The sequence below is a fragment of the Agrobacterium genomosp. 2 str. CFBP 5494 genome (assembly GCF_900013495.1).
GTDB lineage: Bacteria > Pseudomonadota > Alphaproteobacteria > Rhizobiales > Rhizobiaceae > Agrobacterium > Agrobacterium pusense.
In genome coordinates, this window is the sequence record NZ_LT009722.1 from 1 (window position 1) to 57671 (window position 57671).

Here is a 57671-nt window from a genome sequence, read left to right on the forward strand (position 1 = left end):
CGTCGATAGCGGCATGGACAATCTGAAGCTTGATGAGCGTGTTTATCTCAATGCTCTCGGCCTAACGAATTGGCAGCGATTCTATCTCTTTCGTCCGTTTTACATCGTACTGCTTATAGCCTTCGCTGGAATGATGCTGTTCTCTCTGTTCTGACTGGCATGATAATAGCCCGAGCGGAACCTGATCGACAACAAACTAAGCGGGCGCGATCACTCATTGGTCGATTGAGGATTCGTGGGCGATCCCAGTGGGGCTTCTCACGCGCACTTGATGTTGGCGGCCGCCAACTGCCGGAAGTCGTCGACCTGTGCTGGCGTCAGGACGCGCTTAGGCAGCATGTTGAACACGCGCGGCCCCTGATAGAGGAGGATCACCTTGCTGTCTTCGGTCCATTTGAGATAGTCGTTCCAAGGAACGTTCCAGTCGCCCTGCTGTGCCGTGCTCCTAAAGCCTTCCTCAGACCATGTAACCGTGATCGGGTGCTGAAGGGTTTTCTGGGCTGCGTAGGCCTTGCGGGCAAACACGGCAGCGCCGAAAAAATATTGGTAGAGCGGTATTGCGATCACAACCACCACGCAGATGTAGAAGAGCGACATGAAAGGCCCATCGGGGAATCGCAGCGCCAACGTGAAGAGCGAGGCAAGCAGCAAAGCAACGAAGATCAGTCAACAAACGAGCGGCCAGCCTGAGGTTGAATATTTCAGTATGAACAGCTTGTTGGCAGCAACATAGTCGTCGGCGGTCAAAGTGAAGGTGACGCATCGGTTCATCTTTGTCATTGCTTACCTGGTCAGAAACTATCCCTGTCGCGAGGCTCTCCAAAACCTGCGACACGTTTTGCTATCGTACTATGTTTGATTTGCACTGCCTTGATCAATCCTGTGAGCGGCGGGAACGGGATTGGAAGCCGAGATGACCGTGGACGAAATCTAAGCAGCCACGGCTGCGTCGCAGTTGCGGACCGGCGCAGATGGAAGAATCATTGTGGAGAACGGTCAGAGATCCTGACCGGAGTGCCTCCGATCGGGCCGAGCGCCGCTAGATCGCAGCGGACCTGGAGATGGTGCAGGCCGGACTTGCAGCCATCGGGGCCGAGCACGAAGCCTCCTTTGTAGGAGGCTTCCATTATGCAGCCGCCTCTCGGCAGTATGTCCGTTTCAGCCGTTCAGCGCCTCCTTGACCGCCTTGCCGGGCGTAAAGGTCAGCTTCTTCGACGCCGCGATCTTGATCGTCGCGCCGGTTGCCGGATTGCGTCCCTCGCGCTCCGGAGTGTCCTTCAGCTTGAACTTTCCAAACGAGGGGATCGACGTTTCCGCGCCAGCAAGCGCCGCGTCGGTGATCTGTTTGAAGACGCTTTCAACAATCGTCTTGGCCCGCGCCTTGGTCAGGTTCTGTTCGGCTGCGATCTTATCGGCGATTTCGTTGGTCGTGGTCATATGCGGACATCCTCTTATTGTTTTGGGCCCTCAGCTTTGACAATGAAGATGTGGCGAAGAAAGGGGTAGAATGGCAGGAATCTACGAAGAGAGCGCGAAAACCACAGGAAATCCCGACGGTGGCAAAAGAATAAGCACGCGCTTCATGGTGCATTGCAATGTACGCATGGCTGCGCTGCGATCTGAACGCTGGCGATCGAGGCAGCTTCTGCTATTTTCAGATCGTCGAAGCGATGCACCTCCTCCCGCAAAGCTTCTTATCGGGCGACCCACTCCTCCTCCCAAGGGGCGCCTGATGGAACAGCGGCACTCCTCCTCCCAGCCGTTGTTCATCATTTCGGAAAGCCTGCCGCACCTCCTCCCGCGGCAGGCTTTTTCGTTTTTCGATTGTTTCAAGCTGTGTTTTCAGGCGTCAAAGCAGACTGCCCTGTTCCACCGGCTCTCCGGATTTGGACACGATGGAGGATCCGTACGGTTCGCGGGACGAGATGATCAGCGCATTATTCGGTAACGGACGGGCCAGTCCCTTGGCCTCTTCCCATGGCGCCCGCATCCAGATGTCGGTCTCTTCCTTTGCCAGCAGGAGGACCGGCATAGCCTTCTCATGGATCGGCTTGACAAGATCGTTAGGATCCGTGGTCAGAAAACCATAGAGGTCGTCGGTGGTCAGGCCATCCTTGACCTTCCGGACGCTTTTCCATTGCGGCACGTGGATACCGGCGAAGAACATCAGCGATTCCGCCTCGTCGCGCGCGAACCAGGCATTCGGCACATTGCCACCTTCCTCTTTGCTCGCGGGATCCGGTTCGGCGAAGCTTGTGACCGGGACGAGGCATCGATGTTCGACACCGAACCATCGTGTCCAGTGTGGGAAATTGAGCTTGCGCACGTTCGTCGTGCCGCGGTCCGCCTCCGTGTGAATCAGTTCCTCGAGATTAAAGGGCTTGCCCTTGGCCGCGAGCTTTTCGGCCTTTGCTTTGGCCGCTTTTTCCAAGGCGAAGCGAGGGGAGGGCAATCCCCATCGCGCATGCACAAGCTGCTTCTTGCCTTCCGCCGTGTTGCGGACGATCGGCCCCATCTGGTCGGGGTTCATCTGATAGGCTGGCATCAGGTTGATCAGGCTTTCGGCATCCTGGGCCCATTTCGAGACCCAGTCCTTGTCTTCCATCCGATAAAGGTTGCACATGCTGGAAAGCCCTCCGCTTGAACCGGATGCAGTTTGTCCCGGTGTGTACCGCCTGCTCGCTAGTCGAGTTTGTAAACGTCGGCGTTGTCCTGCCGTTCCCGCAAGCCCTTATAAGAAGCGTGTCTTAGTTTGCCATCCGCCGTCCAGGCCCGAAACTCGATCTCGGCGATCAGCGTCGGCTCGACCCAGACAATGTTTGCTTTTCCGGAATAGGGCACCGGCGGCTGCTTCAGTTTCCAGCGAAGCTTGTCGAGCGTCCTACGCAGTCTGATCATCTCGGCTTGCCTGAAGCCTGTGCCGACATTCCCGACATGAACGAGCTCGTCACCGCGATAGGCAGCAAGCACCAGCGAACTGAAGCCTGCAGGCGACGCCGCCGACAGCTCATAACCAACAACCATGAAGGCTTCGCTCTGGACGCACTTGATCTTGACCCAGTCGCCGGTCCGACCGGAACGGTAGGGTTGATCGAGGTGCTTGCCGACAATGCCTTCGAGGCCAAGGCTGCAGACATGTTGCAGCAGAATATCGGGTTCGGCGTCGAGTGTTTCCGATAGGCGGATGGCGCCATCCTTGCCGTTGAGCGTGTCCTCGAGAAGATGCCGGCGCGATCGGTATTCGACATTGCGCAGATCGTGCCCGTCGAGGTACATGAGATCGAAGGCGTGGAGGACGGCGTCAGAGGCGCGATTGCCAGCCGTTTTGCCAGATGCACCCAACGACTTCTGCAGCAGCCCGAAATCCGGTCGCCCTTCTTCATCGAGCACCACGGCCTCGCCATCGATGATCATCGTCGCCGGCCCAAGTGCTCGGGCAGCCTCTGCGATCGCCGGAAAACGATGCGTCCAGTCATGGCCACCACGCGTGAGGATGCGGACCCCTTTCGGCTCGATGTGAACAGCCAGGCGATAGCCATCCCATTTCAGTTCCCAGCTCCATTGCTCGCCTTTTGGAGGATGCGCCTTCAGTTGGGCGAGCGCCGGTTCGACGCGATCAGGCATCGGATCGAACAGGAGCTGTGGCTGTGCGGGATTACGCTTCCGACGCGGCTTTGACCGCAGCGGGGCTTCGGTATCACCAAGGAGCGGCTTTGATCTCGGTGGCTTCGTCATGCCGACAGTCCAGCACAAAAACCTTAAGAATAGTGTGACGTCGCACATCTATCCCCGCTATTCACTATCGAGCCCGACGAGACAGAAGTTCCGCAAAAATTCTTGTTTCCTTATATCCCCTTGAATTCTCATCGAATCTTCGACTTTGCTAATACTGGGATAATATTCCTCAACCTCGTGGTGCTTGACTCTTTTGCGAGATAAGAACAAACAATGAACAAATAGCCCGTACGACATGATGTCGATCCTTTGAACACGACCTTGAAGGGAGCCGTGAAGAATGACTGCTGCCCGCCAAAGGGTGATCTGCGATTTACGCGACCGCATCGCGTCGATCGAGGGCGGATCCGCGAAGCGGGCAGGAACGCTGTCCTTTGGCGTTCCCGAAATCGATGCGGCCCTGCCTGGTGGTGGTCTCGCCTATGGAGCGCTGCATGAGTTTGCAGGCGGCGGCTCGGGCACCGTCGATGGTGCGGCTGCAGCCCTTTGTGTCGCCGGCATTGCCGCGCGCACCAAAGGCCCCGTCATCTGGTGCCTGACGCGGCCGGATCTGTTCTTTCCGGCTCTTGCCCAGGTTGGCCTCCATCCCGACCGCGTCATCTTCGTCGAATCCGATCGGGAAGAGGATGTTCTGGCAAACATGGAGGAGGGCCTGTCCTTCGGCGGTCTGGGCGCCGTTGTCGGCGAGCTTGTCCGCCTGCCGATGGTCAGTTCCCGCCGCCTGCAGCTGGCGGCCGAGCGAACCGGGACCATGGCGCTTGCGGTGAGGCGATGGCGGCGACAGACCGAGGCGAATGATTTTGGGCAACCTACAGCCTCGACCACCAGATGGCGGGTGAGCGTGATGCCCTCGGAAAAGCTGCCAGTGCCGGGGGTGGGCAGGGCTCAATGGTTGCTGGAATTGATGCGCGTGAAAGCGGGTGAGTGTGCTGAGTTTCTCGTGAGGGCGTGCGATGACAAGGGTCGTCTCGATCTATCTTCCGGATCTGCCGACGGATCGCATTCGTCGAGCCGATCCGTCTATTCCGCCTGAACAGCCAATCGCCGTGATCGCCAGAAGCGGATCAAAGCGATGGGTATCGGCTGCTGATGCATCTGCCAGAAAGGCGGGCGTGCACGTCGGCATGGCGGCCGCAAAGGCGCAGTCGCTATTCAGGGGTCTTATGCTCGTTGACGCAGATCCCGAAGCCAACCGAGCCGCACTCGAACGCATCACGCTATGGGCGCTCACAATCTATTCGCCCATCGTCGCCGTCGACGGGATCGACGGCATCGTCATGGATACAGAGGGCGCCGACCATCTCCAGGGCGGAGAGCTGCCGATGGTGACTGGCATCGCCAACCGGTTCCTGGCAAAGAGTCTGACTGCCCGTGTGGCGGTCGCCGACAGCTGGGGTGCGGCCCATGCCTGCGCTCGCGCCATCAATCGCGAGACAATCGTCGTTCCACCCGGCGAGACCGTCCGTGCCGTCGAGAAGCTGCCGATCTCGCTCCTGCGCCTGCATGCCAAGATCGTCAACGATCTTCGCATTCTCGGCTTCCAGACGATCGGTGAGCTTACCAGTACCCCGCGTGCGCCGCTGACATTGCGCTTCGGCCCGGAGGTTGGCCGCCGTCTCGACCAGATGCTCTGTCGTGTCGCCGAGCCGATCGAGCCAATCCGTACCCCTGAGCTGGTTGAAGTCTGCAAAGCCTTTGCCGAACCGATCGGTGCCGCCGAAACCATCGACAAATATGTCGGGCGTCTCGTCGTCCAGCTCGTCGATGAACTCCAGAAGCGCGGGCTTGGCGTGCGCCGTGCCGACCTGATCGTCGAGAAGCTCGATGGCACAAGACAGGCAATCCGCGCCGGAACCGCCAGGCCCGCCCGCGATGTCGCCTGGCTGACAAAACTGTTTCGGGACCGGACGGAAAAGATCGAGCCGGGCTTCGGGATTGAAAAGCTGATCCTGGTCGCCGTCATCGCCGAGCCTCTGGAGGAGGCGCAGAAAGCCTCTGCTCTGGTCGAGGATGAGGTCACGGATGTCACGCCGCTCATCGATATCTACGGAAACCGGGGGCAGAGGGTTTATCGCGTCGCACCGGTCGCTTCCGATGTGCCGGAACGCTCGGTCCAGCGGATCAGCCCCGTCGCTGAGCCAATCGCCGTTGCCTGGGTCAGCCATTGGCGCCGGCCAGTCCGGCTTTTGCCGCGTCCTGAGCTGATCGAGGCGATCGCGCTGATGCCGGACCGGCCGCCGGTCTCCATCGTCTGGCGTGGCAAACGCCGGAAGGTGAAACGTGCCGATGGCCCGGAACGCATTTTCGGGGAGTGGTGGCAGCGCGACGCCGAAATGGACGCCGTGCGCGACTACTTCGTCATCGAGGACGAGGCGGGCGAGCGCCTATGGGTGTTCCGCTCCGGCGACGGTGTTGATCCGGATACCGGGTCCCACCGCTGGTTCTGCCATGGGATCTTCGCATGAGTTACGCCGAGCTACAGGTCACGACGCACTTCTCTTTTCTGCGCGGTGCTTCGTCCGCACAGGAGTTGTTCGAGACTGCCAAAATCCTGGGGCTCGAGGCGATAGGCGTCGTCGATCGCAATTCGCTCGCAGGCATCGTCCGCGCCCTTGAAGCATCCCGCGCGACAGGTATGCGGCTTGTCGTCGGCTGTCGTATCGATCTGCAGGACGGCATGTCGGTGCTGGTCTATCCGACGAATCGCGCCGCCTATTCGCGCCTGACGCGGCTGATCACGCTCGGCAAGTCGCGCGGCGGCAAGGACAACTGCATCCTCCACTGGGACGATGTCATCGCCTATTCGGGAGGGATGATCGGCATTCTGGTGCCGGATCTGCCGGACGCCACCTGCGCCGCACAGTTTCGTAAGATGGCGCAGCTGTTTGGTGACCGCGCCTACGTGTCGCTCTGCCTGCGCCGCCGACAGAACGACCAGATGCGGCTACACGAGATTTCCAACATGGCGGCACGGTTCAGGGTCAAAACCGTCGTCACCAATGACGTGCTGTTTCATGAACCGGGCCGGCGGCAGTTGCAGGACATCGTCACCTGCATCAGGCACAACACCACGATCGATGACGTCGGCTTCGAGCGCGAGAGGCATGCCGACCGGTATCTGAAGCCGCCGGAGGAGATGCAGCGTCTGTTTCCACGTTATCCGGAGGCCGTGGCACGAAGCATGGAGATCGTCAGGCGCTGCACGTTTAGCCTCGAGGAGCTCACCTACCAATACCCGGAGGAAGCAATTGTGCCGGGTAAGGATGCCCAAGCCTCACTCGAGCATTATGTCTGGGAATGCGCTCCCGATCGCTACCCCGAAGGCCTGCCGCCGGACGTCCTCAAAACCGTACGGCACGAGCTCGATCTCATTCGCACCATGAAATACGCGCCTTACTTCCTGACGGTGTTTTCGATCGTGCGCTTTGCCCGGAGCCAGGGCATTCTCTGCCAGGGCAGGGGATCGGCGGCCAACAGCGCCGTCTGCTATATTCTCGGCATTACCTCGATCGATCCATCGACCAACGACCTCCTCTTCGAGCGTTTCGTTAGCAAGGAGCGCGACGAACCGCCAGACATCGATGTCGACTTCGAGCATGAACGGCGCGAGGAGGTCATTCAGTGGATCTACAAGACCTACACGAAAGACAAGGCAGCACTCTGCGCCACCGTCACCCGCTACCGGGCCAAGGGTGCGATCCGCGATGTCGGCAAGGCGCTCGGCCTGCCTGAAGATGTGATCAAGGCGCTGTCATCAGGCATGTGGTCATGGTCGGAGGAAGTGCCCGACCGAAACATCCGGGAACTCAATCTCAACCCCGACGACCGCCGTCTGGCGCTAACCCTGAAACTGGCGCAGCAACTGATGGGAGCGCCGCGCCATCTTGGCCAGCATCCCGGCGGCTTTGTCCTTACCCATGACCGGCTGGACGATCTCGTGCCGATCGAGCCGGCGACGATGAAAGACCGGCAGATCATCGAGTGGGACAAGGATGACGTCGAGGCGCTGAAATTCATGAAGGTGGACGTCCTTGCGCTCGGCATGCTCACCTGCATGGCAAAGGCCTTCGATCTTATTCGCGAACACAAGGGCGATGATCTCGATCTGTCGAAGATCGAGCAGGAAGATGCCGCGACCTACGCCATGATCCGCAAGGCTGACACGCTCGGCACCTTCCAGATCGAGAGCCGTGCCCAGATGGCGATGCTGCCGCGCCTGAAACCCCGCACCTTCTATGATCTCGTCGTGCAAGTGGCGATCGTCCGGCCCGGTCCTATCCAGGGTGACATGGTGCATCCCTACCTTCGCCGCCGTGAAGGCAAGGAGCCGGTTGAATATCCCACACCCGAGCTTGAGGCCGTGCTTGGCAAGACCCTGGGTGTGCCGTTGTTTCAGGAGAGCGCCATGCGTGTCGCCATGGTCTGCGCCGGTTTTACCGGTGGGGAGGCCGACCAGTTGCGCAAGTCGATGGCGACCTTCAAGTTCACCGGCGGCGTTTCTCGCTTCAAGGAGAAACTCGTATCCGGCATGGTGAAAAACGGCTACTCACCCGAGTTTGCCGAAAAGACCTTTTCCCAGCTCGAAGGTTTTGGCTCCTACGGCTTTCCGGAAAGCCATGCAGCATCTTTTGCGCTGATTGCCTATGCCTCGAACTACATCAAGTGCCACTATCCGGACGTGTTTTGCGCAGCACTGCTCAACAGTCAGCCGATGGGCTTTTATGCGCCCGCCCAGATCGTCGGTGACGCGATCAAACACGGCGTTGAGGTGCGACCTGTGTGCGTCAACCGCTCCCGATGGGACTGCACGCTGGAAAAGATCGGTCATACCGATCGACACGCTGTGCGGCTGGGGTTTCGGCAGGTGAAGGGACTGGCCGTCGCAGATGCGGCGCGGATCGTAACGGCGCGTATGAACAGCCCGTTCGTGTCGGTCGATGACATGTGGCGCCGTTCCAGCGTGCCGACGGAAGCGCTTGTCCAGTTGGCAGAGGCCGATGCCTTTCTGCCCTCCCTCAAGCTCCAACGGCGCGATGCGCTCTGGGCGATCAAGGCGTTGCGCGACGAGCCCTTACCGCTGTTTGCCGCCGCGGCCGAACGCGAGATGGTGGCAATTGCAGAGCAGCAGGAGCCGGAGGTTGCCCTGCGACAAATGACGGACGGGCATAACGTCATCGAGGACTACAGCCATACCGGATTGACGCTGAGACAGCACCCTGTCGCCTTTCTGCGCAATGACCTTTCGGCACGAAACATCATAACCTGCGCGGAGGCGATGAATGCGCGGGACGGCCGGTGGGTTTACACGGCGGGCCTGGTGCTGGTCCGGCAAAAGCCAGGATCGGCGAAGGGCGTCATGTTCATCACCATCGAGGACGAAACGGGCCCCGCCAACATCGTGGTCTGGCCAACGCTGTTTGAGAAGCGCCGGCGAGTGGTGCTGGGGTCCTCGATGATGGCAATCAATGGGCGAATCCAGCGAGAAGGGGAGGTCGTGCACCTCGTCGCACAGCAGCTGTTCGATCTGTCGGGGGACCTTGTTGGCCTGGCCCATCGGGATGTCGAGTTCAAGCTGCCAACGGGACGAGGCGATGAGTTTGCCCATGGGGGCGGTGGGCCGGATTCACGGGAACGGCCGAAGCCGGTTGTCCCGCGGGACATGTTCACGCCGGATCTTCATATCGATACGCTGAAGGTGAAAAGTCGGAATTTTCACTAGGCAGGAGTTCAACGAAGCCCAACGCCCGTCAGTCGACATTTGACGTTCAAGCGCCGTACACCAAGAGCAGTTCCTTGGCGCCGATCTGGCCGCCGGCCCGTACCAGCACCTCGGAAATCGGGCTGTCCTTTTCAGCACGCAGCGCCGTTTCCATCTTCATCGCCTCGATCGAGACGAGCACGTCGCCGGCATTCACGGCCTGGCCGGGCGAGACGAAGACGCGGCTGATGACACCCGGCATCGGCGCACCCTTGATACGGCGCGGCTGGCCGTTGAGCTCGAAGAAGGTCGTCACCATGCCCTGGCTGTCCGTCGCACTCGTCGCCTGGTTGACGATGACGAGCGTCTTGCCGCGTTCGATATCCTGATTGCCGTCTCTGCCCCCCACAGGCAAACACCACCACGCGTTATCACACGCTTGATGGGGTCGAATCTGTGGCGCGTAGTTTCGTGGGGCTTTTTCCGAATGTCTGAGAGAAGGCGCGCGAAAAATGGGACGCGCTCTCGAAGCCGACCTCGAGAGCGACCTCGAGCATGGACGCCTTTGTCTTGGTCAACAGTTGCTTGGCGCGCTCCATCCGTACTCGCCGGTAGACGAGGGCAGGGGAGCTTTTGGTTTCGCCCATGAACAGGCGCTCGAGTTGTCGCCTCGAGAGCCCGACCGATGCGGCGAGTTCCTCGATCGGCAGCCGCCCCTCGATATGCTGTTCCATCATGATCAGCACCGCCCTGACCCTTGGATCCTCGCACTCGATGGAGAGCGGCCTGCGGGTCTGGATGGCAAGGGAGGTTCGGGCCTTTTCAATGTGGAGAACCTCGAGCGCATTGCGCTCGGCTTCCTTGCTGATGTGACGCCGGACGATCAAGGCCGCCATGTCGGCTGCGCTGCTGCCGCCGGCGCAGGACCCCCTTGTCCGGTCGAGGTTGAAGATCCGATCAGACCGGACTTGATGGTCGGGGAAGCGCTCGCGAAACGCATTGTAATGCAACCAACTGACGCATGTCCGGTGTTCCTTCATCAAGCCGATTTCAGCAAGGATGAAGGAGCCGGTGCAGACACCGATCAGCTTGACGTTCCTTGTCGATGCCTTCTTCAGGAAGTCGATCGTTTCCTGATCGACGGGGGAGCCGTTGTTGAGCAGGCCGCCGACCACGACGATATACTGGAACCGGCTGGGGTCGACGAAGTCCGATGTTGGTGCGACCTTAACGCCGCAACTTGACGTTATCAGATGCCGCGTGCTGCCGAGGACCTCCCAATCGGCAAGCACACGGCCCGACCTGTCAAATTCGTCACTCGCCAGCCGCAGCGTATCGACAAAAAGGGCGAACGCGGAGAGCGTGAATGATTTTGCGAGCACAAAGCCGATCTTCAGCCGCTCGCCAGGCGCACCTGGCTCCAACGATTTCATGTCAGCTCCACCGCGTGCTGCCTTCATTTGATCTGGAAACCGTGCGCCAAAGGATCCCGATCGTCTACGAAGATCGTATTGTGACCGATGATGCGTGCCCAGCCCTCGACGCTCGGCTTGATCCCATGGAAGGGACCGACGTCAGTCTCTTCCTCGATACGTCCTTCGAAGACCGTGCCGATCAGGCTTTCCTGGCGGAAGGATTCACCGACATTCAAGCGGCCCTTGCCGTGAAGCTGGGCCATTCGCGCCGACGTGCCGGTTCCGCCTGGGGAGCGGTCGATGGCTTTGTCTCCGTAAAACACCGCCCCGCGCCCATCAGCGCCGTCGTTCGTCGGACTGTCGCACCACAGCGCGTGATGGACGCCGCTAATTCTCTCGTCTTCGGGATGGACCGGATCGCAGATCGGTGCGAGGGCGTCGCGAAGCTGGCCGCTGAGGTCGACGACGTCGCTTGCCGACATGCCATCGAGCCCTTTCCAATTCTCCTGCGGCTCGACCACTGCGTAATAGTTTCCACCATAGGAGATATCGACGACAAGCCTGCCAAGACCCGGCACATGAACCTCCAGATCCGCTTCATGGAGGTAACTCGCGACGTTGAACATACGGACCGATTCCACGAACTCGTCCTGCTTGTCGTACTGGATGTCAACTTTTCCCGCAGGCGTCTCTATCGAGAGCTGTCCGGGCACTCGTGGCGTAACAAGTCCTTCTTCGATGGCGGCCGTGACCAGCCCGATCGTGCCGGCGCCACACATCGGCAGACATCCGCTAACCTCGATGAAAATCACCGCAAAGTCGCAATCCTCGCGGTAGGCTGGGTAGATGATCGCGCCCGACATGATGTCATGGCCGCGCGGCTCGAACATGAGAGCCTGCCGGACCCAGTCATGGTCTCGGACGAACAGGTCCCGGCGCTCGGCGATCGGAAGATGCGGGAGAAGCGGTCCGCCGCCGGCGACGAGACGAACGGGATTGCCGCATGTATGGCTATCGATACAGAAGAAACTGCGCCGCATGATGGATCCTTTATAGTCCTCTCAGTTGCCAACCACAGGAAACCGACGGCCCTGCAGCGCGCCGCGTGACAACCTGTCGAGGAAGATCGCGACCGCCACGATGGCAAGTCCGGCTCGCAAGCCCAATCCCATTTCCATTCGTGTCAGTCCGCGTGTGACCTCGGCTCCTAGCCCGCCAGCACCGACAAGACCTGCGAGAACGACGATGGCGAGTGATAGGAGAATGCACTGATTGAGCCCCACGAGAAGTGTTGGCGTCGCTGCGGGGATTTCGATCTTGAACAGGACGGCGCGGGGCGAGGCGCCCATAGCCTGTCCGAGTTCCAGCAGGTCCTTCGGAACCTGGCTGAAGGCGAGCGTCGTCAATCGCAGCATCGGCGGCACGCCGTAAACGATCGTGGCGATGATGGCAGGCACCCTCCCGAGGGTGAAGATCATCACGGCGGGGATGAGATAGACCCACGGCGGGACCGTCTGCATGATGTCGAGCACGGGACGGATGGCCGCCGCGAACATGCGATAGCGGGAGGCCAGGATGCCGAGCGGAAAGGCGATCAGCACCGAGATGCAGACGGACACCGTTACCAGCGCCAGCGTCTGCATTGATGCTTCCCACAGGCCCGCAAGAAAGCAGAAGGTCAGCGCGATCGCACTGGTCACCGCGACGCGAACATTCACAACGACGGCAGCAAAGGCCACGGCAATGAGGATGACCGCGTAAAAGGGCAGGTAAAGCAGGGTCGCTTCAAGGCCGCCCAGCACGGCTTCGATCACCTTCGTCACCATATCAAAGAAGGGATGGAAATTGGCGTTCAGCCAATCGACAACCGGGGCGAGGTACGCGCCGGGGGAGAAGCGAACAAGGTCAAGGTCCATCACTTGCCTCCATTGGCGCGGCGCGCAGCACTCTGGGTCAGTCGGTCGATCACCATTGTGAGGATGACGATGGCGATGGCGGCGTTGATCGATGTGGCGATGTCGAGTGTTCTGACCGCGCTGTAGATTGTTTCGCCCAAGCCGCCGGAACCGACGATGCCGGCAATAACGACCATGCCGAACGCCATCATCAGGCTCTGGTTGATCCCCGCCATGACGCTCGGGATCGCGAAGGGCAGCCTGATCTTGGAAAACATCTGCCACGGCGTCAGGCCGCTCGCCTGACCGAGTTCGAGGAACTCGCGCGGGGTCCTGCGGATGCCGAGCGATGTCAGGCGGATCACCGGAGGCATGGCAACGATGACGGTGGCGAGGAGAGCCGTGGCCGGTCCGTATCCCATCAACGCGATCGCAGGCAGGAGGTAGATGTAGGGCGGAAGGGTCTGGATGAGATCGAGGATCGGTTCGACGAACCTGTCGAAGGATTTGACGAAGCCGGCCACGACGCCGAGCGGAATACCGATGACCAGCGCCATGAACGTGGCCGTGATCACCAGGGCCAGTGTGCTCATGGTCTCGGCCCACAGCCCCATCACCGCGCATCCGAGCAGGGCGACGCCTGCCAGAAGCCCGGCCGGCACGTTGATCAACCGCCATCCCAGTGCCGCCGCGACGAGGGCAATCACATAGAAGGGTGGAAGCTGCACGAGCCAGAGGACGCCGTCATAAGTGCCCTCCAGAACGGCCCGGATGCTGTCGAACAGCCACGAGGCATTGTCGCTGATCCAGTTCAGCGCGTCGTCAATCTTCTCGTCGAAGCTGTCAGTGATAACGGACGTGTCCATGACCATCACCGATCTATGCCGCTACGGGCACGGTGGCGGGACGGCCGGCGACGCCACAGAGCAGGCCGCGCGTCGTGACGATGCCAACCACCTTGCCACCCTCGACGACAGCGACGGCGTCGCGGCTCGATTGCATGGTCAACTCGATCAGGGCGCCGATATCAGCTTCGGGCGTGGTGCGCAGCAGCGAGCCGGTGTCGACATTCGGGTGGCTGCGCGTGTATTCGGCAACCGGCATCATGACGGAGTGCGCCTTGACGAGATGGATCCGGGAAATGCCGGCAACGAATTCGGCGACGTAGTCGTCCGCAGGCTTGGTCACGATCTCCTCGGCATTGCCGACCTGGACGATGACCCCGTCCTTCATGATGGCGATGCGGTCGCCGATGCGGATGGCTTCCTCAAGGTCGTGGGTGATGAACACCGCCGATTTTCCAAGCGACTTGGTCAGTTGGCGGAATTCGTCCTGAAGCTGGCGTCGGATCAGAGGGTCGAGCGCGCTGAACGGTTCATCCATCAGGATGATCTCGGGATCGGCGGCTAAGGCACGGGCAAGGCCGACGCGCTGCTGCATGCCGCCCGACAATTCGGATGGATAGCGCGCCGTCCAGTCGGAAAGGCCGACCTTGTCCAGTGCAGCGCGGGCGGTCTTGTATCGTTCTTCCTTGCCGACGCCGCGGACCTCAAGGCCGAAGGCGGCATTCTCCAAAACGGTACGGTGCGGAAGCAGGGCGACGCTCTGGAAGACCATGCCGATGTTGCGGGCTCGAATGTCGCGGAGTTCGGCGGCATTCAGGGCGGAGATGTCCTTGCCCTTGACGAGGATCTTCCCAAGGCTGGGTTCGATCAGCCTGTTGAGCAGCCGGATCAGCGTGGACTTGCCGCTGCCCGACAGTCCCATGATACAGAAGATCTCGCCACGGCGGACCTGAAGACTGGCATCCGAGACGCCGACGACGCAATCATAGTCCGTCAGAATCTGTTTCTTGGACAAGCCTTTTGTCTTCACCGCCTCGACGGCCGCCTTGGCCCTGGCTCCGAATATCTTCCAGACCGACTGGCAGTCGATCAGGATATCGCTGGCATTATTCATTGACGTGGTCATAGCGTTCCCCGCGAGCCGGTTTGATGCCGGCATTCTCATTCGTGGAATTGGAGCCGGGCCACCGCGAGTGCGAAAGGCCCGGCATTTGCGTTATTCGGGCTTGATGTTTTCCCAGCGCTTCAGAAGATCGGCGTGACTGTCGGTCCAGTCCCTGATCGCCTCGTCCATCGTCTTGCCGTCGTTGACCGCGCTGTTGATTGCGGTGATATCGGCAAGCGGGACGTACACGCTGGCGATGACCTCACGGGCGTGAGGATTTTCGGCCGAGAAACCCTTCTGACCGATCCAGTAGTAGCTCTGCGGCGGCGGGAAGACACCCTTCGGATCTGCCAGGAACTTGACGTCGTATTTCTGCATCATCCAGGACGGCTCCCAGATCGTCACGGCAATCCATTCCTTGCGATCTGTGGCGGACTTCAGCGCGGCGGTCATCGCGGCGGTGCTGCCTTCGACGAGCTGCAGCTTGAGATCGTATGCCTTCACGGAGCTGCTGGTGTCGCGCATCAGGCCCGATCCCGGCTCGATACCGACGATCTTGCCGCCGAACTTGTCGGCGTTGTCGTTCAGCTGGTCCATGGAATCGATGGTGACGTATTTCGGAACCGCGACGCCCTGGAACAGGCCGTGCGAGACCGGGGAAATCTTTTCGAGACGCTTCTTGTTCTTGTCCCAGTAATCCTGCGCGACATAGTCCGTCTGCGAGGCGAGGATCTGGACGTCGCCCTTGCTGAGAGCGGCGTAGGCAATGCCCCATTCGGAGAACGGCACGACCTTCACGGTGTAGCCGGAATCTTCGAGCACCTTCTTCGTAATGCCTGTGATCGGTGTGAGGTCTTCCCACGACATCGTGCCGATGGTGATGGTCTTTTCTTCGGCATGCGCCGACATCACGGTTATCCCGACCATCGCCGCTGCGCAGATTGCTTTCCATAGAGTCTTCATTTTTCGCTCCTAGTTTTCGTTCCCATTATCGTTGAAGCCCAGCACTTGGCTCAGTCTCCACATTGCGCGGCGGGGGATCATCCCTCGCGGCCTGCACGCAATTCCTGCAACCGGATCACGGAATTGATGCCGAGCCATGCGAACGGCTCCGGCGGCAGCCGCAAGGGCTGGGCATGATCCATGTATTCATCAAGCTGTCGGGAGGCCGAGCCGGTCGCGAGGTCAGCCGCCATCATGCCGGCGAGCGTACTCTTGACCGTGCCAAGGCCATTTTCGCAGCAGGCCGAATAGAGGCCCTCTTCGATCTCACCAAAAGCCGGGACGTGGTTGCGGCTGAGGCAGAGCCGGCCGGCCCAGCTGTATTCGAACGGCAAACCGGCAAGGCGTGGAAACCGGGCGTCGAAGGAGCGGCGATGCTCGCCCGCCATCTTCGTCATGCGCCGTTCACTGACATCCACCGTTGTCTCGTAGGTGTATTTTGTCCGGATCACGATTCGCGACTGTCCGCCGGTCGTGATCTTGCGCACCGTCGCGCCCATCGCGTCGGCGGGAAGAAGCGCCCACTTGTCGCGGCCTGATCTTTCCTCGCCTCGGCCAGCAGCATCAAACGGGGCCGTCATCGAAGCGTAGGCGAAGATGTGCATCAGCCTGCCGCCGAAGTGACCGAAATCCTGGATATGGCCGTTGACCGCGAGGATGACCCTGGGCGCCGTGACCGTTCCGCGCAATGAAGTGGCGGTCCAGGTTCCGCCCTCGCGCTTCAACGATGTTACGGGGCTGCGCTCGTATACATCGACGTTCTCCGACAGGCCGGCGGCGAAGCTTCGGATATAGTCGGCCGGCTGGATGAGAACCGCGCCGGGCGTGTAGAGCCCGCCCAGATAATAGTCCGACCCGGTGATGTCGCGCATCACGCGAGCGTCGAGAAACACATACTTCTCGCCCGCACCCTTCAACGACTGCCCGAATGTCATGTTCAGTTTCATGCCGCGCGCGGTCGCGGCGGCATTGATCTTGCCGGCGGGATCGAACGTCTCGCGGGACATCCCGTATTCACAGGCGGCTTGCGTCGCAAAGGCGATCGCGGAGCGGTTCTGCGCCATCTCCATCTGCGTGGCATCAGCACTGCCGCTTGAATATTCGCTGGAGGTGAGGTTGTGCGGGACATCGATCATGAAGCCCGAGTTTCGTCCCGACGTGCCTTTCCCCAGTTCACTCGCCTCCAGAATGACGACCTTGTCCTGCGGACGACGCTCTTTCAGCCGGCGGGCCGCGGACAGTCCCGCAAAGCCCGCGCCGATCACCAGCCAGTCCGCGGTCACGTTGCCTTCGAGGCTCCGGACCGGGAGCGGTCGCTTGCTGATCGCCTCCCAGCCCGACACGCCATTTTCAAAAGGCAAGCGCTTGACGGACTTCGTGATCATCGGATTGTCTCGTCCACGGAGCGCTCGGAGATATCGATCCAGATCGTCTTCAGTTCGCAGTAATTGTCGTGGGCGAAGATCGACTTGTCGCGACCGCCGAAACCCGATTCCTTGTAGCCGCCGAACGGTGTCGAAGCGTCGCCCTCGCCAAAGCAGTTGACAGTCACCAGGCCGGCCCGGATTTCCCGCGACAGCTTGATCGCCTTGCGCAGGCTGCCGGTATAGACCGAGGCGGTGAGGCCATAATTAGTGTCGTTGGCGAGCTTCACCGCTTCCGCCAGCGTTTCAAAAGTGGTCACCGACAGGATCGGTCCGAAGATTTCTTCCTGGAAAAGGCGGCTTGCCGGTGTGACGCCACCGACGACGGTGGGTTCGATGAAGACGCCACTCAGCGTCGTGCCGCCATAGGTGAGCGTCAGCTTCTCCGTCTTCACGTCGTCGAGGAAGGATTTGACCTTGTCGAAATGCGCCTTGCTGACCAGAGCGCCGATGCGGTTTTCCGGATCCAGCGGGTCGCCGGTCTTCCATTCGCGCAGATAGGCGCCGATCCGTTCGAGCAGCGCGTCCTTGATCTTGCTGTCGACGATCAGCCGCGACGTGGCCGAACAATTCTCGCCCATGTTCCAGAACGCGCCGTTGACGACCTGCTCGGCCACGAGGTCGAGGTCTTCGGCATCATCAAGGACGACGGCCGGGTTCTTGCCACCGCATTCCAGGACGACCTTTTTGAGGTTGGAATCGGCGGCATAACGCAGGAAGCGACGTCCGGTTGGTGTCGAGCCGGTGAACGCGACCATGTCGACATCCATGTGCAGCCCGATCGGCTCGCCGACATCCTTGCCGCTGCCGGTGACGACATTAAAGACGCCCGCGGGGATACCGGCCTCGAGAGCCAGTTCCGCGACGCGAAGAGTGGTGAGCGTGGTTTCCTGCGCCGGCTTGACGATGACAGAGCAACCCGAGGCGAGTGCCGGGCCGATCTTCCAGGCGAGCATCAGCAGCGGGAAGTTCCAGGGCAGCACGCAGCCGACCACGCCGATCGGCTCGCGCACCACCATGGCAAGGGCATTCGGCCCGACCGGGTTGGTGTTGTCGTAGAGCTTGTCGATAAGCTCGGCATGGAAGCGGATCGTGTGGATCGTGTCCGGCACATCGACCGTCTGGCATTCGCGCACCGGCTTGCCGCTGTCGATGCTTTCCATGACGGCCAGCTCGTGGCGGTTTTCCTCCAAGAGCTTTGCGAGTTTGAGGAGAGCGACCTTCCGGTCGCCGGGAGGCAGCAAACGCCAGCGACCGTCATCGAACGCCCTTTTCGCGTTTGCAACCGCGTCGTCGACATCACCAGCGTCGCAGGCCGCGATCTCGGTCAGCGTTTCGCCGGTTGCAGGGTTCGTCGTCGTGAACGTCTTGCCGGACTTTGCCGGACGGAATGCGCCATCGATGAAGGCGTTGGTCGGCAGGTGAAGATTGGTGGCGATCGCCTTGTATTCGGCCGCGCTCAAGGGTTCATGCATTGTTGGCTCCCGACGTGATCTGGGCAACCGTGCGCTTCAAAGTCGCGACAACGGTTTCAAGGGTTCTTTTTTCTTCGGAATTGAGCGGGCGCAGCGGCGCGCGCACCGAACCTGTCTTCAGGCCGATGATCTCGCATCCATGCTTAATCGACTGGACGAACTTGCCGCATTCGAGAAAGTCCATCAGCGGCAGCATCGCCGTCATGATGGCCCGGCCCTTGTCGAAGTTCCTTTCGAGAACACAGGCCTCATAGAGGGCGACATGTTCGCGCGGCAGGAAGTTGGAACCGGCGCAGACCCAGCTTCTGGCACCCCAGGCAAAAAATTCCAGCGCCTGGTCGTCCCACCCACAGGACAAGCCGATATGGGGGAACTTGCGCGCCAGGAGATGGACGTTGGCCATTTCGCCGGAGCTCTCCTTGATCGCCACGACGTTCTTGGACCGGCCCACGCGGGAGAAATAGTCCTCGCGCATGGTGATCCCCATGCGGGCCGGATAATTGTAGAGCATGATCGGCAGGTTGGCGGCGCGGTCGATCGTCAGCGCATGGACCGCGTTCTCCTTTTCCGTCGGCAGCGCATAGGGCGGCGACGAGACGAGGATTGCGTCAGCACCGATTTCCTTCGCAGCCTTGGCATATTCGACGGAATCTTCGGTCCGTGTCGCACCGGTGCCGATGACGAGAGCGAGACGCGTGCCGATCACATCCCTGGCGTAAGCAGCGAGTTCGAAGCGTTCCTGGGCGCTCTGAGCATAATATTCGCCGGTCGAGCCGCCGACGATGATGCCATGCACCTTGGCCTCGATCAGCGACTCCAACACAGCCGCAAACCCCTCGCGGTCAATCTGCCCGTCGGGGCTGAGCGGCGTGATCGCCGGGGTGTAGATGCCTTCGAATTTCATGATGATGACTCCATCGATTGCGTCGGCGTTTCGACCAGTGCGTCCGCCTTGAGTGCTTGGGGTGCGATGAACATTTCCATGTTCTCGCGCGACAGTTCCCAGTGTTCGAACACGAGGTCGACGACAGCGTCCTCGTCGCGGGCGGCGATCGCCGCGATGAAGCCGTCATGGTGGCCGACCGATTTTTGCAGCCGCTCCTGCATGTCCGCGTTGCGGGGGCGGAAGAATGTATGGCCGATGCGCGCATGATCGATCAGCAGCCGTCCGAGGCTAGGCTGCAGGTATTCGTTGCCCGACATCTCACCCATGATCTCGTGAAACCGGTTGTTGGCGAGCGTCATCGAAAGCGCATCATGCGAGAAGCTCGCGGCACGAAACTGTTCCTGCGTGGTCTGCAGCTCCGAGAGCTGCTTCACCTTAAAGTTCCGAACCGCCAGCCGTCCGATCGCCGCATAGACCATCGGCGCGACCAGGAAGAAGTGGCGCAGGGTCGAGTGGTTCATCGGGATGACCCGAGCACCCCTGTTGGTGCGGATATCCACGTAGCCTTCACCTTCCAGGCGACGGAAAACCTCCCGCACCGGGGTCCGTGACAGGCCGTATTTTTCGCTCAGCGATGCTTCATCCAGGTCTTCGTCGGGATCGAGTTCCATCGTCAGGATCTGACGCTTGAGATCGTCGTAGAGTTCGCTCTTGCCGCCCTTCATCCCGAATCCCCGATGTGACCTGGCCCGCGCATCGCGCTGTCGGCTTTTGAGGACAAGCTTGCATGAGTATTCTAGTGAGTCAACAAAATTGTATTATGAAAGTACACAACGAGTACACCTACGATATACAATTGGCAAACAATGAGAGGTAGGAGGGTTATCACGCTCGCCGCGATTGAATATCGCGATTGCCAACGGCTATGGTCGGCATTAAGCCAATCACGCGTGGAATACTTCGGCCTTGGGGAATGACTTGAATGAAGAGCGGCAAGAGCGAACTCTACGACGATCTCAAGCGTCAGATCCTGACGATGGAACTCGACCCCGACGAGGATGTGGATGAGGTCAGCCTCAGCGAGAAATATGGTCTCTCGCGTACGCCTGTACGGGACACCCTGCGTCGCCTGGCAGGCGAAGGTTACATTGACATGCGGGAGAACAGAAGCGCGCGCGTCATCCCGTTGAACCATTCGACGCTGCGACATTTTTTTCTTGTCGCGCCAATGATCTATGCGGCGATCGGGCGCTTGGCAGTCCAGAATTTCAAGCCTAAGCAGTTGTCGGAACTGAGCGATACGCAGGAAAGATTTCGGATCGCCAGCGAGAAGCTGGATACGCTTGAAATGGTCCTCGAGAACAACCGGTTTCACGAGATCATGGGTGAGATGTCAGGCAATGTTTATCTGCAGCCCAGCCTGGGGCGGCTCCTCATCGATCACGCCCGCATCGGCCACACGTTTTTTCATCCGCGCAACGACGACATGCGGCAGCGCCTTCAACTGGCTGTCGAGCACCATGACGGCTTCATCGACGCGATCAAGGCCCATGACGAGCCCGCCGTCGTCGACCTTGTTTTCAAGCACTGGGAACTGTCGCGCGAAAACATGGAGCTTTATGTCGTGCCGAGCGACATGAAGGCCGATCTTCCTGTCGAGCTCGGCTCCTCGCACAAGGATGCCCAACAGGTCTGACGCTCGGCCGCTTGGGCGTGGAGCCGGTTAGGACGTTTTCTGCAGGGCCCGCGTCAGCCATCCGGTAGCAAAATCGGCGATCGCGGAGCGCTGGGCATCGACCGGCACGAGAGTTAGTCACTCTGCATTTCGCTTATGACTTACGAATAAGCCGCTTTCCTTTCCAACCTCAAGAACACCGTTGCCCACCTGAAACGCTTTGGTGATCGCATCCCGGAATGCGACAAGCTGCGCGTCGTCGGCAGCATCGCCGGGAGGGTAGGACGTCAGGGCCAGGAATACGTCTTCCGGATCGGTCACGCGCAGACAGGCTGGATGCTGCTTCATGGTCACATTGCCGAACTGAGCCTGCATGATCCGTTCGGCCGCGTCATATCCGAACGCAGCGCCGGCCGGATCGACTGGCGGACTGCCGAACACCGTTGTCAGCCCATACATCTCGCGCATGTTGCCGGCGCCGTTCGTCGTCACCGCCAGACAACCGCCCGGCCTCAGAACCCGATGCATCTCCGCAACCGCCTTCGACGGGTCAGGCAGATGATAGAGCATGTGCATGGCGATGACGGTGTCAAAGGACCCGTCTTCAAAGGGCAACGCGGCCGCGTCGGCTTGCTGCCCTGTGACCGATGCAAATTGCAGGGGCCGGCAATGCTCAACGGCTTCCTGAACCATGCCCGAAGAAAGATCGGAAAGCGTAAGGTGCAGGTTTTGCGGCAGGCCGCTTGCGGCTGCCTCCCAAAACCAACCAGGACCACACCCGATATCAAGGATGCTGTCGCCGGGCTTGAGAGGAAGCTGCCCTGCTATCCAAGGAAACCAGCCGGTTTCGGCGATCGTGTACTCGCTGTTCAACCGGGCGCGAGCCGCAAGCTTGCGGCTATCGCCATATTGCTCTGCATTGCCTGACGTTATCGAGGCCACGCGCTTCCTCCATCTTTCTTTCTCTCAAAATCCTGTCGCATGGGATACGCTATCGGCACCCTTCGAGCCAAACATCCGAAAAGCCCGCAGGCGTACACGCCCCGGCTGCCAGACGCTGGATTCGGCCGGCGCGTTCCTCGAGCTTGGCGTCGCTTCGAGCGAGATCATATGAAGCCGGCGCTATCAGCACGGCCGCGAGCCGGATAAACTCCGCTTCGGTCAATTCGGCTGGAGACCGCCCATAGATCGCTGAGCTTGCCGAATGGAAGCCTACTATCCAGCCATCAGGTCCCTTGCCCATTTCCAGCGTTTCCAGCCAGAGGGCAAGAATCTGCTCCTTGGAAAGACGGCGCTCCATCCCAAGTGCGTAGCCCGTCTGCCTTATCTTGCCGGGGCCAGGATGAAACTGCTCAAAGGCGAGCCGCTTGGCTGCCGATTGAGTGATTGTTGTCAAACCAGCGCCTGGAGTAGAGAAATCTACCCCAGAATGGGTTGAATAATTCGGGTCTTCAACCGCGATCAAAATAGCTCGATAAGCTGCGCCTAAGGAACCGCCGCCGCGGCCCTGAGCGATCACTTCGTCAGCACGAGCCCGCAACGTCGTGGCATCCGATAGTGCATCAAAGTATCCCTTCGCTCCATAGCCGACTAGACCAATAAGCAAGAGGGCAAAGACAAGACTGCCGTATTTAAGTATCCGCATCATCCGCCGCCAGATAACATAATGGGTGGCCCTCGCGCTAAAACTCGTGTTGTCGCATAAGTTGTTTTCAAGAATAATTTGTCCGTAATTATGTTCGTACCGGGTTTTGCACAACAGTAGCTTTTCACTGTGATTACAATAGCTTAGTTCCATAATACTTGTTATGCGCTATGGTATAACATTACAACACGTGTAATGGGATTCTGATTTGAGAGCATTTGGCAATACCCCAAGATGAGGGTGCTGATCTGAGGGAATACGGGCCTATCGAACAGTTGTGCATCCTACGGAAAACAACCGTTGGAGATGCAGTTGTACATTCTTGTCCAGGCAAATCAGTATCGAAAATACGAAGACCTTCTCGATCAATCGTTCCGCCTCAGAAAGCGGGTTTTCGCCGACCAGCTGGGATGGGAGGTAGCCACTTGTGGCCCCTATGAGAGGGATATCTACGACGACTTGAAACCTGCGTATCTTATTTGGTGCGATACGCACCAAACGCAGCTCTACGGTTCGGTTCGCTTGATGCCAACCACCGGGCCGACACTGCTATACGACGTGTTCAGGGACACCTTTCCTGGCTCTTGCGATCTGGTTGCACCGTCAATCTGGGAAGGAACACGCATGTGCATCGATGTGGAAGCGATCGCTCGCGATATGGCGGGGTTGAGTCCCGATCGGGCGTTTTGCCTCCTGCTGCTGGCGCTGTGCGAGATAGCGTTGGACAACGGCATCGAAACGCTGATCTCAAACTATGAGCCCCACATGAGCCGGATCTATGAGCGTGCCGGGGCGGAGCTCGATGAGCTTGGCCGGGCCGTCGGCTATGGGCGCTTCCCGGTTTGCTGTGGCGCTTTCGAAGTCTCACAGCGCGTTTTGACAAATATGCGAAACAAACTGAATGTCGTCGACGAGCTCTATAAACGGCCGTCCTACTCGCGATCGAATGAAAGAGCCCCGGCAACCCCCTCGGTCAGAGTGTAACCAGGCAGAGATGCGAGCCTGCGAGCGTGCGATGTGATTGCGGCTCCAGATCGAAACCAATCCCGCTCTCTCTTGATGGCGTCCTGGCCCAACTCCGGATCTTCCACGATCAACCCGTGAAGGGTCCGCTAGCGAGCTGCGGCCGCTGGGCTGCGCCTGCGCGGTGATCGCGCCCGGTATTAGGCCTTTCTGGAGCCATCGAGCGGGAATTGGCCCGCTCCCGGATGGAGCCCTAACATGTCGCACGATCTCACTCTCGCACAGTCCCATGCCTTCCAGCTCTCCCGTGACCTGATGGTCCCGGTCACCGTCTTCGAAGTCGACGGCGAATATGGCGTCCTGCCCTCGGACGAAATCGATGCAAGCGACGACCTCGATATCGTGCACGAATTCTTTCCCTGGCCGGCTCACTGAGCCGGCATTTTTGCGTTCCGGTTGCCGCTGGCGATCTGTCGGCGGCAAGGGAAGCTTCGCCGCGGGCGGTGCAACTTTGCACCTTGTCATCCGCGCCCTTGCCTCCTCTGCTCTTCGCGGCAGGCGGAAAGAGATCCGTTGATAATACGGGGAGCAAAACAGGGACAATCGCGAGCGATTGGAGAAAATGATGAAACGAAAAGAAATAGAGATCTTGCGAGACAAGGTTGGCTGTGCGGCGGTTCTCGCGGATGCAGGTTTTGCGGTTGACAAAAAGGAAAGCACCCGGCGTGCCGTAAAGTTTCGCAGGGGCGCCGAAATCATCATTGTGACCCACGATGGACGTGGCTGGTTTGATCCGCTAAGCGACGAGAAAGGCGACGTCTTCTCCCTTGCAGCGCTACTCGACCGGCTGACCTTCACGGAGGCGATAGCCCGTGTGGCAACCCTCGTCGGTTTCGATCCCTGCCCCATAATCTGGAGCAAGCCGAGGACCCAGGCGCCCCCACTTAACATCGCCGAAAGGTGGCGTGCTCGACGCGCGCCGGGTCCGGGAACGGGTGCCTGGCGATATCTTTGCTGGGCCCGCGCCATCCCTGTCCCGATCGTCCGCTACGCCATTCATGAGAGTGCGATCCGCGAGGGGCCGTTTGGCAGCATGTGGGCACGGCATAGTTCGGCGGAGGGTGTCGTCACCGGATGGGAAGAGCGCGGCCCCGAGTGGCGCGGCTTTGCGACTGGTGGAAACAAGGTCCTTTTCCGCCTCGGTCGACCGAACGCAACAAGGTTTTGCGTGACTGAAGCGGCGATCGACGCGATGAGCCTTGCTGCGATTGAGGGCCTGCGCGAGGACACTCTCTATCTCAGCACCGGCGGTGGCTGGTCTCCATCGACCGAAGCAGGCTTGCGATCGCTGCTGGCAAACCCCGATGCCCAGTTGGTAGGTGCGACCGACGCGAACACGCAAGGGGACACCTTCGCAGATCGGTTGCAAAACCTCGCCAAAGAGGAAGGGCGCTCTTGGTTGCGGCTGCGGCCGCCAGCGGAAGATTGGAACGAAGTACTGCAGGAAAAGAAGAGGGAAAACGCGAAGAGGGAGAACGGAAAGCGGCGTGCCGCATCTCGCACGACCGCATCAAGGGAGGCTTCGCCCGGCTGAGGCCGGCCCTTGACCCGGTCGAGCGCAATGCCGGCGGCCCGGAAGGTGTCTTGAGGGATCGAAGAAAACGAGCAGGATCACGGTGATCTGACGCTTCGGTCCCCGCACTTACAGGAGCCGCAGATGGAATCCCCGTCCACTATCCGAAAGGTTTTCGAAGGCGTCGCGACCCGCCACCAGATGTTCCGGCTGTTTGATCGGCACAAACAACGTCCGGACCTTGGGCGGGCGGATGCTGCCCCGCTTTATAGCGGCGAATGGTTCGAAATAGACGAAGGTCTTTACACCTACATGCTCGACATCCTCCCGCCCCTGTGGATACGCGGGCCGATTTTTTCGATGCGCGAGTTCATGATCGGATCCGTAACGTCGATCTTTTTTGAACTGCGGATCGATGGCGCCGTGAGGTATTTCCATTCTTATTGCGATTTGTCGGTCACAGCCTCGGTCGAAGAGATGCGGGCCGCAATTGTCAAGCGCGAAAGCCAGCCTGTCCGCGCCATGACGCGTCAGGAGCGTCTGGAGCATATCTGGAGTTTGACCGCAGACGCGTATCGCGGCTATGCCGGTGATCGTTTTCCGCCGGCGTTCCAAGGTCAGCGGACGATCATGCTTTGGAGCGGCAGCAACGGCACCCTCCTGAAATTGCTCGACGATCTGACGGACGAGGAAATCGCCGCCAAGTTACCTGTTCATATGCGCCACCTTCCATCCTTGGTGGCCTGACAGCCGTCAACCCATTTCCACCATCAAAGCGCATCGACCCGCCGAGTCCGCCCGCGGCCGATGACGCATGCCCGAAAAAGGAGCATTTCCATGAATGACAATCCTTTCACCTTCGACATGTTTGGTTCCGCCGCGCTCTCGACGGGCATCGGCATTGGCGACACTGCCTTTGGCGACTTTTCACCGGTTGCCGCCAATGATGACGATCCTGATCCAAACCCGTCGTCGCCGGCCCCCGCGTTGCCGGCTGCAACCCCGTCATCGCCGCGTCGCTCAGCACGGCCTGCGAACTTCTATCTTGATGGCGATCGCGGCCTGGCCTCATCCTGGAAGGATCGCGCGCGTGCCAATGTCGCGGCCATCTTGGTCGCGAACAGCATCGTAAAACAGGGTCGGCCTGCGACGCCTGAAGAGCAGGCCCAACTGATCCGTTTCACCGGCTTCGGCGCTGGCGAACTGGCCAACGGCGTGTTCCGCCTCCCGGGCGAAGGGGACTTTCGGCAGGAATGGAACGATATCGGTTCTTCGGTCGAAACTGCAGTGTCAGAGGCAGAATATGTGTCGCTCGCACGCTGCACACAGTACGCCCATTTCACGCCAGAATTTATCATCCGGGCGATCTGGGCCGGTATCATCAAGCTTGGCTGGCGCGGCGGCCGGGTACTTGAGCCGGGGATCGGGACAGGCCTGTTCCCTGCCCTTATGCCGCAAACCTATCGGGCCACCGCGTTTGTCACTGGCGTTGAACTCGATCCGATCACGGCAAAGATCGCGGGTCTGTTGCAGCCGAGAGCCAGAATTATCAACGATGACTTCGCGCGCACCGATCTGGCTCCGATCTTCGACCTTGCAATCGGAAATCCACCCTTTTCGGATCGTACCGTCCGCTCAGATCGACGTTACCGCTCGCTCGGCCTTCGCTTGCACGATTACTTCATCGCGCGTTCCATCGACCACTTGAAACCGGGCGCGCTGGCAGCTTTCGTCACCTCGCACGGAACGCTGGACAAGGCCGATGCGACCGCTCGCGAGCATATTGCCAAGTCAGCCGATCTGATCACGGCGATCCGCCTGCCCGAGGGAAGCTTCCGCCGTGACGCTGGTACTGACGTCGTCGTCGACATTCTTTTCTTCCGAAAACGCAAGGTCGGCGAGCCCGAGGGTGATCAGGGTTGGCTCAACGTCGATGAGATCCGGCCAGCGGAGAATGACGGGAGTGCTATCCGGATCAACCGCTGGTTCGCCAGCCATCCCGCCTTCGTGCTCGGTACCCATGCCCTGACATCGGGACGCTTTGGTGAGACCTATACGTGCCGGCCCCGCGAGGGCGAGGATCTCGAAGCCGCGCTTTCGGCGGCCATCGATCTCCTGCCCAGCGATGTCTACGACGGCGAGCCGACGCCGATCGATACCGATCTCGGAGACGAGTTCGCCGACGTCGTTGAACCAAGGGCAAAGGACAGCCCCGTCCGCGAGGGCAGCTTCTTCATCGACAAGGCCCATGGCTTGATGCAGATGCTCGACGGGTCGCCCGTGCCGGTGACATTGCGCAAAGGCCGGTCCGGGGACGGCTTCTCCGAGAAGCACGTCCGGATCATCAGGAAACTCATCCCGATCCGCGATACCGTCCGGGAAGTACTGAAAGCACAGGAAAACGATCGGCCGTGCCGCGACCTACAAGTCCGGCTGCGCGTCGCGTGGTCGAGTTTCGTCCGCGACTTCGGACCGATCAACCAAACCACCGTCTCCATACAGGAGGATCCCGAGACCGGGGATGTCAAAGAAACCCATCGTCAGCCGAACCTGTCGCCGTTCCGCGATGATCCCGATTGCTGGCTGGTTGCCTCGATCGAGGACTACGATTTGGAGACCGACACCGCGAAGCCGGGGCCAATCTTTTCCGAAAGGGTGATCTCTCCCCCATCAGCGCCGGTTGTGACATCGGCGGCGGACGCGCTGGCGGTCGTTCTCAACGAGCGTGGCCATGTGGACATAGATCATATTGCGGAGCTGACGCATGGTGACCCAACCAGTGTGACAGGACAGCTTGGAGACGCCATCTTCCGCGACCCTGCTGATGGTTCCTGGCAGACCGCAGACGCCTATCTGTCAGGTGCCGTCCGCACCAAGCTGGCTGTCGCGCGGGCGGCCGCCGCACTCGACCCGGCCTATGAGCGGAACGTCCACGCACTGCAGGAAGTTCTGCCCGCTGACCTGCGTCCGTCAGACATTACCGCTCGCCTTGGCGCACCATGGATTCCAGCCGCCGATGTTGTTGCCTTCGTCAAAGAGCGGATGGAAACCGATATCCGTATCCATCATATGCCTCAACTCGGCTCCTGGACCGTCGAGGCAAGGCAGCTCGGCTATAGTGCAGCTGGTACATCCGAGTGGGGTACCAGCCGCCGCCATGCTGGCGAGCTTCTGGCGGACGCCTTGAATAGTCGCGTACCGCAGATCTTCGATGTGTTCAGGGACGCCGATGGTGAGCGCCGCGTCCTGAATGTCGTCGATACTGAAGCCGCCCGCGACAAACTGCAAAAAATCAAGCAAGCATTTGGTGACTGGGTGTGGACCGATGCCGATCGCGCCGACCGACTGGTGCGTGACTACAACGATCGCTTCAACAATATTGCACCTCGGAAATTCGATGGGTCCCACCTGAAACTGCCTGGCGCCTCTGGCGCCTTTGTTCTTTATGGGCACCAGAAACGTGGCATCTGGCGGATCATTGCCGATGGCTCCGCCTATCTTGCCCACGCCGTGGGCGCCGGCAAGACAATGACAATGGCAGCAGCCATCATGGAGCAACGCCGGCTCGGGCTGATCGCCAAGGCGATGCTGGTCGTGCCGGGCCATTGCCTGGCGCAGGCAGCGCGCGAGTTTCTTGCCCTTTATCCCAATGCCCGCATCCTCGTCGCGGATGAGACGAACTTCACCAAGGACAAGCGCGCCCGCTTTCTGTCGCGCGCGGCAACCGCGACCTGGGATGCGATCATCATCACGCATTCGGCGTTTCGATTCATCGCAGTTCCCTCGGCATTCGAGAGCCAAATGATTCAGGATGAGCTGCAGCTCTATGAGGATTTGTTGATCAAGGTTGACAGCGAGGATCGCGTCTCGCGCAAGCGCCTCGAGCGGCTGAAGGAAGGGTTGCAAGAACGCCTTGAAGGCCTCGCAACCCGCAAGGACGACCTTCTTACCATCTCCGAAATCGGCATCGACCAGATTGTCGTAGACGAGGCGCAGGAGTTTAGGAAGCTCTCCTTCGCGACCAATATGTCGACGCTGAAAGGGATCGATCCGAATGGCTCACAGCGTGCCTGGGATCTCTATGTGAAGTCTCGCTTCATCGAGACAAAGAACCCCGGTCGCGCGCTGGTGCTCGCTTCCGGCACGCCGATCACCAATACGCTTGGCGAGATGTTCTCGATCCAGCGGCTGCTCGGCCACGCGGCCCTCGCCGAGCGCGGGCTGCACGAATTCGATGCCTGGGCGTCCTGCTTCGGCGACACGACCACCGAACTCGAAATCCAGCCATCCGGCAAATACAAGCCGGTCAGCCGCTTCGCTAGCTTCGTCAACGTTCCCGAACTGATCGCCATGTTCCGGACCTTCGCCGATGTGGTGATGCCGGAAGACCTGCGCCGATACGTGAAAGTGCCGGGTATCTCGACGGGCCGTCGACAGATTCTAACGGCTAAGCCGACGGCGGCCTTTAAGGCCTATCAACAGGTACTCGACACTCGCATCAAAGCGATCGAGCAGCGCGAGGGACCGGCCAAGCCCGGCGACGACATTCTGCTGTCGGTCATCACAGACGGGCGCCATGCGGCGATCGACCTTCGCTTCGTCATGCCGGCGGTCCACAATGAACCAGATAACAAGCTCAATCTCCTGATCCGCAATGCCTTCCGCATTTGGCGAGAGACCGGCCAGGCGGTCTACCGTCGTCCCGACGGCAAGAATTTCGACCTGCCCGGCGCGGCTCAAATGATCTTCTCCGATCTCGGCACGATCCATGTCGAGAAAACACGCGGCTTTTCTGCCTATCGCTTCATTCGTGACGAACTGATCCGGCTCGGCGTGCCGGCCTCGGAGATCGCTTTCATGCAGGATTACAAGAAGACGCAGGCAAAGCAGCGACTGTTCGGTGACGTTCGCGCCGGCAAGGTCCGTTTCCTGATCGGGTCTTCGGAAACAATGGGCACCGGCGTCAATGCCCAGCTTCGTCTCAAGGCACTCCACCATCTCGACGTGCCGTGGCTCCCATCGCAGATCGAGCAGCGCGAGGGTCGCATCGTGCGGCAGGGCAACCAGCATGATGAGGTCGATATCTATGCTTATGCCACTGAGGGATCGCTCGACGCATCCATGTGGCAAAACAACGAGCGCAAGGCCCGCTTCATCGCCGCTGCCCTTTCTGGCGATACGTCGATCCGTCGCCTGGAGGATGTCGGCGAAGGGGCCGCGAACCAGTTCGCCATGGCCAAGGCCATCGCCTCAGGTGACGAAAGGCTCATGCAGAAGGCCGGGTTCGAGGCCGATATCGCCCGGCTTGAACGGCTGCGCGCCGCTCATGAGGATGATCAGTATGCCGTTCGACGGCAAATGCGTGATGCCGAGCGCGACATCGAGGTCTCGACGCGGCGGATCTCGGAGATTGGGGCCGACATTGAACGGTTGGAGCCGACCAGCGGTGGCACTTTCACGATGAGTGTGGGCGGTAAGGCGCAAACTGAACGCAAGGAGGCCGGTCGCGCGCTGATGAAGGAGATCCTTACCTTGATCCAGAACCAGCAAGAGGGCCAAGTTCAACTTGCTACCATCGGCGGGTTCCATCTCGTTTACGAAGGCGAGAGGTTCGCAAAAGGCGACGGCTACCGGTACGAAACGCTGCTGCAGCGCACCGGGGCCGATTACGAGATCGACCTCTCGATCACGGTCACGCCGCTTGGTGCCATTTCACGTTTGGAGCATGCACTTGATGGTTTCGAGCAGGAGCGGCGGCAATATCAGAGCCGCGTCGAGGAAGCACGCCGGCGGCTCGAGTCATTTAGATCACGAGAAGGAGGTGCGTTTGCTTTCGCCGATGAACTGCTGAGCAAGAAGCAGGCCTTGCGAGAGATCGAGGCTCAGCTCGCGGCAGATGTCGATGCCGAGCCCAGTGCACAGGTTGCATAGCGGCATTGCACAAAAATTAGGTGCGGTGCGGTGAAAATAAGTGCATAACGCCTGCAGCTGATGCATATGGCGGTCACCTCCCAGTTCCGCCGCATCAGCTGTTCCCCTCTGGAGGTTAGTTTGACCTTCACACTTCATGGGCCGCGATATTCGCAGGCCCATTTTTTTTGCTCAGGTCTTTCAGCGGTTACACGGTAACGACAGCCGCAGTCATGTTAGCAATCGCTGTCTGCACCTCCGCGTAGAGTTCGGCTTCAACTGTCCCGGCATCGATTTCAACCACCAGAGCAAATCTGGCAGAGAGGTTCTCCGGATCAGGAACGCTCTTGGCCTTCCACCACCCTGTGACGGGGTGGACCGCGATGAGATTTCTCCGTGCGAGGTCAGATGCTGCGCAAGTCAGTTGATCGATCTGCAGGGAGCCGACATCTCTTCGATTGGGCCCAAAAGCCCAACCGTCAGCTTCCTCGATCACGCCTTCGTCCGTTTGCTCGGCAATCTTGCTGATCCGACGAATGAAGGCCCCTGCCCTCTCATTGGGCCGGTTCAATTTGAAGCGGAGGTTATGCGAGGCGTAGCGATACTTGGATCCGCGCGCGGGCTCCGACGGGTTTGGAGACATGAAAGTGCTGAGACTCAAGCGGAGCTTGACCTGAGCTGCTCCGAGGCGGCGCAGTTCCTTTACGGGCCATGGAAGCTCGAAGAGCTTCAGTTCGTTATGGATGTGCTCGGCGTTCTTCGTCGCGCTCTTTTTATAGGGCTTGATCGTATCCTGAACGATAAGGGTCAGCGCATTCGACGCGCTTCGGCGGGCCCGTTCCATGTCGGGCACCCCATAGCCGTAGCGTCTGAAGAGGATCCCCAGATCGGCTTTCGACGGTTGTGCCGGCACATGGCTAAGCATCTGGTTGGTCCAGCGCGCCGAAGACACGAAAATCGCCCTGATCGTCTCGGGCCAGAGATCGGGGTAGTCCGACCACAAACTGGTGATGTCGCGCGAGGCGAGAGCGGTCGCCGCGCTCGTTTCCCCGCAGGCTGTGAACGCCCGCAGGGGAAACTGATGGTCCGTGGTGAGCGGCATCAATGCCGGGTGTTTCATCGGTGGCGGGGCGCCATGCAAGAACCAGTTGCCACCCTCGTAAACAACCTCGGGCTTGATCGGCCAGTATGAATGCCAGCTGGCGGTCCGCGACGAGGGTGCGAGATCCCCTAGCGGCGCAACACAGACCCCCTGCTCTCCGGCCGGCAGCGTGATCTTCTGTGTGTACGCTCCGACACTGACCGCATTCCAGGCTTGCGCCGGCGATTCCAGCTCGTTGTCCGCGTTATCCGAAACGGTAAGATAGTCGCCGCCGGTGAAGGTGTTCTGGTCGCTGTTTCCAGCCGAGACCAGAATGAGCCTCTGTCGTCTCTGCAGACCCGAAGCGCCTGAAGCGAGCTGATCGATCTCGCTTGACCATGATGTCGGCGCCCCGTCATGAGGCGTGTCGTCTTCCGTCGTGGTGGCGAGACAGAATGTGCGCCTCCGCCCCGCCGTCGCTTCCGCGGCGTCGATCCCTTTGCGTGTTACCGTTCCAAGCAAATGATGCGGATTATGACCCGCATCGGGTATGACCTTCGAAGATTCGAGCCTGTGAGTGATGGCAATCGGCAGGGTCGTCTGCAGCGCGGTGCTCAGGTCGCCGTAGAGAGCGAGGCCAGCAAGCTGCGTGCCGTGGCCGACAAAATCGTTGACGTCCCAGGCGGCTTCAGCCGCGTGTCTGTCTGCGGCCGCAAGTGCTGGCTGGATCAGAGGATGGGCACGGCTTACCCCGCGGTCCAGCAACGTGATGTAGTTCGGATCGGCGTGAGGGACAAAGGTGGTTCTGCCGACGAGATCGGCGACCCAGTCGTTCTGCTCCTCGACTGGCATCGCGTCAAAATCGTCTGCCGTACGGGTCGGCGTGGCAAGAGCCCGGACCCCGCCGAGATTTCGCACGGCTGCCGCCAGCTCTAACTGGGTTGCGACCACGATCACCACCAAATCTTCAGGAAATTCCAACCTGTCGGTTCCAACTGCGACGCCGTATTCCAGCGCGCCATCGAAGAAGTTGGGCGCAGCGGCTTTGTCCAGCCAGACCTCCCAGGGCTTCTTGCCGGCTTCGACGGGAAAACGATCGCGGGGGCTTCGCCACAGAGCCCGCAGACCGGCCTCGGAGATCGCGCTAATGCTCTGCACCAGGTCGGCGTTCCTGGCGGGTTTGAAGCTCCCGTCCTCTTTCACTGGGAGCTCGCCACCGAAATCCTCAATCTTCTTTCGAAGTTTCTGAAGCCCCTTCTCGGTTGCAAAAACCGTCGCTTCCGCTGGGGCGCCGGCCTGTTTATCGACACGCAGAAGCGTAAGCCCACTCGCGTTCAGGCTTTTGGTGATCATCACCTCGTGCGGTCTGCCTTCGATTGCCAGATAGACGCCTGGCAGATTGGCCTGTGTCACGTCCGGCAACTGATCGAGTGCCGCCAGCAGTGCCTGGGCATGGGCCTCCCGATCGTTGACGTTACTTGGATGTCTTGACGATCCGCCGGTTTTTGCTGCGAACGGGCGCGAGGTTCCTATTCCGCTCAGCGTAAAGTGGCGCCGATCTCGAGCCATGCTTTTCCGTTCCTATGCCTTGAAGCGAACGCCGACGCTCCAGCGATGCCATGACAGCAGTCGTCTCAACAGCGCTCGTGTCGAGAATGACCGCGCGTCTTGCAGCATCTTCCGCCGCTGCGATCACGTCTGCCGTCGATAAGCCGTTCGCGCAGCCGGCGATCCGACCCCAGTCAATCGTTTCCACCTCGAAGCCCTGCAGACGGCGACGCATTGCCTTCTCGATAGCGACCCCGTCCGGCAAATCGTAAGACAGAACCAGATCGAAGCGGCGCAGAACGGCGCGATCCAGCAGTTCCGGCAGGTTGGTGGTCGCGACAATGATCGAAGGCCCGGTGTCTTCATCGAGAAACTGCAGGAATGAGTTCAGGACACGCCGAGCCTCCCCAACGTCGTTCTCGTTGCCGCGGCTCGATGCCAGCGCGTCGATTTCATCGAAGAGATAAACGCCACGTGTCGTCTTGATGGCGTCGAAAACCATACGAAGCTTCTGGGCAGTCTCGCCCATGAACTTCGTGATCAGGCCATGGAGGAGCACCGTGAAGAGTGGATAGCGCAGTTCCGCCGATAAGGCTGCGGCCGTCAAAGTCTTGCCGGTTCCGGGAGGGCCTGCGAGGAGGACGCGTCTTCGCGGCCGCAGGCCTTTCTCCTCGAGTTTCTCGGCATGATGGATTTCGACAACGAGGTGTTTGAGTTCGTCTTCGATAATAGGGGGCACGATCACGTCAGCCATGCGGGCTGTCGGATAGCTGGCCGCGAGAAACCCAGCCAACTCTCCCCGCGGCGCGGCAAGCGGCGTCAGACTGGGGCGCTTCTGCTCCGGCGCTGCTGCGCCAGCTTCGGCCCATTGCCGGAGTTGCTCCGCGAGGCGTCCATGTCCCTTCTGCGATTCAGCGGCAGCCAACTGCATCGCAAGGTCGTAGAAACGATCCTTGTCGCCTTCAGCATGGCTCTTCACGAGCCCGATGATTTGTTGTGCCGATGCCATGGTCTCACTCTACGGTAGTTGCCGGATTTAGAAAGCCCGGCGCAAATATATAACAACTTTCTGAACAGATTTACCTATCGTGCCTGGCGTAACTCGTGCCGGCCTTACGGTCAGGGCCCCGTGTGAGGCTATAACGCCTTGCTTCGACAGTTGTTCGCAACCGCATACCAGTTGAGCCGCGCCGGCGCCACCCGATTGCTGGATAAGAGGAGGTGGAAGCTGAAAGATAAATGGAGGGGTTGGGGGCAAATGGATCGCAGGTCGGTCTTGCGCTGCCGCTATCGCTCAATCGCGCCCTCCTCATCCCGGCCACTTGCCCATCGCAGGGCTCCGGCCCCGCTTGTGCATCGCGGCAGGGCTGCTCGGCCGCAATTGCACCGCGTCGTCCGACCCGCGGTCCGGGAGATGTCTTCGAGAAAGAGGAAGACAGGAAGGAGCGGCAAAGGGTCGCTCCACCCGGAAAAGGAATGCTTCAATGGAAATCATCAAAATCGATCCGCGTGGGCTGAATGGGAATACCGACGACGCTCGACAGACCAAGTCCTCCCCTCAGGCCGACGCTCTGCTGCTGGCCACGGTGAAAGCCGTCGGCATCATCCAGCCACCGGTGGTCTCGCCGCAGGTGGATGGCGGCAATGGCTATATCATCCAGGCGGGGCACCGCCGCGTGCAAGCCGCGATTGCTGCGGGTCTCGATGAAATCGAGGTTATCGTGCAGGACGCAGCCAACGACAACGGCGCCATGCGCTCGATGGTCGAGAACATTGCCCGCGAGCCGTTGAACCCGGTTGACCAATGGCGCGGCGTCGAGCGGCTGGTTGCACTCGGGTGGACCGAAGAAGCGATTGCCGTCGCCCTCGCCCTCCCTGTTCGTCAGATCCGCAAATTGCGCCTGCTCGCCAACGTCCTGCCGGCGATGCTGGACCAGATGGTTAAGGGTGACATGCCCAACGAGCCGCAATTGCGTACGATCGCGGCCGCGTCGCTCGATGAGCAAAAGGAAGTCTGGAAGGCGAACAAGCCGAAAAAGGGCGAGACGGCGTCCTGGTGGCAAATCGCTAACGGCCTGTCGAAGACCCGCATGTATGCTCGCGATGCGAGCTTCGGCGACGATCTTCGTCAAGCCTATGGCATCGAGTGGGCTGATGACCTCTTCGGACCGGCCGACCAGGACAACCGCTTCACGACGAACGTCGAGGCGTTCCTTGGCGCCCAGCAGGAATGGATGACGACCAATCTTCCGAAAAAGGGTTCTATTGTTGAGGTAAACAACTGGGGTCAGCCTGAGCTTCCGAAAAAAGCAGAACGTGTCTACGGCAAGCCGGGCAAGGGTGACCTTGCCGGCCTCTACCTCGACCGTGATGGCAAGGTGCAGACCGTCCACTATCGGATGCCCGAACCGAAGGCTCTCAAGGACGAAACGACGATCGCGGGTGACGGTCAGGGCGCAGTTGGGGCAACCGCCAAGGCGCGCCCCGATGTGACCCAAAAGGGCCAGGACATGATTGGCGATTTCCGCACTGATGCCCTTCACGACGCGCTTGCGCGTGCACCGATCGAGGATGATATGTTGATGGCCTTGCTCGTCCTTGCCTTTGCCGCCCAAAACGTCCGCATCGACTCCGGCTCAGGTGGCGCCCTCCATGGGGGTGCGCGGTTCGGCCGCCACGCCGCTCGCCTCATTACCGACGACGGGCGTTTGTTGTTCGACATGGACACGGTCCGTGTTGCAGCACGCGCTGCACTGATTGATGTATTGTCCTGCCGCCGCGGCATGTCGAACAGCGGTGTGGTTTCGCAGATAGCAGGCGATGCGGTCGGGGCGGACGCGTACCTTGCGGATATGGGCATGGAGGAATTCCTCATATGCTTGTCGCGTGAGGCACTCGAAACAGCGGCCAAGAAGGTCGGCATACAGCCCGCCGCCCGTGTGCGCGAGACGCGGGCGGCACTCGTCGACCACTTCGCAGGCGATGCGGTCTTCGTCCATCCCTCGGCCTTGTTCGTGCCGGAACCGAAGGAGGTTGCGGATCTCTTGCGCCACCGGGAACAGAGCGACCTCGCGGAGACAGACGACGGCGATCTCGTTGACGGCGAAGCCAATACCGGCGAAGAAACCGAAACGGCGCCGGGCGACCTTGATGGCGACGCCGACACTCTGGATGGTCACGAAACCGCCTATGGCGTCGCCGCCGAATAGGCGTCTTCTTTTCCGCCGCATTCGCATTCCGCCGCTGGGGACCCTGGCGGCGGAATGCGCTGTACCCCCGCGAAGACCCGGAGAAATTCGTGTTCGCGCCTTCAAATGAATCACAAGTGCCAGGAAGGCAGGCGCACTGCGGCAAACTCAAAGACAGCTTGATTTGATCGACCGGCAGATCGCTCGTCAGAAGACGGTGATTTTACCGCAATTTGCACGGCGCCAGACCGGCTGCCGCCATGGCGCCCCCAATGGCGAGCCTTGCCCAAACGGTATCGGCACAGTCTTGCCGGGCTAACTGCTGCACGCCAGCTGGAAATCGATGCCCCCACGAGAAAGGCGCGCGGCTCGATGCGGCGATAGCGGCGCTTCCGAGCAACGACCATCGCTCGGCACTCAACCGACGGTGCAGGGATTGACGTCATGCGCACGACCAGCGAACCGGAGAAGCGGCCTGGGATCCGATCGTCGCCGGTCGCTCGAACACTATTCTGGCGCCGGTTTCGTCCTCAGCGCAAGCCTGCCTTGACGCTGGCGTCGCGGAGCTCAGGCGGATGATCGCCGAGCGCGACGGCATTTGTGCAGGTGGTGACAGTCTGGCGCAAAAGATTGCCATTGACGACCGAGCAAGAGGCAGCGTTCCAAGCCTGTGCCGCTAAACACGGCCGACGCTGGAAGAGCTTCGTGAACCATGTCTCGACGGATGGTGCACCTTATGACGAAAGCGGGATCCTGCGCGGTTTCGAAACACGCATGGCCCGATCTGGCTCCATTGCTATCGAATGGGGCCGGTAGAATGCGCGGACAAGTGTGAAGGTGCTAAAGACATCACATGGTGATCGCAGCCGGATTGGCGAGAACAGGCCCGTGCTTGGCCGGCGGTCCTTTGAGCCCGTTCGGTTCTGAACCCGTGCCGGCTTGCCCTTCGTTTTTGCTGCGGTCTGAACCAGCGGCCGGCCGCTTCAAGGCCGCTGTCGCGCCGCGGAGCGGCCGGGCCCGTCATCCTTCGCAAAACAGACCCGCGGGCGGCGCGAGGGCATATGCCCTGCTGACCCGCAGATCGGTTCCGCTTGTCTTCGCCTGGCCCGGACCTGGAAGCGTCCGCCTTCCGCCGGTTCGGGTCGACCGCACCGAAGGGCAAGCCGGCACGGGGCCGGAACCACTTCGGAACCGAAAGGAAAGAATATGGCAAAACCCGCAAGCAACCCTCGCCAATCCGGCCGCGTCCTCCAGCTCCGGAAAGGCGCTACCCTCGAAATGGTCCGGCTGACATGCCCGGACAGCGCCCAGGCACTCAAGATTGCCGAGAGCTTTGGCACCGCGATGGTCGACAGCGACGGGATCCGCGATCTCCACGAGCACCTCATCTGCGAGACGGCAGAAGCTCTTAGCGAAGGCCTTGGCGAAAGAGCCATGCAGATCCACCTCCAGCGTATCGTCGGCGCCTTTGTCGGCTCGGCGCACGGAGCCGGACAATTCTACAGCAAAGCCGTCACCGACGCGCGCGACGCTACAGCCAAGGCAGCAAACGATGTCCGCGACGAGGATCTCGATGGACCCGTCGGCTATGACAGCGCCGCCCACAGAAAGCGGGAATTCGCAGCAGACATGGGTATCCAATCCCATGCTCTTCGAATGGCTGCCGAGGGTGCCGTCGCTGCCTACAAAAAGACCGTAGGCGAGACCTGGAAGCCGTTCGATCGTCCAGTCGAAAATCCCGGCCATTCGATAGACCGCAAGGCCGCCGAAGTTCAGATGTCGGCCTTCGACTGATACCGCTTGGGCGGGGTTCGCCCCGCCTGTTTCGCCATCTCGGGCTGGCCGGCCCCGTGGGCCGGCCTTTTCCGTTTGCGGACACCGCGGGCAGAAGAAGGGAATCAAGGTGTTGGTGATCGGGCCGTTGCGGCCCGTCCCCGCCGTCTCACCTGCAGGAGCCGAAAGCCACAGGCAACGGCTTTGCCGTCCTCCACGCTGTTTCGGCCGTTCCGGTGCCTTCAGCCGGCTCATGGGCTCCTGCTCCTGGCCGCCGCGGACGGCCGCGATTGGCGCGGCTCCCATGACGTGGAGAAAAGAAATGAGCAGAAAGACCGAAAGCCACCGCGCTGATATTTATGCGCGTATCACCGATCGGATCATCGAGGAGCTTGCAATTGGCGTCCGCCCCTGGATGAAGCCGTGGAATGCGGGGCATACCCATGGGCGGGTCACCCGCCCGCTGCGCCACAATGGACAGCCCTATTCCGGCATGAACGTGCTCCTTCTGTGGTCGGAACAGATGTCGCGTGGTTTCACATCACCGATGTGGATGACCTTCAAACAGGCACTCGAGCTCGGGGCAGCGGTGCGAAAGGGCGAAACCGGATCGACGGTCGTGTTCGCCAGCCGCTTCACCAAATCGGAGCCGGATGGTAAAGGTGGCGAGATTGATCGGGAAATTCCTTTTCTCAAGGCCTATTCGGTTTTCAATATCGAGCAGATCGATGGCCTTGCCGACCATTACTATCGCCCACAGGCGCCGGTTCAGCATCCGGTCGAGCGGATCGAGCAGGCGGATCGCTTCTTTCGAAATACAGGCGCAGTTATTCGCCATGGTGGCGGCCAGGCGTTTTACGCTCCCGGACTGGATATGATCCAGATGCCACCAATCGAAACGTTCAAGGACGCCGCGAGCTACTACGCGACGCTTAGCCATGAAGCGACGCATAATGCCGCGATCCGGATTATGCCGCATCTCTTTGAGAACCCGCGGCCTGCAGGGTGATCGCGTCAATGGCGTTCGGCATAATCTTCGTGGCTCCAACAACAAGGAGCACGAAAGATGCCTGCGATTCTGAACACCTGCGTCGAGCCCTACCTGGACTCGTTTATCCAGCGGCTCGTTGCCGCCGATTACAAGGCGCCGACCATCAAAGAGTACCGGTCGATCATTCGAAGGCTTGGCCAGGTGATGGATGCGGAAGGGGTAAAGCTTTCAAAACTCACGCTTGACATGGCCGATCGGCTGGGACGGACGTTGCCGCGGAGGTATTACCAGAGTGTCCGCCCTCACAAACTCGCACATCGGTTTGCCCAGCATCTGATCGACATCGGCGTGGTAGAGCCCACGGCGCCAACCCAAGCGCAGATCGCGCGCGCCGACTTGTTGGCAAGGTTCGAAACCTATCTCGTTAAACAACGAGGCCTCAGCCAGCGGACGATCTATCACTCGCTGCGCTTCGCCAACCGTTTCCTCGACTACCGCTTCGGAGAAACGACGATCGATATCGGTTGCTTGCGTCCCGCCGATGCGATCGGGTTCGTGGAGCATGTCCTGGCGAGCGCGCGCCGCGACAAAACGATTGGTACGCATGTTCGGAATTTCCTCCAATATCTGTTTGCATGTGGAGCTACGTCGACCAATCTGGCGCTGAGCGTACCGAAAACTGCAAAGTCCTGGAGTCCGCGACTGCCACGACATCTGTCGCCGGATGGCGTCGAAGCGGTCCTGGCTAATGTGCGCGACAATCCAAGGCACGGCGCACGGGACTATGCGATGCTGCTGCTCATGGCCCGGCTCGGGTTGAGAGCAGTCGAGGTCATGGCAATCCAACTCGACGACATCGATTGGCGCGCCGGCGAACTCATGGTGCGCGGCAAGGGCAAACTACACGACCGGTTACCGATCACGATGGAGGTCGGCGATGCGCTGAGCCGCTATCTTCGTGAAGAGAGAGGCCCTGCGACGTGCCGCACGATGTTTGTCACCCATCGCGCCCCGCATCGACCGTTCAAAGATAGCCAGATCGTCAATAACGTCCTCAAGGAGGCATTGAAGGCAACCGGCCAGAAGCCGGTGACACCCTATGTGGGATCGCACCTGCTCCGCCATAGTCTTGCGACCCAATTGGTGAACACGGGGGCTTCGCTGGATGAAATCGGCGACGTGTTGCGACACCGATCACGAACATCGACGATGATCTATGCACGCATCGACATTGAAGGCCTGCGATCGATCGCACAGCCTTGGCCAGTGGGGGGAGGTGTGTGATGAGCCTCACCATCCAACTCGACCGCTATCTGAGTGTCAGGCGCAGCCTGGGCTATGATCTTGGTACCGCTGCTCGCATCCTTCGTCGCTTCACCCGCTTCGCTGACCGCGAGGGCGCCACACATGTCGACACGGCGTTGTTCCTGCGTTGGCACGGCACGCTGGCTGAGGCCTGCTCCTCGACCAGAGGGGCCAGGCTGACTGTTGTGCGTCTGTTCGCACAATGGCTGAGCAGCTTCGATCCAGCTCATGAGGTGCCCCCACAAGGGCTGCTACCAAGCTCGATCCGACGGTCGCGTCCACACATTTACAGCGACGATGAAATCAGAACAATCATCGCGGCCGCGAAAGAACTGCCGTCGATCTACGGTCTGCGAGGCCTGACCTGCTCCACTCTGTTCGGGCTCATCGCGGTTACTGGTCTTCGTATCAGCGAGGCGTTGGCGCTTGACCGGGATGACATCGACACATTGAACCGCGTGCTGCGGGTACGGCAGGGCAAGCTTGGCAAAGAGCGCTTGCTACCGCTCCATCTCAGCGTCGTCACGCACCTGATCGACTATCTTGCCGAACGGGACCGGCTGATCGGCCATCCTGTCGCGGCGCTGTTCGTCACCGACAAAGCTTCACGGCTCACCGACTGCGGGGCCCGATACAACTTTGCGCGGGCATGTCAGGACGCCGGCCTCAGAACCCATCAACCACACTGCAAACATGGACGGGGACCGCGCATTCACGATCTTCGCCACAGCTTCGCTGTGAAGACGATGATCTTTTGGTACCGCACCGGCAAAGACCCGGCACGCGAGATGATCCGGCTGACTACCTATCTCGGTCACGGCAGCCCTGCCAACACGTACTGGTATCTGGAAGCAGTGCCCGAATTGCTCGGTCTGGCAATGGCGCGAGCGACATCCGACGACGAGGAGGCAGGTCGATGAGTGTTGCTACCTTGCCTTCGTTAATCCAGCGCTTCTTCACTGACCGGCTCCGCATCCAGATGGAAGCGAGCCCCCATACGATTGCCGGCTACCGGGATACGTTCCGACTTTTGTTGCGGTACGCAAGTGCACGACACAGCAAGCCGCCGGTCAAGTTGACGATCGAAGATATCGACGCCGATCTGGTTGCCGACTTCCTCGTCTATACTGAGACTGCCCGAGGCAACAGCGCACGCAGCAGAAACACCAGGCTCGCCGCGATCAGATCCTTCTTCCGCTATGTCGCGATGAGCGACCCGACTTGGCTGCTACAATGTCAGCGGATCCTCGCCATGCCCAACAAGCGCTACGTGCGGCGCGAGGTGACGTTCCTCGACACCAACGAAATCGCTGCCTTGCTGGCAGCGCCTGACCGGCAGACATGGGCGGGGCGACGCGACCATGCCCTGCTGTTACTCGCGGTACAAACCGGGCTCAGGGCCTCCGAGCTGGTCGGTCTCAAGTGTGCTGACGTGGTACTCGGATCCGGCGCTCATATCCGCTGCATGGGAAAGGGCAGGAAGGAGCGCGCCACCCCGCTTCGCCGTGAAACGGCCAAGCTCCTGGCCGTTTGGATCGGGGACGGTGACAAGGGCAGGCCGCTATTCCCATCGATCAGAGGGGAGCCGCTGAGCCACGATGCCCTTGAGCATCTCGTGCGCAAACATTGCCTGACGGCATCACGCACGTGCCCCAGCATTGGCTGCAAGCGGGTTACGCCGCATACGCTGCGCCACAGTACGGCGATGGACCTGCTCCATCACGGCGTCGATCCTGCGGTCATCGCGCTCTGGCTTGGTCACGAAAACGTCGAGACCACCCAGATCTACATCCATGCCGACATGCGAATGAAGGAAAAGGCGCTTGCCCGCGTCGCGGCCCCGGCAACGCCTTCGGGGCGGTTCCGGCCAGACGATAACCTGCTCGCCTTCCTGGAAGGGCTCTGATTATTCCGAACAGCCGCATGGCCGAAAACAGGCAACAGGCCTCCAAAAGAGGCCATGCGGCATAATCCGGATCGCGGCATTATGCGTTTTATGCCGATATCGGCATAAGATCCACTGGACCGCTCCTGCCCATCGCATCGGCCGCGATCTCTCACGCTACGCCAGGGACAAGAGCGAGCGAGCCCGGGAAGAGTTGATCGCCGAACTCGGCAGCTGCTTTTTATGTGCCGATCTGGGGATCGTACCGGAACTCGAGCCGCGGCCCGACCATGCCTCCTACCTTCAGTCATGGCTCGACGTATTGGCAAACGACACACGGGCAATCTTCCAAGCGGCGGCGCATGCGCAGCGCGCGGCAACTTTTCTCCACGGGCTGCAGCCCGTGGAGGAGGAGGCTCGGAAGGTGGCCTGAAGGTTTCCGCCTCGGATGGCGTCAAGGCCGGTCGCCTCGCTCAGCGGTGGCCGGCTCAATCATCGGGTTCGCCTCAGCCAGATAATCCTCGGCAATCCTCAAAACCAGCTTCCCCAAAAACGACGTTTGCCGGGTGTCGGGTTTCGGCCTACGGGATTGCTTGATCCCCACGATAGACGGACGGCATCCTGATGCTTTTGCTCCAGGCGGCAGGTCACAGGCACCTCTGCGACAGGACGATTGTTGCAAGCGGAGCCTGGCCGATGGTCTGCAACGAGTGTGCAAGTCTTTACGGTGGCTTTTGCAGAGGCTGCAACCCGCCGGGCCATTTGCTGGGGATTTGCATTATGGCGGTTCGCCATCGTCATATTCCTTTTCCCGTTTGGAAGGGGCTCCATAGGCGGGCTCGATGGGGCAGGTCTGACCGGAGAACGGCTTCGCCTCGCTCTTGATCCCGCAACGGCTCTGCAAAACTTTCATCCCCTGCCGGCTCACGCCGCCATTCCTCGCGAAACAAGAAAGTGTCTCCGCGCCGCCCTCCACGCTGTTCCGGCCCTTTGGGTGCGGTCCGATCGTCCCTGGCCTTTGCGACTGCCATCGAGGCCGCAATGGAGCGGCCCGAAACAGCAAAAAAGGAATATGACAATGGCTACCATCGGCACCTTCACCTCCACCGAAAACGGTTTCACCGGTTCGATCCGCACCCTCGCTCTCAACGTCAAGGCTCGCATCGCCCGCATCGAGAACCCCTCGGACAAAGGCCCGCAGTTCCGCATCTTCGCCGGCTCCGTTGAACTCGGCGCCGCCTGGCAGAAGCGCTCCAGCGAGAGCGACCGCGACTACCTCTCGGTCAAGCTCGACGATCCGAGCTTCCCCGCCCCGATCTACGCCACGCTGAGCGAGGTGGAAGGTGAGGATGGCTACCAGCTGATCTGGTCCCGCCCGAACCGCGACTGAGACCTGCAGGCCCCGCCGCCAGGGCGGGGCCAACCGGTCGCCTTGAGAAAGCCGGTAAAGGGCGTCCAGCCCGCTCCTTTCAACGCCGTTTCCGAAGGTCTGGAAACCAAAGCGGGAGTTGCCCGTGCCGTGAGGGTTTCGAGAATAACTGTAAAACCTCCAAAGTATCGAGGAGGTACTTACTGTTATCGACATCACCAGAAGACAGCGCCTTACGGAGTACGGTCGCGTCCCTGGTCGTGACGCGGGTTCTCTTCTTTCTGCCGTCCTACTTTACGGCTTCTCAGCCCGCCTAAAGGACAGCGTGGGCCCCCGATTTTGCCTCCGCTCCGGTTCCCTGCGCTCCGACAAAACCGGCACCCCACTCGCCGCCGCTGGCGGTCGCTTCGCGCTCCTTGACCCGGGCTTCGTGCGCACGTCGCCCCGTTGACGTCATCAAAAAGGAGACGATCAACATGACTACTCTCGATCAAATCAACGAACTGCGCGCCGAGCTTCGGAGCTGCTATTTCACCAAGACCGAACGCGCGATGGCGGAGGCCGAACTCGCCGCCCTGATCGCTCAGGCGCAAGCTGAGGATGAGCAGTTTGCTCGCGACATCGCACTCTATCTCGCTGACCTCGAATGAGGTCGGCTATATCATGTCTCAGGCTGGGCCGGCGGCAACATATCGATAAGAAGATGCCGAAGCGGCTGTTTTTCAGCGAACTCGGCTTGGATATGTCTTAGAACGTGACGCTGCCCTGCGAAAGGCACCAGGCTGATCGCAGTTTCAAATGGCACCCAGCAAAATTCGCTATGTTCCTCATTGAGAACAACGGGCGCTTCGCCGTTCGCGAACCCAACAAAAACAGGCAGCATACATATAGCGTCGCGATCAGCTTCATAGAATTGCTCGCAGATATCAGCCGAATAGAGGCTGTCGCAGATCAAGCCCGTCTCTTCCCTCACTTCTCTGAGGGCTGCCTCCCAGGCTTTTTCGCCGCTCTCTATGGCGCCAGCTACCTGACACCACTCTCCAATCAAAGTGTGGTTTCGACGAAGTAACAAGACCTTCGTTTCGTCGTTGACTACACGGAGAACGACAACCGAGACGGCAAAACAACGGATGGGGATATCAGTCATTCACGGTCTCCTGAAGATGCGAGCAATCCGCTAATAAAACAACACCGCGGCTTCGCCAATAATCATCTTGTTCAAATGCGTGATACTTCCAGATCGAGCGGGGAAACTGACGTAAGCGACTGCATCAACGGGCATCTGATCCCAACGAAGACGGACGGCATGCTGATGCTTTTTGCTCCAGGCGGCCGGTCACTGGCAACTTTATGACACGACGATTGTTGCAAGCAGAGCCTGGCCGATGGTCTGCAACGAGTGTGCAAAACTTCACAGTAGCTCTGGCAGATGCTGCAACCCGCCGGAGCCATTTGCTGGGGATTGCACTGTGCGGTTCGCCATCGTCATATCCCTTCTCCGTTTGGGAGGGGCTCCATAGGCGGGCTCGATGGGGCAGGTCTGACCGGAGAACGGCTTCGCCTCGCTCTTGATCCCGCAACGGCTCTGCAAAACTTTCATCCCCTGCCGGCTCACGCCGCCATTCCTCGCGAAACAAGAAAGTGTCTCCGCGCCCCCCTCCACGCTGTTCCGGCCCTTTGGGTGCGGTCCGATCGTCCCCGGCCTTTGCGACTGCCATCGAGGCCGCAATGGAGCGGCCCGAAACAGCAAAAAAGGAATATGACAATGGCTACCATCGGCACCTTCACCTCCACCGAAAACGGTTTCACCGGTTCGATCCGCACCCTCGCTCTCAACGTCAAGGCTCGCATCGCCCGCATCGAGAACCCCTCGGACAAAGGCCCGCAGTTCCGCATCTTCGCCGGCTCCGTTGAACTCGGCGCCGCCTGGCAGAAGCGCTCCAGCGAGAGCGACCGCGACTACCTCTCGGTCAAGCTCGACGATCCGAGCTTCCCCGCCCCGATCTACGCCACGCTGAGCGAGGTGGAAGGTGAGGATGGCTACCAGCTGATCTGGTCCCGCCCGAACCGCGACTGAGACCTGCAGGCCCCGCCGCCAGGGCGGGGCCAACCGGTCGCCTTGAGAAAGCCGGTAAAGGGCGTCGAGCCCGCTCCTTTCAACGTCGTTGCCGATCCTTCATGAACCGCAGCTCCATATCCGCGACCATGCCAAGGATCGTGATAACGAGCTGTCCGCCATCTCCGGCCGTTGAGACTTGCGGCTCAAGAACCCGCAGTGACGCACCCTTGCAGTCCAGTTCGTGGAGCCGATTGAGCACGTCGCGCGTTGATCGCCCGAGGATGTCGAGACGTAAAACGACAAGCTCGTCACCCGTGCGGAGAAACTGGAGAACGGTTTCCAGTTCAGTGCGCCCGTCTCGCAATGCGCCAAAGACTGTTTCGGATTGAATAATTTCGCAACCCGCTGCCTTGAGGCGCTCGAGCTGACGCGAGCATAACTTACGCGGATCATTGAGAGATCGCGTCAGGTCGGCAGGCTGTTTTGATCCTTCTCACGATCAAGCGCCACTATGGTGTCGGCTATTGCCGCCACCGCCTGATCATGGGTTATCAGCAATATCCCCCGGCTGACGGACAGCGACCTGATCAAGTTCAAAATCTCAGCCTTCGTTCTTTCGTCCAGTGCAGAGGTGGCTTCGTCAAAAATGAGTATGTCCGCGTCGCGATAAATCGCTCTTGCTATCGCCAGCCGTTGGCGTTCGCCGCCTGATAGTTTGAAACCCCGCTCCCCTATTTCGGTGTCGTAACCATCAGGGAGGCCCAAAACAAGATCGGCAATTTCGGCTGCTCTGACGGCTGCTTCCATCTTCCTCTGATCGGGGTTGGACGAAAGGCTGATATTGAAACCAAGGCTTTCGCGAAACATTACCGCATCCTGCGGGACGACGGCGATCTTTCGACGAAGTTCAAGACCGTTGAGCTCGTTGATATCCACGCCATTGGCGCGGATATTGCCTTCGCTTAGGGGCAACGACTTCAAAACGAGACGGACTAGCGTTGATTTTCCGCTGCCAGATTTCCCAAGCAAAGCAGTAATCTTGCCTTTTTCGACCCGCAAGCTGGCATTACGGAGCGCCCATCGACCATCAGGATATTTGTAGCTCACTTTGTCGATGTCAATCGCCGAGAGAGCATCAACTGGACCGAGAGAACGCTGATCCGCATCCCTATCCTCAGCAAAAACTTCCAGAAACCGTTTAACAGATTCAAAGGACTGCCTGGTGTCACGGTACGAAAAACTAAATCCTTCCATCGTTCGGAAAAGCTGCAATATGTAGGTGTTCGTCAGGACGAGAGCGCCGACGGACAACTCGCCTAATACAGCCCGCGTAGCTGACAGCCACAGGGCGGCAGCAAATCCACAAAGCAGAACGGCAGATAGGGTGATGCCAAGAAAGCCGCGACTGAAGTAGAATTTTCGGAAGCGCAGATGAACATCATGCAATCGTTCGCGATATGATCTGACGATCTCATCTTCGATGACAAGTGTCTTTATCCCTTCGGCGTTCAATATTGCATCGCCGGCCGCGCCTTGGGCCTCAATCGAGACATTCAACGCCATTTTTAGTCGTCTGCTCGCCCATTCGGCACCAATGACAAGTGTGAGAACGTAGAACACAATCGTAGCGAGGATTATTGCGGATATGTCAGCATCAACAAATGTGAAGACAGCGGCCGATGTGATGAGGATTTCAAATATTAGCGGAGAAAGCTGGGTAAACACCATTCCGCTGAGTGTTTGAATCCCGGCCAGACCTTGGCCGACAATTGAATCAAGTCGCCCCATCGAGCGGTTGACATGAAAGCTGACCGGAAGATTCAGCAAATGCTGAAGGTAGGTTTCACGGACCGAATTTAGTATTCGGTTCTCGGCGGGCTGATAGATGAGCCAGCGCTGCTCGGTAAGGAATTTGGAGATGCCGAGCGCGATTAGGGAGAGCAGGACAAAAATCAACGCTCCCGAAGTTACCGTGCTTTCCGACGAGAGCGCGTCAACGGCTTTTGAAAAAAGAACCGGCGAGATCGCCAGCAGGACGCTAGCAAGGAAAGAAAGCACAATGCTCAGAAACAGGAACACGAATATCGTTCGGCTGCTTTGAAGCGCCACAATGGAACGCAACAATGCCTTGGCCGCCGCTTTCTGATCGACTTGCCCTGGAGATTCATCGAAGCCTGATAAACTAGCCGACGGCCGCTGAGCGATATTCATTGCCAACCAATCCTTCAGCAATTTCAACGATAGGATCTCCAATGGGGGCTCGCGCTTCAAGGACCCGCGAAAGCGCCTTGCTGTGATGGATCAGGCACTGCCGCAATTCGGAGCTCGCGATCAGATCGGCGATTCCTTTTTCCAATTGCGCGACGTCTTGCGGATCATCGATCTTCAGGACGTTGACCCGATCCACGAGTTGGCTTCCAAAATACACCTTCTCATAGATTTCCCCACTGAGGATTAAGGGGGATCCGCAGGCTATTACCTCGCGCGGGACTTGTGGAGTGTGAAATGTTATTGGGAAACGATTTTCCAGAAACGCCACCGCCGAGCACGACCGGATAAATCCTGGCACCCGCCATGGAGCTACTGGCGGCAAGACAATGGAGCGGCCTCGCATGTTCTGTCTTTCGGACAGATATTTGAACGCATGGGCGAACCTCTTTGGCGTCGCGCTCCATAATGCCCGATAAGATACCTTGATCCCCTTGCTTGCGAGAGCGTCGATTGCGTCGATGAGGTTGTAAGTGCCTTTAACTTCCGCGATTTTCCCATATGAGCCGATCGCAGGGTCATCACTTTCCAGGCCTGCGCGATTCCATGCGATCAGCTTTTGATAGGTGTCGTCATCGAAGCCGTAATTCGAGAACCACTCCTCCGACCGGGCGACGAGCTCGGGCAAGTCGAAAACTTGTGAAGGATCGCAAAACGATCTGTGCAGGGCCCTACCCTTGGCCCTGAATACGGCATCGTCCCTGACGCCGGCTTGTTTCAAAATAGTCTCGGTTTGGGCGCTCTTTCCCGTTATCACGGCCGCGGCCTCCGATAGAAATGCATCATATGCGATGCCCAGGGTTGAGACATTCCGCAGTCGGCCCAGATCGCTACCTGCATGCCGCAGAACTACCGGGACATTATACATCCTTCCGAGCAATGATGCCGCGACGCCGTAAGGTTCGAAGTACCAGCCGATGATTATATCAGGGACTTTGCGCTTGATGCTTTCAAGGCCCGCACCAAGCATCTGGGTTAAAAACGGAGGCGCCCAGGGGATATATGATTGGGTTGGAATGCTCTCGACATTATGAATTGTGCCGCCTCGCTGCTGAAAGACTTCTATCTCGTCGTCAGCTTCCATTGTCATCTGGCGAAACCCATATTCCATCGCCTCCGCATTGGTGATGACGTCGATGGAGTGTCCGGCGTCCAGAAAGTCACAGGCGGCTAGCCACGTGCTGCGAGAAACTCCCCCTTGAATGGGTGGAATTTTTCCAAAAAGAAGAACATGCATTTGAAACCTCCTCAGCCGATCCACCTCGGCTATCCGCCCGAGGTGGACTTTCGGCGAATGCATCGGCGATTAATGGACGGTGCAGCTCTGGCCGGAGCAACTATTGCAACCGCTGCACCCTCTGCAGGCTACCGATTCCGGGTCGCCGTCGGGCCGCGGCCAGTAGGCGGCAGGAGCCGGCTCGTTGAACACCTCCTCGTAGTCAGTAAGAAAGGCGAGGTAGTGCTCGAAGGTTCCTTCTGACATCTGGCCTTCGACCTCCGGCACATGGTGCAGGAACCGGCCCGCCACGGCATCGCAGAAAGCGGCATATTCTCGAGTGAAGATGACGAAGGTATGCCACAGTTCGTCGACTGCGCCGGTCATTCCGTAGAATTTACCGTGCTGTGTCGCTGTCCCGCAAAGCGCGAGAAAGCGCAACATTTCGCGTCGATGATCCTTCGCGATCTCCATCGAAAGCCCTTCTTCCTTGCAATAGCGAGCAAGGATCGGCTCAAGAGCGAAGCTCTCGGCAACTTTGGTCCGCCGACGAGCGTCTTTGATAAAGTCGGGGATGGTTGAAGCATATCCGACTGTTTGCTTTGTCGCCGCATCGGCGTCAGCAGGTTGCATTCCAGCCGGGGCGCTGGCGACAGCATTGCGGTCTTCGATCGCTTCTTGAAGCATCGTTTCATCTCCTAATTTGTTCAACTCGATGGGGTCGTCAGTGTACGGTGCAGGAGCCTCCGCCACCGCAGCTACTGCAGGCGCTGCAACCCTTACAGGCGACCGACTCTGGATCGCCCTCGGGCCGCGGCCAGTAGGCGGCAGGAGCCGGCTCATTGAACACCGCCTCGTAGTCGGCGAGGAAGGCGAGGTAATGCTCGAAGGTGTTTGCGGACATCTGGCCCTCGACCTCCGGCACGTGATGCAGGAACCTCCCCGCCACGGCATCGCAGAAAGCAGCATATTCACGGGTGAAGATGACGAAGGTATGCCAAAGTTCGTCGACAGCGCCGGTCATCCCGTAGAATTTGCCGTGCTGTGTCGCTGTCCCGCAAAGCGCGAGAAAGCGCAACATTTCGCGTCGATGATCCTTCGCGATCTCCATCGAAAGCCCTTCTTCCTTGCAATAGCGGGCGAGGATCGGTTCGAGCGTGAAGCGATCTGCCATTTCGGCGCGCCGCCTTGCATCTTCGACGTAACCGGGAACAACCTGTGCATGGCCGCTGGCGATTGCTCCGGAACTGACTTTCTCCGGGGAGGTAACGGTTGATGGGGGTGGCATGGCAACAGCCTGCTCGCCCGGGATTTGCGTCTGGGTCATATCTTTCCTCCTTTTCACTGACCTTTTCAGTGGCTAGGAGATTTTGACACACGATTCTCAGAGGAAGAAGCGCCATCCCTATATTTTAATGAAATTAAACAAATATAATCATGATATAATTGTATTATATACTTGGCTCTTCCGGGTGTTTTCTACAAATAAGTGGTATCTATCTTTCAGTTTGGAAATATTGGCCCTTTGAAAATCTCTGTTTGTTCTGTATATCTTTGCGTACTCGCGATTTATAACCATCGCCTTCATGTCGCGGATATATTCCGCGATCAAAGCGATATCGTCCCTCAGTTGAAAAGTTTGGAATCGAAAGGGCCGGGTGCGCCTCAGCTCTCTAAGAAAGCAACCATAGAAGTGCTCCCTCAGCAGTCGAGACGCAAAAAGCTCCAAAGCTTCATCAACAGATCTAGCCGTAATGTTTTCGTCTTCGGCGATGCTCATGATAATTTCATCATCGGGTAGATTGTCTGCCGGCTTCGTTGCTATATTTATTCTCAAATTGAGCTGATAGATGTGGTAAATTATGTCATAACTGTCGACCAGCGTATTCAAGCTAATCAGGGAGGGCATAAAGCCTCTCGATCTGTTGTATTCCACCAGGTCTTCCGCCGAGAGACGGATTAACGCTTCTCTGACTGGAAGCGCGCTAACTTTATGGAATGTGGCTAAGCTCTGAATGTGGATGAACGAGTTTGCTGGAAGTCTGCCATCGAAGATTTGCTCTCTAATGGAGAGATACACATGATGGTCAGCGCTATTCAACCCGATCCCCTTTCCAGGTCCAAGGATTGCAAAGAGCGTTCAGCGATGGTCGAAGCTCACAATATGGGAGCTGGACACAAGATTTATATGCCGAACTACGCTGAAATTCAATTCCTTGTTTGTGTCGGGATAGCTGCCTAAACTTTAGCGTTATTTTTCAGCCGATGCGATGAGAGCACGATGCTTCTCACCATTTCGTTCCGTTGGGGTCTCGCATCAACATACAAGGAGCTACGGTTCCATCTCTTTTGTTTGATTCACGCTCTCGAAATTGCAATCTTGTTACGTTGCGGGATCGCCATTCGTTGCGGTAGCGGGATGGAATGGTAGTGTTTCGACCTCTGACACGCGGTGACCTTCTGGAGCTCCGAGGACGTTCGCCGATCGGGAGTTGCGACGCTGATTATCATTTTCCGAGGCCGACTTGGGCTGACCTACCGATTGCTGTTGTTGCAAATCTACCTATTCTGCGACTTGCAATAGCACTAAAACAAATGTCGCTCAAAACGAGGATTTTGCGGCGATTGCACACAAGACAGGTTCATGCGTCCATTCAACATTATTATCGCGGCCCTGGCCCTTTCACTTCTTCCAGTCGGGGCCAACGCTCAAACAACTCGACAGCAATTCACTGTGCCGACAGCCAGCGGCGCGGTTCTGGTCGAGAGCGTCGGAGGTTGCGCGAGCGCAATCTGCCCGGCCGTTCTGATCTTGAGCGGCAGCAGAGGGTTTGGAGCACCCGTTTATGACGAGATCGGCCAGACGTTCCGGGCGGCGGGCTTGAATCCCTACTTGGTTCATGTCCTGTCTCCGACCGACGTCGACGCCATCGCGAAAGCGGGCAGCGCGCGAGGGCGCATCGCCTATTATGCGCAGCGGTTGCCGGACTGGATTTCCGCCGTTCAAGGTGTAGCCGCCCATCTTGAGGGGCAATCGCGCCACGGCGGTAAGATCGGCGTTCTTGGAATCTCCCTTGGCGCGCAAATTGCTTCTGCGGCTTCGGCCGGGCGAAGCGACATTGACGCTCTGGTGCTGGTCGATGGCGGTTTCCCGAATGGCTATTCGCAGCCTGTCCGCTCATTGCCGCCCCTCCTTTTGATTTGGGGCAACGCCGACCAGACTTTTCCCGTGTCGATCGGCCGGGAGCTGCAAAGGTCGGCGCAGCAGCTTGGCGGGCCAGTTACGCTTGACGTTTATGAGGGCGGCGCGCACGACTTTTTCTTGAGATCGGGAACCCGGAACGCTAGCGCAGCTCACCAGCGCGCGGCCCATTTTCTGCTGTCGCATTTGTCGCGATAATCCCTAAGGTCCGCGAGGAAATCCTAGGCGTTAAATCACTAAGGAAATTTCCGTCGGAAAACTCAGACAAAAAAGTCGGAGCTTGTGACCAAGGCGTGCGGGCGCCAGCTATAGGAAGTCAGTCTTCCAGACGGTGGCGTAGTCGATAACCCCTTGCACGTTTTTGCCGGGCAAGGGCGAGGAAGAGGTCGACGGCGTCTTCTTCCCGGTCGAAATGGTGCTTCTTACTCTGCCCATTTTTTCCGATGCGCCCCCACGAGCGTACCAGGCACGCCTCTCCAAACAATGTCGTCGTAATTTCCAGCGTATAGTACCGCGCCATGTTTTTCGTGGCGTCGACGCGTTCAATATGAAGACGATAGGGCTGCGTGATCATGATCGCAGAATCCGAAATTCTTCACTTCGCGTCCAATGAGAGTTTTGAATCGAAAGAGCGCAAGTGATTCATTTCGTTGACGTGATCTGGGCGAGACGCCGCGGGCGCACGGCTCTAGCCGCATTGCGGCCCGAAGCCGCAAGCGGTCTCGCCCATTCGGGTGACGATCCTCTCGCCGAGTGCAAAGCACTTGCCAAACTAGCAGCCGACCGCCAAGCTCGGCGGGCAACAGGGGTTTTGACGGAATGACAGACGTAGACGATCTTCGCGATCTGGAAATTCGCATGCACGGCCTGGAACGGGCCGATGTCGTCTACACGCTCTATTATGATGAGACCAACAATCATCGAAAGCTGCATTTCACCGCGAACGGCTTGAATGTCAAAGATCCTGGCTGTTTCGTGCTGGCGGGTGTGGCAATCCCCGGCGGCGTTGCCGTACCGGACATTGAGGAGTTAAGGCGTGTTCTCTACCTGCAACCGACGACCGCAGAGATCAAGCTCACCCACGTGGCCAAGGGGGACTTCATTCAGGTCTTGCGCTCCCAACGTCTTGGTGACTTTCTCGACTGGATTGAGGCAAAAGGCCTCTTCATCCACTACCAATGCCTCGACCAACTCTACTGGTCGATCGTCGATATCGTCGACAGCGCGATTTCGGCAGCGGACCGGTTCGACTTGGCTCCCGTCCTCCCGCCATTGAAGGATATGTTGAACATCGCGCTCCGCCGCGACTTCAACACCACGCTGTCACTGTTTCGAGCCTTCAATTACCCGGCCATCGATCCGAAGGAAGGACCGCGATTTTACGAAGCCCTGAGAACAATCCTTCAGCGACAGGCTCGCCATCTCCATCCTGTTTATGGTCAGATGCTGGATGGTCTTTTTGAAGCAGCTGCCGAAGGCGACGAGTTTCCATTCATCGAAGGCACGCCGGAAGACGGACATGTTCTCATCGAAGGTTTTGACATCTTCTTCCGTCATCGCCTGACGATCCTGGGAAAGTCCGACCATGTCCTCGATGTAGAAGAGGTGGTGCGCGAGAAGTTTCAGTCGTTCCCTCTTCCTTCCAATATTACGTTTCGATTTTCCGATTCCAAGCTTGAGCCCATGATACAACTGTCGGATATCACCGCCGGTCTGCTGGGAAAATTCTTCAATTATCTCGTTCTCACCGACACGGCCAAGATCCGAAATGATGTGACTGCTCTCGATGAACGGCAAAAGTCGAACCTCGCAAAACTTGGCGCTCATCTCGCGCGCGCAGCAGCGGAGAACAGGGCGTTGGCACACCGCGTTATGAGTCTGACGGATATGGCGAAGTCGGACCTGCTGTTTCCCTAGCATGGATGCGCGGACTATCCGCCACCTCCATGGCATTTCTTGTATTTCTTTCCTGAACCACAGGGGCAAGGCTCGTTTCGGCCAATTCGCGTCCGTTGGCCTTGCGGGGCATTGTTGGTGATGGAGTCTCGAAAGGCCGCCATGCGCTGCTGGAGATTATCGGGAAGCTGCAGCTGGGGCGGAGGCCCGAAGCGCTTTAACTGCGCGATAATGCGCCGTTGCTCGGTGAGTTCGGCCCGTCCTTGTGGGGAGAGACCGGCTTCGTACGGCGCCAGTCTCTCCATTTCCAAGTCGGCCCGGGGAAAGTCGCCACAATAGGCGAGCACAACCGCGTAGTGCGAGCGAACCGGAATCATGTAGCTTGCGAGTTTCAGTTCCAGCAAATTGGGCAGAAGATTTGTTTCAATTATCTCACGCGCACCAATATAGTCATGTCTGTTCATAAACTCGTCGACGAGGTCCTGGCCGACCCGGATCAACGATTCGGGCGAGTTCGCCATCGCATAAAATTTTATGGCGTGCAGGCGAGCGAAGGGCGAGATCTGACCCTGCGCCGTCTTGATTTTTGCCAGAAGATCCAGGCAGTCGGCGAGGTGCTTGATGTCGTCCTCGACAGTAGGCGTCTTGGTCAGGAGGGGATATAGCTGCGGAGGGTTGAGACCGACAACCGTCTCCGGCCTGATGCCCAGCAGTTTGAAATATTCGTCCATAACCTGCAGGATCTGAGATTCTGCAACGTCGTATTCGCCCAGAAAGAACATTGAAGATGCGACGTTGTAACGAAAGATCCGGCTGTGGGCGGGTGTGTTTCGAAGGCCAGCCCGCACGCTGTTCATCAATCTTTTCGCGCCTTCCGCATCTCCCTCCTGCGCAAGAAGTGTCATTTCCTTCATTCCCACAGCCAAGCGCTCGTCACCACCAAGCTCGAACTGCTCAGTCAGGCGCTTCATCTCGTCTATGTGTTTTCGAGGGTTGCCTGTGTGTTTGCGCATTTCGTTGAAAACGATGCCATCCAGTGCCCAGAACCTGGACTCAGCGTCAACATCGTCAGCGAATGCCGCTGCCATCAGATGCGGCTCGATGATTGGCCACAAGCCCATTTCGTGAAAGACTTCATCGGTTCCGAACTGCACGAGCGTCTTTATCTCGCCCGCCTCGCCCAGCATCCGGATGTAAAGTGCGACCTTTCTGTATTCCCATCGCTTCCGGATCGAACCTGCGAGAACATCCTTAAGCGCCACGCGGGCGGTGTGAGCTTTGACATCGCCCAGTTCCTGGAGCCGGCTACGGCCCACGAGTCTCGCCGCATCGTGGGCCTTGAGCGCATCACTTCCGAACGTCTGCACCAAACCTGCTGTCCGCAGGCGCCGGAGGCTGGCGGCAAGTTCTGTCGGGTTCGTGCCGAACACGGCGTTGGCGTAAGCCGCAACCTCGTCACGGGACAATGCAATGTCGCTCAGGCTGAGAATTGCCAGCAGACGGCCTGCCGTCTCTGGAAGAGCGTCGATTACGTGAGCAAGAATGAATTCTTGCGCCGTCTCGACTGTGTGGACAAGACCTGCCAGCTTGTTGCAGAATTCTGCGAGCGATCCCGCATGTTCTGTTCTCGCGATCTCGACGGCGTTCTGAATGTAGAGCGGCAGTCCTCCAGTCTGGTCGAGCAGCATCTGGCAGGATGCCGGATCTGCGACACACGAATTTGATGCAGCTTCCGCCGCGATCGTATCCACCGACCAACCTACAAGCGTTTCTTCGCCGATCTGAAGGAGCGCGGCGAGTTCCTGTGTGTTCCGGCCGGGCTGGCCAAGAAGAACAAAACCGAACCCCTTTGCCGCGCGAATGCATGCCGCCACATCAGCCGCCGGCGGCTTGTGTGCATTGTCAAAAACGATCGTGACGGGCTCGTCGGCTGTCTGCTCCCTTCCGATCGACTGAAGGATCTCCGCGCCGGACGCGCCGGGCAGAAGCACCTCACCCAGGCCTCCGCTCTCCTGATAGATTCGGGCGGCAACTTCTCGTGCAAGCCCCGCAGCCAGGCCTCCCCCTGGAATGTCCTGCGCGTCGAAATAGATGAATGTGCCTGCCGTATGCAGGGCCGCATTCGCTGCCCACGATGTTTTGCCCGAACCGGAATATCCCGTAATCATTCTGATCGGTCCATGCCCCGTCAGAGATGGCTCGTCTTCCTGCTCGCGGTATGGGCTCGGAGGGGCTGGAAAGTCCTGAAGCTGGATCACCAACTGCTCGAAGAGTTTCGGCAGCTCGGTGGAGCGGAACTGGTGATCGGTTCTTGGTGGCTGGCCTGCCGCTGCGAGCGTGACGACTCCGGCAAGCTTCCACATCAGCGTGTCAGGTGTCAGAACCGCAAATGGCAGCCGTTCGGCCAAGGCTCTGACATGGTCGGCCATGTCGATCACATTCGGCCTTGGCCAGGGGAGCACATTGTCGGACCGGGATCGCCCGTCCGGCCACTCGATCGTGACATCAGCTGGCCAGCCCGGGTCGTTCATCTGTTCGATCAGCGAAGGTCGCGGTGGTGCGCTGCTTGCAATGACAAAACGCGCGGATCCGGCGCGCGTGCCGTCCTCATGCAGGGCACGATAGGAAGCAAAGCGATCCATCG

At 59.2% G+C, this 57671-nt stretch carries 46 protein-coding genes and 3 pseudogenes (1 of these 49 running past the window's edge); 21 read left to right on the plus strand and 28 right to left on the minus strand.

Translation table 11 applies throughout. From position 1 onward, the window contains the following. Positions 1–258: 258 nt before the first annotated feature. The 4 genes from AGR2A_RS27960 to ligD all read right to left on the minus strand — a co-directional run bounded on the left by AGR2A_RS27960 (position 259) and on the right by ligD (position 3735). On the minus strand, positions 259–597 hold the full coding sequence (locus AGR2A_RS27960) for a YcxB family protein (RefSeq protein ID WP_234823820.1): 339 nt from the start codon (positions 595–597) through the stop codon (positions 259–261). Positions 598–1158: 561 nt separating this feature from the next. Beyond that, positions 1159–1437 carry an HU family DNA-binding protein gene (locus AGR2A_RS27965; RefSeq protein ID WP_052821175.1) on the minus strand — a complete coding sequence of 93 codons (279 nt, stop codon included), beginning with the start codon at positions 1435–1437 and terminating at the stop codon, positions 1159–1161. A 412-nt stretch (positions 1438–1849) separates the two neighbouring features. Continuing rightward, positions 1850–2623 (minus strand): SOS response-associated peptidase family protein, encoded by a 774-nt coding sequence (locus tag AGR2A_RS27970; RefSeq protein WP_052821174.1) that lies wholly within the window; start codon positions 2621–2623, stop codon positions 1850–1852. A 59-nt stretch (positions 2624–2682) separates the two neighbouring features. Continuing rightward, on the minus strand, positions 2683–3735 hold the full coding sequence (gene ligD, locus AGR2A_RS27975) for a non-homologous end-joining DNA ligase (protein WP_052821173.1): 1053 nt from the start codon (positions 3733–3735) through the stop codon (positions 2683–2685). Positions 3736–4015: 280 nt separating this feature from the next. On the opposite strand from ligD, the gene AGR2A_RS27980 reads away from it, so the two are divergent. From AGR2A_RS27980 to AGR2A_RS27990, 3 genes are read left to right on the plus strand one after another with little or no spacing between them, the layout of a single operon-like run. Continuing rightward, positions 4016–4768, plus strand: a complete 753-nt coding sequence (locus AGR2A_RS27980; RefSeq protein ID WP_080823862.1) for an ImuA family protein — start codon at positions 4016–4018, stop codon at positions 4766–4768. Next, complete coding sequence (locus AGR2A_RS27985) at positions 4689–6200, plus strand: Y-family DNA polymerase (RefSeq protein ID WP_052821172.1); 1512 nt, start codon at positions 4689–4691, stop codon at positions 6198–6200. Before AGR2A_RS27980 ends, AGR2A_RS27985 begins: the two co-directional genes overlap by 80 nt. Continuing rightward, a complete protein-coding gene (locus AGR2A_RS27990) occupies positions 6197–9454 on the plus strand; it encodes an error-prone DNA polymerase (RefSeq protein ID WP_052821171.1) in 3258 nt (1085 codons plus the stop codon). Before AGR2A_RS27985 ends, AGR2A_RS27990 begins: the two co-directional genes overlap by 4 nt. A gap of 46 nt (positions 9455–9500) precedes the next feature. Here the strand turns inward: AGR2A_RS27990 and AGR2A_RS27995 are convergent. The 11 genes and pseudogenes from AGR2A_RS27995 to AGR2A_RS28045 form a co-directional block, all read right to left on the minus strand. Next, positions 9501–9839, minus strand: a pseudogene (locus tag AGR2A_RS27995) (biotin/lipoyl-containing protein); the annotation flags it as partial. A gap of 25 nt (positions 9840–9864) precedes the next feature. Continuing rightward, the gene (locus AGR2A_RS28000) at positions 9865–10866 is read right to left on the minus strand and encodes a GlxA family transcriptional regulator (protein ID WP_052821180.1); all 1002 of its coding nucleotides are present in this window, start codon (positions 10864–10866) and stop codon (positions 9865–9867) included. 23 nt (positions 10867–10889) lie between these two features. Continuing rightward, on the minus strand, positions 10890–11888 hold the full coding sequence (locus AGR2A_RS28005; RefSeq protein ID WP_052821169.1) for a 4-hydroxyproline epimerase: 999 nt from the start codon (positions 11886–11888) through the stop codon (positions 10890–10892). Between the two features lie 21 nt (positions 11889–11909). Beyond that, on the minus strand, positions 11910–12764 hold the full coding sequence (locus AGR2A_RS28010; protein WP_052821168.1) for an ABC transporter permease: 855 nt from the start codon (positions 12762–12764) through the stop codon (positions 11910–11912). Continuing rightward, positions 12764–13609, minus strand: a complete 846-nt coding sequence (locus AGR2A_RS28015) for an ABC transporter permease (RefSeq protein ID WP_035243850.1) — start codon at positions 13607–13609, stop codon at positions 12764–12766. The genes AGR2A_RS28010 and AGR2A_RS28015 overlap by 1 nt, the downstream gene beginning before the upstream one ends. Before the next feature lie 13 nt (positions 13610–13622). Continuing rightward, complete coding sequence (locus AGR2A_RS28020) at positions 13623–14714, minus strand: quaternary amine ABC transporter ATP-binding protein (RefSeq protein WP_035243753.1); 1092 nt, start codon at positions 14712–14714, stop codon at positions 13623–13625. Between the two features lie 90 nt (positions 14715–14804). Then, positions 14805–15656 carry a glycine betaine ABC transporter substrate-binding protein gene (locus AGR2A_RS28025; RefSeq protein ID WP_052821167.1) on the minus strand — a complete coding sequence of 284 codons (852 nt, stop codon included), beginning with the start codon at positions 15654–15656 and terminating at the stop codon, positions 14805–14807. A 77-nt stretch (positions 15657–15733) separates the two neighbouring features. Next, a complete protein-coding gene (locus AGR2A_RS28030; protein ID WP_052821166.1) occupies positions 15734–17080 on the minus strand; it encodes an NAD(P)/FAD-dependent oxidoreductase in 1347 nt (448 codons plus the stop codon). Then, on the minus strand, positions 17077–18594 hold the full coding sequence (locus AGR2A_RS28035; RefSeq protein ID WP_003501818.1) for an aldehyde dehydrogenase: 1518 nt from the start codon (positions 18592–18594) through the stop codon (positions 17077–17079). The genes AGR2A_RS28030 and AGR2A_RS28035 overlap by 4 nt, the downstream gene beginning before the upstream one ends. Further along, positions 18587–19498 (minus strand): dihydrodipicolinate synthase family protein, encoded by a 912-nt coding sequence (locus AGR2A_RS28040; protein ID WP_052821165.1) that lies wholly within the window; start codon positions 19496–19498, stop codon positions 18587–18589. The genes AGR2A_RS28035 and AGR2A_RS28040 overlap by 8 nt, the downstream gene beginning before the upstream one ends. Next, on the minus strand, positions 19495–20205 hold the full coding sequence (locus AGR2A_RS28045; RefSeq protein WP_003501816.1) for a GntR family transcriptional regulator: 711 nt from the start codon (positions 20203–20205) through the stop codon (positions 19495–19497). The genes AGR2A_RS28040 and AGR2A_RS28045 overlap by 4 nt, the downstream gene beginning before the upstream one ends. Positions 20206–20462: 257 nt before the next feature. Between AGR2A_RS28045 and AGR2A_RS28050 the strand changes: the two genes are divergently transcribed. Continuing rightward, the gene (locus AGR2A_RS28050; RefSeq protein ID WP_052821164.1) at positions 20463–21176 is read left to right on the plus strand and encodes a GntR family transcriptional regulator; all 714 of its coding nucleotides are present in this window, start codon (positions 20463–20465) and stop codon (positions 21174–21176) included. Positions 21177–21293: 117 nt separating this feature from the next. On the opposite strand, the gene AGR2A_RS28055 is transcribed toward AGR2A_RS28050, so the two are convergent. Together AGR2A_RS28055 and AGR2A_RS30290 are read right to left on the minus strand one after the other, a co-directional pair. Continuing rightward, positions 21294–22097, minus strand: a complete 804-nt coding sequence (locus AGR2A_RS28055) for a class I SAM-dependent methyltransferase (RefSeq protein WP_052821163.1) — start codon at positions 22095–22097, stop codon at positions 21294–21296. 49 nt (positions 22098–22146) lie between these two features. Next, positions 22147–22914 carry a transglycosylase domain-containing protein gene (locus tag AGR2A_RS30290; protein WP_286079610.1) on the minus strand — a complete coding sequence of 256 codons (768 nt, stop codon included), beginning with the start codon at positions 22912–22914 and terminating at the stop codon, positions 22147–22149. A gap of 198 nt (positions 22915–23112) precedes the next feature. Between AGR2A_RS30290 and AGR2A_RS28065 the strand changes: the two genes are divergently transcribed. The 5 genes from AGR2A_RS28065 (at position 23113) to AGR2A_RS28080 (ending at position 31267) form a co-directional block, all read left to right on the plus strand. After that, a complete protein-coding gene (locus AGR2A_RS28065) occupies positions 23113–23784 on the plus strand; it encodes an acyl-homoserine-lactone synthase (RefSeq protein ID WP_080823934.1) in 672 nt (223 codons plus the stop codon). A 237-nt stretch (positions 23785–24021) separates the two neighbouring features. After that, entirely contained in the window at positions 24022–24198 is a 177-nt protein-coding gene (locus AGR2A_RS29840; RefSeq protein ID WP_003501810.1) for a hypothetical protein, read from the plus strand. A gap of 187 nt (positions 24199–24385) precedes the next feature. Further along, positions 24386–25357 carry a DUF3991 and toprim domain-containing protein gene (locus AGR2A_RS28070; protein ID WP_080823863.1) on the plus strand — a complete coding sequence of 324 codons (972 nt, stop codon included), beginning with the start codon at positions 24386–24388 and terminating at the stop codon, positions 25355–25357. Positions 25358–25480: 123 nt separating this feature from the next. Next, positions 25481–26083: a DUF1419 domain-containing protein gene (locus AGR2A_RS28075; protein WP_080823864.1), complete on the plus strand. Its 603-nt coding sequence runs from the start codon at positions 25481–25483 to the stop codon at positions 26081–26083. A 90-nt stretch (positions 26084–26173) separates the two neighbouring features. Beyond that, positions 26174–31267: an N-6 DNA methylase gene (locus tag AGR2A_RS28080; RefSeq protein WP_080823865.1), complete on the plus strand. Its 5094-nt coding sequence runs from the start codon at positions 26174–26176 to the stop codon at positions 31265–31267. Between the two features lie 187 nt (positions 31268–31454). Here the strand turns inward: AGR2A_RS28080 and AGR2A_RS28085 are convergent, their stop codons facing one another. After that, a complete protein-coding gene (locus AGR2A_RS28085) occupies positions 31455–33740 on the minus strand; it encodes a S8 family peptidase (RefSeq protein ID WP_279772791.1) in 2286 nt (761 codons plus the stop codon). Between the two features lie 61 nt (positions 33741–33801). After that, positions 33802–34884, minus strand: a complete 1083-nt coding sequence (locus AGR2A_RS28090; RefSeq protein ID WP_080823866.1) for an AAA family ATPase — start codon at positions 34882–34884, stop codon at positions 33802–33804. Between the two features lie 475 nt (positions 34885–35359). Here AGR2A_RS28090 and AGR2A_RS28095 point away from each other — a divergent pair, with 475 nt between their 5' ends. The 9 genes and pseudogenes from AGR2A_RS28095 (at position 35360) to AGR2A_RS29845 (ending at position 45036) form a co-directional block, all read left to right on the plus strand. Beyond that, positions 35360–37084 carry a ParB/RepB/Spo0J family partition protein gene (locus AGR2A_RS28095; protein WP_080823867.1) on the plus strand — a complete coding sequence of 575 codons (1725 nt, stop codon included), beginning with the start codon at positions 35360–35362 and terminating at the stop codon, positions 37082–37084. A 1185-nt stretch (positions 37085–38269) separates the two neighbouring features. After that, complete coding sequence (locus AGR2A_RS28115) at positions 38270–38857, plus strand: hypothetical protein (protein ID WP_003501782.1); 588 nt, start codon at positions 38270–38272, stop codon at positions 38855–38857. A gap of 301 nt (positions 38858–39158) precedes the next feature. Beyond that, a pseudogene (locus AGR2A_RS28120) lies at positions 39159–39788 on the plus strand (ArdC family protein); the annotation flags it as partial. A 114-nt stretch (positions 39789–39902) separates the two neighbouring features. Then, positions 39903–41111, plus strand: coding sequence for a tyrosine-type recombinase/integrase (locus tag AGR2A_RS28125; RefSeq protein ID WP_080823869.1), 1209 nt, complete (start codon positions 39903–39905; stop codon positions 41109–41111). After that, positions 41111–42052 (plus strand): tyrosine-type recombinase/integrase, encoded by a 942-nt coding sequence (locus AGR2A_RS28130; protein ID WP_080823870.1) that lies wholly within the window; start codon positions 41111–41113, stop codon positions 42050–42052. The genes AGR2A_RS28125 and AGR2A_RS28130 overlap by 1 nt, the downstream gene beginning before the upstream one ends. Beyond that, positions 42049–43038: a tyrosine-type recombinase/integrase gene (locus AGR2A_RS28135; RefSeq protein WP_080823871.1), complete on the plus strand. Its 990-nt coding sequence runs from the start codon at positions 42049–42051 to the stop codon at positions 43036–43038. Before AGR2A_RS28130 ends, AGR2A_RS28135 begins: the two co-directional genes overlap by 4 nt. Before the next feature lie 109 nt (positions 43039–43147). After that, positions 43148–43450 (plus strand): annotated as a pseudogene (locus AGR2A_RS28140) (zincin-like metallopeptidase domain-containing protein); the annotation flags it as partial. A 645-nt stretch (positions 43451–44095) separates the two neighbouring features. Then, a complete protein-coding gene (locus AGR2A_RS28145; protein WP_003501768.1) occupies positions 44096–44407 on the plus strand; it encodes a DUF736 domain-containing protein in 312 nt (103 codons plus the stop codon). A gap of 455 nt (positions 44408–44862) precedes the next feature. Continuing rightward, positions 44863–45036 (plus strand): hypothetical protein, encoded by a 174-nt coding sequence (locus AGR2A_RS29845; RefSeq protein ID WP_167378263.1) that lies wholly within the window; start codon positions 44863–44865, stop codon positions 45034–45036. A gap of 11 nt (positions 45037–45047) precedes the next feature. Here the strand turns inward: AGR2A_RS29845 and AGR2A_RS28150 are convergent, their stop codons facing one another. Continuing rightward, positions 45048–45533: an NUDIX hydrolase gene (locus AGR2A_RS28150; RefSeq protein ID WP_080823872.1), complete on the minus strand. Its 486-nt coding sequence runs from the start codon at positions 45531–45533 to the stop codon at positions 45048–45050. A 618-nt stretch (positions 45534–46151) separates the two neighbouring features. On the opposite strand from AGR2A_RS28150, the gene AGR2A_RS28160 reads away from it, so the two are divergent. After that, a complete protein-coding gene (locus AGR2A_RS28160) occupies positions 46152–46463 on the plus strand; it encodes a DUF736 domain-containing protein (protein WP_003501768.1) in 312 nt (103 codons plus the stop codon). Positions 46464–46542: 79 nt separating this feature from the next. Here AGR2A_RS28160 and AGR2A_RS28165 read toward each other — a convergent pair whose 3' ends face one another. The 6 genes from AGR2A_RS28165 to AGR2A_RS28190 form a co-directional block, all read right to left on the minus strand. Beyond that, positions 46543–46914: a recombinase family protein gene (locus AGR2A_RS28165; RefSeq protein WP_137040062.1), complete on the minus strand. Its 372-nt coding sequence runs from the start codon at positions 46912–46914 to the stop codon at positions 46543–46545. After that, a complete protein-coding gene (locus AGR2A_RS28170) occupies positions 46911–48683 on the minus strand; it encodes an ABC transporter ATP-binding protein (protein ID WP_137040031.1) in 1773 nt (590 codons plus the stop codon). The genes AGR2A_RS28165 and AGR2A_RS28170 overlap by 4 nt, the downstream gene beginning before the upstream one ends. Beyond that, positions 48628–49950, minus strand: a complete 1323-nt coding sequence (locus AGR2A_RS28175) for a glycosyltransferase (protein ID WP_092938665.1) — start codon at positions 49948–49950, stop codon at positions 48628–48630. The genes AGR2A_RS28170 and AGR2A_RS28175 overlap by 56 nt, the downstream gene beginning before the upstream one ends. A 69-nt stretch (positions 49951–50019) precedes the next feature. Beyond that, positions 50020–50616: a glycine-rich domain-containing protein gene (locus AGR2A_RS28180; protein WP_080823875.1), complete on the minus strand. Its 597-nt coding sequence runs from the start codon at positions 50614–50616 to the stop codon at positions 50020–50022. Positions 50617–50653: 37 nt separating this feature from the next. Then, positions 50654–51256 carry a glycine-rich domain-containing protein gene (locus AGR2A_RS28185; protein WP_080823876.1) on the minus strand — a complete coding sequence of 201 codons (603 nt, stop codon included), beginning with the start codon at positions 51254–51256 and terminating at the stop codon, positions 50654–50656. Between the two features lie 108 nt (positions 51257–51364). After that, positions 51365–52030: a GntR family transcriptional regulator gene (locus AGR2A_RS28190; protein WP_167378264.1), complete on the minus strand. Its 666-nt coding sequence runs from the start codon at positions 52028–52030 to the stop codon at positions 51365–51367. A 543-nt stretch (positions 52031–52573) separates the two neighbouring features. On the opposite strand from AGR2A_RS28190, the gene AGR2A_RS28195 reads away from it, so the two are divergent. After that, the gene (locus AGR2A_RS28195) at positions 52574–53329 is read left to right on the plus strand and encodes a dienelactone hydrolase family protein (RefSeq protein WP_080823878.1); all 756 of its coding nucleotides are present in this window, start codon (positions 52574–52576) and stop codon (positions 53327–53329) included. A 118-nt stretch (positions 53330–53447) separates the two neighbouring features. Here the strand turns inward: AGR2A_RS28195 and AGR2A_RS28200 are convergent, their stop codons facing one another. Beyond that, on the minus strand, positions 53448–53705 hold the full coding sequence (locus tag AGR2A_RS28200) for a WGR domain-containing protein (RefSeq protein ID WP_080823879.1): 258 nt from the start codon (positions 53703–53705) through the stop codon (positions 53448–53450). A 245-nt stretch (positions 53706–53950) separates the two neighbouring features. Here AGR2A_RS28200 and AGR2A_RS28205 point away from each other — a divergent pair, with 245 nt between their 5' ends. After that, positions 53951–55048, plus strand: coding sequence for a DUF3800 domain-containing protein (locus tag AGR2A_RS28205; RefSeq protein WP_080823880.1), 1098 nt, complete (start codon positions 53951–53953; stop codon positions 55046–55048). 14 nt (positions 55049–55062) lie between these two features. On the opposite strand, the gene AGR2A_RS28210 is transcribed toward AGR2A_RS28205, so the two are convergent. After that, positions 55063–57671, minus strand: partial view of an SEC-C metal-binding domain-containing protein gene (locus AGR2A_RS28210; protein ID WP_080823881.1) — the 3' portion only. 256 nt of this gene lie beyond the right edge of the window; 2609 of the gene's 2865 nt are visible here — the last part of the coding sequence; its start codon lies off the right edge, out of view — the gene reads right to left on this strand; its stop codon occupies positions 55063–55065.

Bases quoted from the DNA above. Each gene is read 5' to 3' on its own strand.
- AGR2A_RS27960 (WP_234823820.1), bottom strand. From the start codon at position 597: ATGTCGCTCTTCTACATCTGCGTGGTGGTTGTGATCGCAATACCGCTC.
- AGR2A_RS27965 (WP_052821175.1), bottom strand. From the start codon at position 1,437: ATGACCACGACCAACGAAATCGCCGATAAGATCGCAGCCGAACAGAAC.
- AGR2A_RS27970 (WP_052821174.1), bottom strand. From the start codon at position 2,623: ATGTGCAACCTTTATCGGATGGAAGACAAGGACTGGGTCTCGAAATGG.
- ligD (WP_052821173.1), bottom strand. From the start codon at position 3,735: ATGACGAAGCCACCGAGATCAAAGCCGCTCCTTGGTGATACCGAAGCC.
- AGR2A_RS27980 (WP_080823862.1), top strand. From the start codon at position 4,016: ATGACTGCTGCCCGCCAAAGGGTGATCTGCGATTTACGCGACCGCATC.
- AGR2A_RS27985 (WP_052821172.1), top strand. From the start codon at position 4,689: ATGACAAGGGTCGTCTCGATCTATCTTCCGGATCTGCCGACGGATCGC.
- AGR2A_RS27990 (WP_052821171.1), top strand. From the start codon at position 6,197: ATGAGTTACGCCGAGCTACAGGTCACGACGCACTTCTCTTTTCTGCGC.
- AGR2A_RS28000 (WP_052821180.1), bottom strand. From the start codon at position 10,866: ATGAAATCGTTGGAGCCAGGTGCGCCTGGCGAGCGGCTGAAGATCGGC.
- AGR2A_RS28005 (WP_052821169.1), bottom strand. From the start codon at position 11,888: ATGCGGCGCAGTTTCTTCTGTATCGATAGCCATACATGCGGCAATCCC.
- AGR2A_RS28010 (WP_052821168.1), bottom strand. From the start codon at position 12,764: ATGGACCTTGACCTTGTTCGCTTCTCCCCCGGCGCGTACCTCGCCCCG.
- AGR2A_RS28015 (WP_035243850.1), bottom strand. From the start codon at position 13,609: ATGGACACGTCCGTTATCACTGACAGCTTCGACGAGAAGATTGACGAC.
- AGR2A_RS28020 (WP_035243753.1), bottom strand. From the start codon at position 14,714: ATGACCACGTCAATGAATAATGCCAGCGATATCCTGATCGACTGCCAG.
- AGR2A_RS28025 (WP_052821167.1), bottom strand. From the start codon at position 15,656: ATGAAGACTCTATGGAAAGCAATCTGCGCAGCGGCGATGGTCGGGATA.
- AGR2A_RS28030 (WP_052821166.1), bottom strand. From the start codon at position 17,080: ATGATCACGAAGTCCGTCAAGCGCTTGCCTTTTGAAAATGGCGTGTCG.
- AGR2A_RS28035 (WP_003501818.1), bottom strand. From the start codon at position 18,594: ATGCATGAACCCTTGAGCGCGGCCGAATACAAGGCGATCGCCACCAAT.
- AGR2A_RS28040 (WP_052821165.1), bottom strand. From the start codon at position 19,498: ATGAAATTCGAAGGCATCTACACCCCGGCGATCACGCCGCTCAGCCCC.
- AGR2A_RS28045 (WP_003501816.1), bottom strand. From the start codon at position 20,205: ATGAAGGGCGGCAAGAGCGAACTCTACGACGATCTCAAGCGTCAGATC.
- AGR2A_RS28050 (WP_052821164.1), top strand. From the start codon at position 20,463: ATGAAGAGCGGCAAGAGCGAACTCTACGACGATCTCAAGCGTCAGATC.
- AGR2A_RS29840 (WP_003501810.1), top strand. From the start codon at position 24,022: ATGTCGCACGATCTCACTCTCGCACAGTCCCATGCCTTCCAGCTCTCC.
- AGR2A_RS28070 (WP_080823863.1), top strand. From the start codon at position 24,386: ATGATGAAACGAAAAGAAATAGAGATCTTGCGAGACAAGGTTGGCTGT.
- AGR2A_RS28075 (WP_080823864.1), top strand. From the start codon at position 25,481: ATGGAATCCCCGTCCACTATCCGAAAGGTTTTCGAAGGCGTCGCGACC.
- AGR2A_RS28080 (WP_080823865.1), top strand. From the start codon at position 26,174: ATGAATGACAATCCTTTCACCTTCGACATGTTTGGTTCCGCCGCGCTC.
- AGR2A_RS28090 (WP_080823866.1), bottom strand. From the start codon at position 34,884: ATGGCATCGGCACAACAAATCATCGGGCTCGTGAAGAGCCATGCTGAA.
- AGR2A_RS28095 (WP_080823867.1), top strand. From the start codon at position 35,360: ATGGAAATCATCAAAATCGATCCGCGTGGGCTGAATGGGAATACCGAC.
- AGR2A_RS28115 (WP_003501782.1), top strand. From the start codon at position 38,270: ATGGCAAAACCCGCAAGCAACCCTCGCCAATCCGGCCGCGTCCTCCAG.
- AGR2A_RS28125 (WP_080823869.1), top strand. From the start codon at position 39,903: ATGCCTGCGATTCTGAACACCTGCGTCGAGCCCTACCTGGACTCGTTT.
- AGR2A_RS28130 (WP_080823870.1), top strand. From the start codon at position 41,111: ATGAGCCTCACCATCCAACTCGACCGCTATCTGAGTGTCAGGCGCAGC.
- AGR2A_RS28135 (WP_080823871.1), top strand. From the start codon at position 42,049: ATGAGTGTTGCTACCTTGCCTTCGTTAATCCAGCGCTTCTTCACTGAC.
- AGR2A_RS28145 (WP_003501768.1), top strand. From the start codon at position 44,096: ATGGCTACCATCGGCACCTTCACCTCCACCGAAAACGGTTTCACCGGT.
- AGR2A_RS29845 (WP_167378263.1), top strand. From the start codon at position 44,863: ATGACTACTCTCGATCAAATCAACGAACTGCGCGCCGAGCTTCGGAGC.
- AGR2A_RS28150 (WP_080823872.1), bottom strand. From the start codon at position 45,533: ATGACTGATATCCCCATCCGTTGTTTTGCCGTCTCGGTTGTCGTTCTC.
- AGR2A_RS28160 (WP_003501768.1), top strand. From the start codon at position 46,152: ATGGCTACCATCGGCACCTTCACCTCCACCGAAAACGGTTTCACCGGT.
- AGR2A_RS28175 (WP_092938665.1), bottom strand. From the start codon at position 49,950: ATGCATGTTCTTCTTTTTGGAAAAATTCCACCCATTCAAGGGGGAGTT.
- AGR2A_RS28180 (WP_080823875.1), bottom strand. From the start codon at position 50,616: ATGCTTCAAGAAGCGATCGAAGACCGCAATGCTGTCGCCAGCGCCCCG.
- AGR2A_RS28185 (WP_080823876.1), bottom strand. From the start codon at position 51,256: ATGACCCAGACGCAAATCCCGGGCGAGCAGGCTGTTGCCATGCCACCC.
- AGR2A_RS28195 (WP_080823878.1), top strand. From the start codon at position 52,574: ATGCGTCCATTCAACATTATTATCGCGGCCCTGGCCCTTTCACTTCTT.
- AGR2A_RS28200 (WP_080823879.1), bottom strand. From the start codon at position 53,705: ATGATCACGCAGCCCTATCGTCTTCATATTGAACGCGTCGACGCCACG.
- AGR2A_RS28205 (WP_080823880.1), top strand. From the start codon at position 53,951: ATGACAGACGTAGACGATCTTCGCGATCTGGAAATTCGCATGCACGGC.